At 59.1% G+C, this 55,389-nt stretch carries 52 protein-coding genes, 11 pseudogenes and 3 other annotated features (1 of these 66 only partly in view); of the genes and pseudogenes, 32 read left to right on the top strand and 31 right to left on the bottom strand.

The annotated features are described in order from the left end of the window. On the bottom strand, window positions 1-113 hold the start of the coding sequence (locus QFZ94_RS32980) for an IS5 family transposase (protein ID WP_429462130.1). 1,210 nt of this gene lie to the left of the window's left edge; only the first 113 of its 1,323 coding nucleotides appear in the window; the start codon lies at window positions 111-113; the stop codon falls past the left edge of the window. A gap of 203 nt (window positions 114-316) precedes the next feature. On the opposite strand from QFZ94_RS32980, the gene QFZ94_RS32975 reads away from it, so the two are divergent. The 4 genes and pseudogenes from QFZ94_RS32975 (at window position 317) to QFZ94_RS32960 (ending at window position 4,071) form a co-directional block, all read left to right on the top strand. Continuing rightward, window positions 317-1,414: an IS5 family transposase gene (locus QFZ94_RS32975; protein WP_429462128.1), complete on the top strand. Its 1,098-nt coding sequence runs from the start codon at window positions 317-319 to the stop codon at window positions 1,412-1,414. An 841-nt stretch (window positions 1,415-2,255) separates the two neighbouring features. Then, window positions 2,256-2,957: a type IV secretion system protein gene (locus QFZ94_RS32970; protein WP_429462126.1), complete on the top strand. Its 702-nt coding sequence runs from the start codon at window positions 2,256-2,258 to the stop codon at window positions 2,955-2,957. Continuing rightward, window positions 2,954-3,295, top strand: a pseudogene (locus QFZ94_RS32965) (TrbG/VirB9 family P-type conjugative transfer protein); the annotation flags it as partial. The gene QFZ94_RS32970 and the pseudogene QFZ94_RS32965, both read left to right, overlap by 4 nt. 41 nt (window positions 3,296-3,336) lie before the next feature. Beyond that, window positions 3,337-4,071 (top strand): IS6 family transposase, encoded by a 735-nt coding sequence (locus QFZ94_RS32960; RefSeq protein WP_429462106.1) that lies wholly within the window; start codon window positions 3,337-3,339, stop codon window positions 4,069-4,071. 97 nt (window positions 4,072-4,168) lie between these two features. On the opposite strand, the gene QFZ94_RS32955 is transcribed toward QFZ94_RS32960, so the two are convergent. Further along, complete coding sequence (locus QFZ94_RS32955; RefSeq protein ID WP_429455367.1) at window positions 4,169-4,348, bottom strand: hypothetical protein; 180 nt, start codon at window positions 4,346-4,348, stop codon at window positions 4,169-4,171. Between the two features lie 27 nt (window positions 4,349-4,375). Between QFZ94_RS32955 and QFZ94_RS32950 the strand changes: the two genes are divergently transcribed. Further along, window positions 4,376-4,567, top strand: a complete 192-nt coding sequence (locus QFZ94_RS32950) for a hypothetical protein (protein ID WP_429462124.1) — start codon at window positions 4,376-4,378, stop codon at window positions 4,565-4,567. A gap of 36 nt (window positions 4,568-4,603) precedes the next feature. Here the strand turns inward: QFZ94_RS32950 and QFZ94_RS32945 are convergent. Then, window positions 4,604-5,841 (bottom strand): IS3 family transposase gene (locus tag QFZ94_RS32945; RefSeq protein ID WP_429458928.1). Its coding sequence is split into 2 segments (ribosomal slippage): window positions 4,604-5,538 and window positions 5,538-5,841, totalling 1,239 coding nucleotides; the frame shifts between segments, so codons are not numbered across the junction. Beyond that, window positions 5,435-5,551 (bottom strand) — a sequence feature (AL1L pseudoknot). (Overlaps the previous gene by 117 nt.) Between QFZ94_RS32945 and QFZ94_RS32940 the strand changes: the two genes are divergently transcribed. Further along, window positions 5,831-6,289 carry a hypothetical protein gene (locus QFZ94_RS32940; RefSeq protein WP_429462122.1) on the top strand — a complete coding sequence of 153 codons (459 nt, stop codon included), beginning with the start codon at window positions 5,831-5,833 and terminating at the stop codon, window positions 6,287-6,289. The two genes, QFZ94_RS32945 and QFZ94_RS32940, sit on opposite strands and share 11 nt — an antisense overlap. A gap of 97 nt (window positions 6,290-6,386) precedes the next feature. Here QFZ94_RS32940 and QFZ94_RS32935 read toward each other — a convergent pair whose 3' ends face one another. Then, on the bottom strand, window positions 6,387-7,121 hold the full coding sequence (locus tag QFZ94_RS32935; RefSeq protein ID WP_429462106.1) for an IS6 family transposase: 735 nt from the start codon (window positions 7,119-7,121) through the stop codon (window positions 6,387-6,389). A gap of 55 nt (window positions 7,122-7,176) precedes the next feature. Between QFZ94_RS32935 and QFZ94_RS32930 the strand changes: the two are divergent. From QFZ94_RS32930 to QFZ94_RS32920, 3 genes and pseudogenes are all read left to right on the top strand, one after another. Then, window positions 7,177-7,359: pseudogene (locus tag QFZ94_RS32930) on the top strand (tyrosine-type recombinase/integrase); the annotation flags it as partial. Continuing rightward, window positions 7,356-8,330, top strand: a complete 975-nt coding sequence (locus QFZ94_RS32925) for a tyrosine-type recombinase/integrase (protein WP_429462120.1) — start codon at window positions 7,356-7,358, stop codon at window positions 8,328-8,330. The pseudogene QFZ94_RS32930 and the gene QFZ94_RS32925, both read left to right, overlap by 4 nt. Continuing rightward, window positions 8,330-9,358 carry a tyrosine-type recombinase/integrase gene (locus tag QFZ94_RS32920; RefSeq protein ID WP_429462118.1) on the top strand — a complete coding sequence of 343 codons (1,029 nt, stop codon included), beginning with the start codon at window positions 8,330-8,332 and terminating at the stop codon, window positions 9,356-9,358. Before QFZ94_RS32925 ends, QFZ94_RS32920 begins: the two co-directional genes overlap by 1 nt. 67 nt (window positions 9,359-9,425) lie before the next feature. On the opposite strand, the pseudogene QFZ94_RS32915 reads toward QFZ94_RS32920, so the two are convergent. The 3 genes and pseudogenes from QFZ94_RS32915 to QFZ94_RS32905 form a co-directional block, all read right to left on the bottom strand. Next, window positions 9,426-9,962, bottom strand: a pseudogene (locus QFZ94_RS32915) (ATP-binding protein); the annotation flags it as partial. Then, window positions 9,959-10,720 (bottom strand): annotated as a pseudogene (locus QFZ94_RS32910) (Mu transposase domain-containing protein); the annotation flags it as partial. The pseudogenes QFZ94_RS32910 and QFZ94_RS32915, both read right to left, overlap by 4 nt. Before the next feature lie 469 nt (window positions 10,721-11,189). Beyond that, entirely contained in the window at window positions 11,190-11,837 is a 648-nt protein-coding gene (locus tag QFZ94_RS32905) for a RolB family protein (protein WP_429462116.1), read from the bottom strand. Between the two features lie 192 nt (window positions 11,838-12,029). Here QFZ94_RS32905 and QFZ94_RS32900 point away from each other — a divergent pair, with 192 nt between their 5' ends. Then, window positions 12,030-12,338 carry a hypothetical protein gene (locus QFZ94_RS32900; RefSeq protein ID WP_429462114.1) on the top strand — a complete coding sequence of 103 codons (309 nt, stop codon included), beginning with the start codon at window positions 12,030-12,032 and terminating at the stop codon, window positions 12,336-12,338. A 52-nt stretch (window positions 12,339-12,390) separates the two neighbouring features. Then, window positions 12,391-13,344, top strand: coding sequence for an IS5 family transposase (locus QFZ94_RS32895; protein ID WP_429462112.1), 954 nt, complete (start codon window positions 12,391-12,393; stop codon window positions 13,342-13,344). A gap of 201 nt (window positions 13,345-13,545) precedes the next feature. On the opposite strand, the gene QFZ94_RS32890 is transcribed toward QFZ94_RS32895, so the two are convergent. Next, window positions 13,546-15,015, bottom strand: coding sequence for a helix-turn-helix domain-containing protein (locus QFZ94_RS32890; protein WP_429462110.1), 1,470 nt, complete (start codon window positions 15,013-15,015; stop codon window positions 13,546-13,548). Window positions 15,016-15,196: 181 nt separating this feature from the next. On the opposite strand from QFZ94_RS32890, the pseudogene QFZ94_RS32885 reads away from it, so the two are divergent. The 4 genes and pseudogenes from QFZ94_RS32885 to QFZ94_RS32870 form a co-directional block, all read left to right on the top strand. Continuing rightward, window positions 15,197-15,733 (top strand): annotated as a pseudogene (locus QFZ94_RS32885) (ATP-binding protein); the annotation flags it as partial. A gap of 54 nt (window positions 15,734-15,787) precedes the next feature. Next, window positions 15,788-16,210, top strand: a pseudogene (locus QFZ94_RS32880) (tyrosine-type recombinase/integrase); the annotation flags it as partial. A 152-nt stretch (window positions 16,211-16,362) separates the two neighbouring features. Next, on the top strand, window positions 16,363-16,632 hold the full coding sequence (locus tag QFZ94_RS32875; RefSeq protein WP_429462108.1) for a DUF1488 family protein: 270 nt from the start codon (window positions 16,363-16,365) through the stop codon (window positions 16,630-16,632). Between the two features lie 637 nt (window positions 16,633-17,269). After that, window positions 17,270-18,289: pseudogene (locus QFZ94_RS32870) on the top strand (IS3 family transposase); the annotation flags it as partial. Continuing rightward, window positions 17,560-17,676, top strand: a sequence feature (AL1L pseudoknot). (Overlaps the previous pseudogene by 117 nt.) A 57-nt stretch (window positions 18,290-18,346) precedes the next feature. Here QFZ94_RS32870 and QFZ94_RS32865 read toward each other — a convergent pair. Both QFZ94_RS32865 and QFZ94_RS32860 read right to left on the bottom strand, forming a co-directional pair. Further along, window positions 18,347-19,081 (bottom strand): IS6 family transposase, encoded by a 735-nt coding sequence (locus QFZ94_RS32865; protein ID WP_429462106.1) that lies wholly within the window; start codon window positions 19,079-19,081, stop codon window positions 18,347-18,349. Window positions 19,082-19,090: 9 nt separating this feature from the next. After that, window positions 19,091-19,387: a hypothetical protein gene (locus QFZ94_RS32860; protein WP_429462104.1), complete on the bottom strand. Its 297-nt coding sequence runs from the start codon at window positions 19,385-19,387 to the stop codon at window positions 19,091-19,093. Between QFZ94_RS32860 and QFZ94_RS32855 the strand changes: the two genes are divergently transcribed. Together QFZ94_RS32855 and QFZ94_RS32850 are read left to right on the top strand one after the other, a co-directional pair. Next, window positions 19,380-19,508: a hypothetical protein gene (locus QFZ94_RS32855; protein WP_429462102.1), complete on the top strand. Its 129-nt coding sequence runs from the start codon at window positions 19,380-19,382 to the stop codon at window positions 19,506-19,508. The two genes, QFZ94_RS32860 and QFZ94_RS32855, sit on opposite strands and share 8 nt — an antisense overlap. A 360-nt stretch (window positions 19,509-19,868) precedes the next feature. Further along, entirely contained in the window at window positions 19,869-20,480 is a 612-nt protein-coding gene (locus QFZ94_RS32850; protein WP_429462100.1) for a hypothetical protein, read from the top strand. A gap of 352 nt (window positions 20,481-20,832) precedes the next feature. On the opposite strand, the pseudogene QFZ94_RS32845 reads toward QFZ94_RS32850, so the two are convergent. Beyond that, window positions 20,833-21,985, bottom strand: a pseudogene (locus QFZ94_RS32845) (ATP-binding protein). Between the two features lie 232 nt (window positions 21,986-22,217). Here QFZ94_RS32845 and QFZ94_RS32840 point away from each other — a divergent pair. Next, window positions 22,218-22,586, top strand: a complete 369-nt coding sequence (locus tag QFZ94_RS32840; RefSeq protein ID WP_429462098.1) for a response regulator — start codon at window positions 22,218-22,220, stop codon at window positions 22,584-22,586. Window positions 22,587-23,011: 425 nt separating this feature from the next. On the opposite strand, the gene QFZ94_RS32835 is transcribed toward QFZ94_RS32840, so the two are convergent. Next, a complete protein-coding gene (locus QFZ94_RS32835) occupies window positions 23,012-23,953 on the bottom strand; it encodes a LysR substrate-binding domain-containing protein (protein ID WP_429462096.1) in 942 nt (313 codons plus the stop codon). A gap of 81 nt (window positions 23,954-24,034) precedes the next feature. Between QFZ94_RS32835 and QFZ94_RS32830 the strand changes: the two genes are divergently transcribed. After that, window positions 24,035-24,433, top strand: coding sequence for a nuclear transport factor 2 family protein (locus tag QFZ94_RS32830; protein ID WP_429462094.1), 399 nt, complete (start codon window positions 24,035-24,037; stop codon window positions 24,431-24,433). 154 nt (window positions 24,434-24,587) lie between these two features. Continuing rightward, window positions 24,588-25,748: an IS30 family transposase gene (locus QFZ94_RS32825; protein WP_429455971.1), complete on the top strand. Its 1,161-nt coding sequence runs from the start codon at window positions 24,588-24,590 to the stop codon at window positions 25,746-25,748. A 227-nt stretch (window positions 25,749-25,975) separates the two neighbouring features. On the opposite strand, the gene QFZ94_RS32820 is transcribed toward QFZ94_RS32825, so the two are convergent. Then, window positions 25,976-26,872: a LysR family transcriptional regulator gene (locus QFZ94_RS32820; protein WP_429462092.1), complete on the bottom strand. Its 897-nt coding sequence runs from the start codon at window positions 26,870-26,872 to the stop codon at window positions 25,976-25,978. Between the two features lie 359 nt (window positions 26,873-27,231). Here QFZ94_RS32820 and QFZ94_RS32815 point away from each other — a divergent pair, with 359 nt between their 5' ends. Then, entirely contained in the window at window positions 27,232-28,197 is a 966-nt protein-coding gene (locus tag QFZ94_RS32815; protein WP_429462090.1) for an NAD-dependent epimerase/dehydratase family protein, read from the top strand. Between the two features lie 8 nt (window positions 28,198-28,205). Then, window positions 28,206-28,787: an SRPBCC family protein gene (locus tag QFZ94_RS32810; RefSeq protein WP_429462088.1), complete on the top strand. Its 582-nt coding sequence runs from the start codon at window positions 28,206-28,208 to the stop codon at window positions 28,785-28,787. A gap of 374 nt (window positions 28,788-29,161) precedes the next feature. Here QFZ94_RS32810 and QFZ94_RS32805 read toward each other — a convergent pair whose 3' ends face one another. Continuing rightward, a complete protein-coding gene (locus tag QFZ94_RS32805; protein WP_429462086.1) occupies window positions 29,162-29,557 on the bottom strand; it encodes a hypothetical protein in 396 nt (131 codons plus the stop codon). A 70-nt stretch (window positions 29,558-29,627) separates the two neighbouring features. Continuing rightward, window positions 29,628-30,316: pseudogene (locus QFZ94_RS32800) on the bottom strand (SOS response-associated peptidase). Between the two features lie 228 nt (window positions 30,317-30,544). Between QFZ94_RS32800 and imuA the strand changes: the two are divergent. From imuA to ligD, 4 genes are all read left to right on the top strand, one after another. After that, complete coding sequence (imuA, locus tag QFZ94_RS32795) at window positions 30,545-31,258, top strand: translesion DNA synthesis-associated protein ImuA (RefSeq protein WP_429462084.1); 714 nt, start codon at window positions 30,545-30,547, stop codon at window positions 31,256-31,258. Window positions 31,259-31,334: 76 nt separating this feature from the next. Beyond that, complete coding sequence (locus QFZ94_RS32790; protein ID WP_184143835.1) at window positions 31,335-31,631, top strand: hypothetical protein; 297 nt, start codon at window positions 31,335-31,337, stop codon at window positions 31,629-31,631. Between the two features lie 188 nt (window positions 31,632-31,819). Continuing rightward, window positions 31,820-32,029 carry a hypothetical protein gene (locus tag QFZ94_RS32785; RefSeq protein WP_184143781.1) on the top strand — a complete coding sequence of 70 codons (210 nt, stop codon included), beginning with the start codon at window positions 31,820-31,822 and terminating at the stop codon, window positions 32,027-32,029. A 2-nt stretch (window positions 32,030-32,031) separates the two neighbouring features. Beyond that, the gene (gene ligD / locus QFZ94_RS32780) at window positions 32,032-33,432 is read left to right on the top strand and encodes a non-homologous end-joining DNA ligase (protein WP_429462082.1); all 1,401 of its coding nucleotides are present in this window, start codon (window positions 32,032-32,034) and stop codon (window positions 33,430-33,432) included. Window positions 33,433-33,468: 36 nt separating this feature from the next. Here the strand turns inward: ligD and QFZ94_RS32775 are convergent. The 3 genes and pseudogenes from QFZ94_RS32775 to QFZ94_RS32765 form a co-directional block, all read right to left on the bottom strand. After that, a protein-coding gene (locus tag QFZ94_RS32775; protein WP_429458928.1) for an IS3 family transposase occupies window positions 33,469-34,706 on the bottom strand; the annotation gives its coding sequence in 2 pieces (ribosomal slippage) (window positions 33,469-34,403 and window positions 34,403-34,706; 1,239 coding nt in all). Next, window positions 34,300-34,416: a sequence feature (AL1L pseudoknot), on the bottom strand. Its footprint overlaps the gene before it by 117 nt. Window positions 34,707-34,756: 50 nt before the next feature. Next, a pseudogene (locus QFZ94_RS32770) lies at window positions 34,757-34,912 on the bottom strand (IS66-like element accessory protein TnpA); the annotation flags it as partial. Between the two features lie 26 nt (window positions 34,913-34,938). Beyond that, complete coding sequence (locus QFZ94_RS32765; RefSeq protein ID WP_429455971.1) at window positions 34,939-36,099, bottom strand: IS30 family transposase; 1,161 nt, start codon at window positions 36,097-36,099, stop codon at window positions 34,939-34,941. Between the two features lie 20 nt (window positions 36,100-36,119). Here QFZ94_RS32765 and QFZ94_RS32760 point away from each other — a divergent pair, with 20 nt between their 5' ends. From QFZ94_RS32760 to QFZ94_RS32750, 3 genes are read left to right on the top strand one after another with little or no spacing between them, the layout of a single operon-like run. After that, on the top strand, window positions 36,120-37,295 hold the full coding sequence (locus tag QFZ94_RS32760) for a site-specific integrase (protein ID WP_429462080.1): 1,176 nt from the start codon (window positions 36,120-36,122) through the stop codon (window positions 37,293-37,295). After that, entirely contained in the window at window positions 37,292-38,239 is a 948-nt protein-coding gene (locus QFZ94_RS32755) for a tyrosine-type recombinase/integrase (protein ID WP_429462078.1), read from the top strand. The genes QFZ94_RS32760 and QFZ94_RS32755 overlap by 4 nt, the downstream gene beginning before the upstream one ends. Further along, window positions 38,236-39,231 carry a tyrosine-type recombinase/integrase gene (locus QFZ94_RS32750; RefSeq protein WP_429462076.1) on the top strand — a complete coding sequence of 332 codons (996 nt, stop codon included), beginning with the start codon at window positions 38,236-38,238 and terminating at the stop codon, window positions 39,229-39,231. The genes QFZ94_RS32755 and QFZ94_RS32750 overlap by 4 nt, the downstream gene beginning before the upstream one ends. A 216-nt stretch (window positions 39,232-39,447) precedes the next feature. Here the strand turns inward: QFZ94_RS32750 and QFZ94_RS32745 are convergent, their stop codons facing one another. From QFZ94_RS32745 to QFZ94_RS32725, 5 genes are all read right to left on the bottom strand, one after another. Further along, window positions 39,448-40,461: a tyrosine-type recombinase/integrase gene (locus tag QFZ94_RS32745; protein WP_429457820.1), complete on the bottom strand. Its 1,014-nt coding sequence runs from the start codon at window positions 40,459-40,461 to the stop codon at window positions 39,448-39,450. Next, window positions 40,458-40,640, bottom strand: a complete 183-nt coding sequence (locus QFZ94_RS32740) for a hypothetical protein (protein WP_429457818.1) — start codon at window positions 40,638-40,640, stop codon at window positions 40,458-40,460. Before QFZ94_RS32740 ends, QFZ94_RS32745 begins: the two co-directional genes overlap by 4 nt. Before the next feature lie 113 nt (window positions 40,641-40,753). Further along, complete coding sequence (locus tag QFZ94_RS32735) at window positions 40,754-41,404, bottom strand: tyrosine-type recombinase/integrase (RefSeq protein ID WP_429457816.1); 651 nt, start codon at window positions 41,402-41,404, stop codon at window positions 40,754-40,756. Then, window positions 41,401-42,657, bottom strand: a complete 1,257-nt coding sequence (locus QFZ94_RS32730) for a site-specific integrase (protein ID WP_429457814.1) — start codon at window positions 42,655-42,657, stop codon at window positions 41,401-41,403. The genes QFZ94_RS32735 and QFZ94_RS32730 overlap by 4 nt, the downstream gene beginning before the upstream one ends. Window positions 42,658-42,851: 194 nt before the next feature. After that, a complete protein-coding gene (locus tag QFZ94_RS32725) occupies window positions 42,852-44,438 on the bottom strand; it encodes an integrase catalytic domain-containing protein (RefSeq protein ID WP_429462074.1) in 1,587 nt (528 codons plus the stop codon). Window positions 44,439-44,536: 98 nt separating this feature from the next. On the opposite strand from QFZ94_RS32725, the pseudogene QFZ94_RS32720 reads away from it, so the two are divergent. Then, a pseudogene (locus QFZ94_RS32720) lies at window positions 44,537-44,740 on the top strand (transposase domain-containing protein); the annotation flags it as partial. 31 nt (window positions 44,741-44,771) lie between these two features. Here QFZ94_RS32720 and QFZ94_RS32715 read toward each other — a convergent pair. The 5 genes from QFZ94_RS32715 to QFZ94_RS32695 all read right to left on the bottom strand — a co-directional run bounded on the left by QFZ94_RS32715 (window position 44,772) and on the right by QFZ94_RS32695 (window position 48,624). Continuing rightward, window positions 44,772-44,978 (bottom strand): hypothetical protein, encoded by a 207-nt coding sequence (locus QFZ94_RS32715; RefSeq protein ID WP_429462072.1) that lies wholly within the window; start codon window positions 44,976-44,978, stop codon window positions 44,772-44,774. A 44-nt stretch (window positions 44,979-45,022) separates the two neighbouring features. Next, window positions 45,023-45,751 carry a hypothetical protein gene (locus QFZ94_RS32710; protein ID WP_429462070.1) on the bottom strand — a complete coding sequence of 243 codons (729 nt, stop codon included), beginning with the start codon at window positions 45,749-45,751 and terminating at the stop codon, window positions 45,023-45,025. Window positions 45,752-45,978: 227 nt separating this feature from the next. Continuing rightward, window positions 45,979-46,668, bottom strand: a complete 690-nt coding sequence (locus QFZ94_RS32705; protein ID WP_429462068.1) for a hypothetical protein — start codon at window positions 46,666-46,668, stop codon at window positions 45,979-45,981. A gap of 106 nt (window positions 46,669-46,774) precedes the next feature. Next, entirely contained in the window at window positions 46,775-46,984 is a 210-nt protein-coding gene (locus QFZ94_RS32700) for a hypothetical protein (protein WP_429462066.1), read from the bottom strand. Next, window positions 46,981-48,624: a patatin-like phospholipase family protein gene (locus QFZ94_RS32695; RefSeq protein WP_429462064.1), complete on the bottom strand. Its 1,644-nt coding sequence runs from the start codon at window positions 48,622-48,624 to the stop codon at window positions 46,981-46,983. Before QFZ94_RS32695 ends, QFZ94_RS32700 begins: the two co-directional genes overlap by 4 nt. 162 nt (window positions 48,625-48,786) lie before the next feature. Between QFZ94_RS32695 and QFZ94_RS32690 the strand changes: the two genes are divergently transcribed. Further along, window positions 48,787-49,605 carry a hypothetical protein gene (locus QFZ94_RS32690; protein WP_429462062.1) on the top strand — a complete coding sequence of 273 codons (819 nt, stop codon included), beginning with the start codon at window positions 48,787-48,789 and terminating at the stop codon, window positions 49,603-49,605. A 6-nt stretch (window positions 49,606-49,611) separates the two neighbouring features. Continuing rightward, window positions 49,612-51,408, top strand: coding sequence for a phage integrase family protein (locus QFZ94_RS32685; protein ID WP_429462059.1), 1,797 nt, complete (start codon window positions 49,612-49,614; stop codon window positions 51,406-51,408). A 191-nt stretch (window positions 51,409-51,599) separates the two neighbouring features. Here the strand turns inward: QFZ94_RS32685 and QFZ94_RS32680 are convergent, their stop codons facing one another. From QFZ94_RS32680 to QFZ94_RS32670, 3 genes are all read right to left on the bottom strand, one after another. Then, window positions 51,600-53,828 (bottom strand): hypothetical protein, encoded by a 2,229-nt coding sequence (locus QFZ94_RS32680; protein ID WP_429462057.1) that lies wholly within the window; start codon window positions 53,826-53,828, stop codon window positions 51,600-51,602. 2 nt (window positions 53,829-53,830) lie between these two features. Continuing rightward, a complete protein-coding gene (locus tag QFZ94_RS32675; protein WP_429462055.1) occupies window positions 53,831-54,235 on the bottom strand; it encodes a hypothetical protein in 405 nt (134 codons plus the stop codon). Window positions 54,236-54,846: 611 nt separating this feature from the next. After that, on the bottom strand, window positions 54,847-55,101 hold the full coding sequence (locus QFZ94_RS32670) for a hypothetical protein (RefSeq protein WP_429462053.1): 255 nt from the start codon (window positions 55,099-55,101) through the stop codon (window positions 54,847-54,849). Window positions 55,102-55,389: the final 288 nt, after the last annotated feature.

The following is a 55,389-nucleotide window of genomic DNA, read 5'->3' as shown; positions in this document are numbered from 1 at the left end:
CCATCCCAGTTGATCAGATCGGTCAGACGCACCAGCGGATGCTTCAGGTTGATCTGCTCGCGCAGAGGATGCCGGAACAAATCGCCTTCGCTCACCACTGCCTTCGGACCCATCCAGACCTCGACAGAATTTGCAGGAAATTACCCATAAAATGCCAGGTTCCTGCAAATGCATCAACCACTTTCCTCTTTAAACCCTTGTTGCACACGGCTCTTCGAATTTTTCAGACCCGACTACTGAAGTACCGCTGAAACACGTCATCGCGCAGAGTCCGTGAAGCGTTGATAGATGAACCACCACTTGCCCACTGGAAATCATGCGCGGCGCCGACACGTTCACCGAGAGTCTGTTTTCCGTGCGCAAGCTGGACGACTTAGTGCCCAAGTCGCATCCGTTGCGTTCGATCCGCGTGATGGCGAACGAAGCGCTGGCGAAGATGGATCGACTGTTCGCGGAGATGTACGAAGCTGACATAAAGGGTGGGCGGCCGAGCATCGCGCCAGAGAAGTTGCTGCGAGCCATGCTGACCCAGATCCTTTACAGCATCCGCTCGGAGCGCCAACTCATGGAGCAGGTGCAGTACAACCTGCTGTTTCGCTGGTTCATCGGCCTGGCCATGGATGATGAGGTGTGGGTGCCCACGGTCTTCACGAAGAACCGGGAGCGTCTGATCAAGCACGATGCCGTGATCGAATTTTTCAACGCCGTAGTGGCCATCGCCGAGAAGAAGTGCCTGCTCTCGGGTGAGCATTTCAGCGTGGACGGAACGTTGATCCAGGCGTGGGCCGGGCACAAGAGTTTTGTACACAAGAACGGCGACGATCGGGACGGCGACGGTGGCGGCGCGGGCGGCTTCAAGGGCGACAAACGCAGCAACGAGATACATCAGTCCAGGACCGATCCCGATGCAAGACTCTATCGCAAAGGCAAAACGGCCAGTGAATTGCGGTACATGGGCCATACGCTGACCGATAACCGGCACGGCCTGGTGGTCAATGCGCGCGTGACACACGCCGACGGGCATGCCGAGCGTGAAGCAGCCAAGATCATGATCCACGACGCACGGCAAGCGGCAGAGGATCCGGACGTAGAAATTACGTTGGGTGCAGACAAGGGTTACGACGCCCTGGAATTCATTGAGGCCTGCCAACAGATGAAGGTCACACCGCACGTTGCGCAAAACACCTCGGGGCGGCGTTCTGCAGTGCCCGACACGATTGCATCGAGCGCGGGCTACGCCGTTTCGCAGCAAAAGCGCAAGTTGATCGAACAAGGCTTCGGCTGGGCCAAGACGGTGGGCCGCATGCGCCAGGTGATGGTGCGTGGCTTGAAGAAGGTGGACCAGATGTTCGTGTTGAACATGGCGGCATACAACCTGGTGCGCATGCGATCCCTGGCACAAGTGCGTCCATAGTCGCGGGAAAAGGCGGCATTGAGGCCAGAAGTCGGCCTCACAGCGCTTAAAACAAGGTTGATTCGCGTTGAAATTGCACAATGCGAAAGATTTGGAGACGGCGGGCGCGTAAATCGAGGAAGGCAGCTTCCGCGGGGGCGTATTTCCGCAACCTGCTAAGGCTCGTCGGTCATCCAATCGCCACTATCAAGGAAGTCGATCGGCGCAGCGAAATCGCTTGGCGGCTCCCCGCCGTGAACGACGGAGCTTGGCGCGCTTTCGGCCAAGAGACGCGCACGCGTCTTTTGACGTCGCTCGATTCTTGCAAACGGGAAAAGCGGTGGCCAACGGCGGCTGAGTGGGACCGATGTGAAGCTTGCAAACCGCACTTGCCTGCAACCTAAGCTCAATCTCGGCCTATTGGCGTCGAATTTCGCAATAAAATGTTGCATTTCGCAGGTAGATGCGTCAATTATTTCTGATCATGATATAAATGTTTCAGCCGGCTGAAACTTTTTTGGGCTCCGGTAAAACGGCCAGTCTCATCGCATGTATTTGATTTGCCGGAAAATTCGCTTCTCGCGAGTCGACTGAACCGCCAACAAAATACCGAACGAAGCCATGGAACGCGTGGAATCGGATCGCACGTAAAGTCTGTGTGAGTCTAACCCGCGAGACGGCTCAGTTAACCCGGAAAGCTACCCAAAATCCCTCATCATTTCGGGCTAAGGCCGCCAGCCGGCTGACGCCGCGCAAGACAGGGCCCTGAGGCCAAAAAGCCTCCACAAATCGCACCTCTTTTGCATGAGTTGCTTCCCATGCGGACTGATTCAATGGAGTCGGTCCAAATGGAACGAGCGTCATGCCTCTTTTCCGCAGCAAAAAGCAGATAGCACTGTCTACCGCCCCTGGGGGCTATTCCGAAGATGATCCCGAGAAGATCATCTTCGATAACGGCTCGCGCCTGCGCGTTGAAGCGAACCACTGGAAGACCTTCTGCTTCATCCTCGTGTTCATTGCTGGCGGCGCAATCTACACCCGAAATCCAGCGCCGTCCGTCGTGAAGGCCTATGGTGTGTGGGGGGACGCGAACGGCCATGCTGTCGTTACCCAACTGACGGCATACAAGCCAGACGATCAGGCTATCCGCACCTCGCTTCGTGAGACCGTCGAGCGATGGTTCATGATCGAGCCGGTCCTCACCGATGACATCCAGACATCGCGCATGGCTCGCAACATCAACGGCGTGAAGGCCATGATGGTCGGCAATGCCCGCAACCAGTTCGGCGACTGGGTCAAGACGGATGCACCGTTCCAGCAGATCACGCTCAACCCGAAGCTGGTGCGGGAAGTGCGCGTGACCAACGTCGCGATGCTCGAAGACTCGACCGCGGTGGTGGAGTTCACAACAAGCACGACGCAATCGCCGGCCGACAAGCCGGTGGTGCAGAAGTACGCGCTGACGTTCCGCTACCAGATCATTCCCCCGACTTCGGAAGACGCGCTCGGTACGAACCCGTTCGGCGTTTTCTATCCGTTGTTCTCCATCCAGAAAACGCAATGATGATCGACTCCCGCACGCTCGCCTCGTGGGTCGCGGCTCTTGCCTGCGTCACGGTGGTCTGCTCGCCAGTGTCTGCTGCAGGGAAGGGCAGCCCGGCTCCGTCCGCACCCTTCGATATCGCTACTGCGATTGGCGATCCCATGAGCCCGGTGAATCCCTATAACGCCGGTACCGACCCGATCACCATGCCGGGTGACGCCCGCATGGCGGTGTTCCCCTATAGCCGCGACCAGATCTACCGCATCATGACTGCGCCGCTCAAGACGACAACGATCGAGCTGGCGCGCGGAGAAGTGCTGGCGACTGAGCCCGCCCTTGGCGATTCGATCCGGTGGATCGGCATTGTCACGTTATCGAGATGGTCGGGTAAGATCGCATGATGAAAAATGCAAAATCGCTGTACCACGGTCATCGCTTTCCCGCATCGGTCATCAGTTGCGCGGTGCGTTGGCATTTCAGGTTCCAGCTCAGCCTGCGCGATATCGAAGAGCTGCTGTTCGAGCGCGGGGTTATCGTCAGCTACGAAACGGTACGACGCTGGTGCGATAAGTTCGGCGCGTGCTTCGCACACCGTGTGAAAGCGTGGCGTCGCAAGCCCGGCACCACATGGCACCTTGACGAAGTATTTGTGACGTTGCGCGGTGAGCCTTACCTGTTGTGGCGCGCCGTCGATCAACACGGTGCTGAACTCGATATCCTGCTACAGAAGCACCGCGACAAGGCAGCAGCGAAGCGGTTTTTCAGGCGCGTGCTTGCCGCGTGCTCTGAGGTACCGCGCAAGATCGTTACTGACCAGTTGCGCAGCTATCGGGCGGCGAAAGCCGAGATTCCCGCACTGGCTTGCGTCAAGCACATCTTTGTCAAAGCCAGCGCGCGGGTCAATAACCGGGCCGAAAACAGTCATCAGCCGACCCGCGAACGCGAGCGACGCATGCGTGGCTTTCGCGATCCAGAGCGCACGCAGGCTTTCCTATCGAGCTTCGGTCCGATCCGGCAGCACTTCGCGCTGAAGCGACACCTGCTACGCGCCTCGCTCTATCGCAAACAGCTTGCTACACGCTTCGCCGCCTGGCATCGCTTCACAGAGATCACCCAAGTTCCGCCCGTTTTCTGAGCAAGCGCGTTGCCCCCCACTGTTTTACGTCGCGAGCAATTTAACGTGACAGTGCCCGTCAAGCAGCGTGGCCGGCGTGTTGCCTCACGGGATGATGTTACTCCCGGGTAATTGTCAGTCTCTGGTTGTTTTGCGATGACGGCTGGCGCTGCGTAGCGGCGCCAGCCGTCATCGCGTCGGCATCGCCGAGTATCCGCGTCACCAGTTCTCTGGCACGGTTCGATCGCCATGCCTTCACGCGGCGCTGCAAGGTGCGCAGCTGCGCGCCGGAATACATGGTGGGAGCCATTGAAGTGAGACGCTCATGGAGCTTTTGCGCGGTAATGCCGGGCTCCGCTTCGAGCCACTGCTGTATCTTCGGCCAGGTATGCTCGAACGGATCTTCCCGGGTACGCCAGTCATGGGGGACGCGCGCTTTTCGATGATGCGTCGGCCGGACCTCTCCGGCCTGCCACGCCGTTCCAAGACTCACCAGGAAATCCGCGAGTGGAACTGAACCGCCCCGGGTTTCCCGGAGACTATTTTGCTTGAGTCATGCCACGGCGGCAGACCCAGCGAGATTTGCATAATAAGCGGCTTCGGCCTGCGCGGGTGGAATGTTGCCGATGGGGCCGAAGAGCCGACGATTGTTGAACCAGTCCACCCATTCGAGCGTCGCCATTTCAACGGCCTGCAGATTGCGCCACGGTCCGAGGCGATGGATGACCTCTGCCTTGTACAAGCCGTTGATCGTTTCAGCCAGTGCGTTATCGTAGGAGTCGCCCACGCTGCCCACCGACGGCTCGATGCCCGCCTCGACCAGCCGATCCGTATAGCGGATCGATACGTATTGCACGCCGCGGTCGCTGTGATGGATCAGCCCGTCCTGCTGCGCCGGCTGTCGTTCGTACAAGGCCTGCTCCAGTGCGTCCAGAACGAAGTCCGTGCGCGCCGAGCTCGACACGCGCCAGCCGACAATGCGTCGGGCGAACACGTCGATGATGAACGCGACATAGACGAAGCCCTGCCAGCTCGATACATAGGTAAAATCTGAAACCCACAGCGCATTGGGCCGTTCGGCCGTGAATTGCCGCTTCACCAGATCCTTCGGGCACGGCGTCGAACCATCGCTCACTGTCGTACGTACCGTCTTGCCCCGCACCACGCCGCGCAGGCCCATCTGCTTCATCAGCCGCTCGACCGTGCAGCGCGCCACGACAATGCCTTCGCGCTTCAATTGCGTCCAGACCTTGTCTGCGCCATAGACCTGGAAGTTTTCTTCCCACGCGCGCCGGATCTCATCCTTGAGCATCCTGTCACGCTGGGCCCGCGGCGGCACCAGGTCAGGATTGGCGCGGCGAGCCACATGGGTGTAGTACGTCGACGGTGCGATTGGCAGCACCCTGCAGATCGGCTCGACCCCGTAGACGTGCCGGTGATCATCGATGAACGTGATCATCACTTCGGTCGGCGGTCGAGCTCCGCCTGTGCGAAATACGCTGACGCCTTGCGCAGGATTTCATTGACCTGCCGAAGCTCACGTACTTCCCGCTCCAGTTCCTTGAGCCGATCCTGCTCCTGCGTACTCGTGCCCGGGCGCAAACCCCGATCCCGCTCCTCCTTGCGCACCCAGCTACGCAGCGTCTCGCCCGAGCAGCCAAACTTCGCCGCAATCGACGCGATCACTTTCCATTGCGATTCCCGGTCGCCTTGATGTTCCAGCACCATTCGCACAGCCCGCTCACGCACTTCCGGCGAGTATCTTGGGGATTTCTTCTTCGTGTTTTCCATAGCTCCATTTTCTCAAGAAGTGGAGTCTCCGGAAAACCCGGGGCGGTTCAAAGTTCCACTCGCGGATTTCCTGGTGAGTCTTGGAACGGCGTGGCAGGCCGGAGAGGTCCGGCCGACGCATCATCGAAAAGCGCGCGTCCCCCATGACTGGCGTACCCGGGAAGATCCGTTCGAGCATACCTGGCCGAAGATACAGCAGTGGCTCGAAGCGGAGCCCGGCATTACCGCGCAAAAGCTCCATGAGCGTCTCACTTCAATGGCTCCCACCATGTATTCCGGCGCGCAGCTGCGCACCTTGCAGCGCCGCGTGAAGGCATGGCGATCGAACCGTGCCAGAGAACTGGTGACGCGGATACTCGGCGATGCCGACGCGATGACGGCTGGCGCCGCTACGCAGCGCCAGCCGTCATCGCAAAACAACCAGAGACTGACAATTACCCGGGAGTAACATCATCCCGTGAGGCAACACGCCGGCCACGCTGCTTGACGGGCACTGTCACGTTAAATTGCTCGCGACGTAAAACAGTGGGGGGCAACGCGCTTGCTCAGAAAACGGGCGGAACTTGGGTGATCTCTGTGAAGCGATGCCAGGCGGCGAAGCGTGTAGCAAGCTGTTTGCGATAGAGCGAGGCGCGTAGCAGGTGTCGCTTCAGCGCGAAGTGCTGCCGGATCGGACCGAAGCTCGATAGGAAAGCCTGCGTGCGCTCTGGATCGCGAAAGCCACGCATGCGTCGCTCGCGTTCGCGGGTCGGCTGATGACTGTTTTCGGCCCGGTTATTGACCCGCGCGCTGGCTTTGACAAAGATGTGCTTGACGCAAGCCAGTGCGGGAATCTCGGCTTTCGCCGCCCGATAGCTGCGCAACTGGTCAGTAACGATCTTGCGCGGTACCTCAGAGCACGCGGCAAGCACGCGCCTGAAAAACCGCTTCGCTGCTGCCTTGTCGCGGTGCTTCTGTAGCAGGATATCGAGTTCAGCACCGTGTTGATCGACGGCGCGCCACAACAGGTAAGGCTCACCGCGCAACGTCACAAATACTTCGTCAAGGTGCCATGTGGTGCCGGGCTTGCGACGCCACGCTTTCACACGGTGTGCGAAGCACGCGCCGAACTTATCGCACCAGCGTCGTACCGTTTCGTAGCTGACGATAACCCCGCGCTCGAACAGCAGCTCTTCGATATCGCGCAGGCTGAGCTGGAACCTGAAATGCCAACGCACCGCGCAACTGATGACCGATGCGGGAAAGCGATGACCGTGGTACAGCGATTTTGCATTTTTCATCATGCGATCTTACCCGACCATCTCGATAACGTGACAATGCCGTCCCTGCTGCCTAAGACATAGCTTCGCCATGCGCTTGCTCGAGCGAGGTGTCGGAGTAAAGATGATCGGCGATCTGCTCGGTCACCATTCCCTCGAGAGCACGTGTGTCTATCTTCGCCTGCATGTGGAGGCGCTGCGCCAGGTTGCGCTACCGGTACCTAGATGTGGTCACGTCTCAGTGAAGGGGGCATCATGAAACACCAACTCGGCACAACCGCACTTGATCCCGTCATCAGTCGATATCTTGCGCACCGCCGGGCGCTAGGGCGTCAATACAGCAACCAGGAGCGTACCCTGCTTTCGATGAGGGACTTCGTCGTCCGAACTGGTGAATCGGACCTGAACAACACGCTGTTCGAATCGTGGTGCAAGACCTTCAACTCCCTCACCTCGAACGTGCGCCGCGCCCGTCAGGTTGCCGTGCGCAAGTTCTGCCTCTACCGGCAACGTACCGAGCCCCGGTGTTTCGTGCCGGACATCAGCCGCTTTGCGCGCCGACAACCACATGCTGCACCGATTATTCTGACTCCAGCGCAGGTTGGTCGGGTACTCGAGCTTGCGGGCACGCGTCAGGTCACGGCGACATCGCCACTAAGACCGTATGTCCTCCGCCTGGCGGTTGTGCTGCTGTACACCGCCGGGCTGAGGCGAAGGGAATTGCTACGATTAACGTTGGCCGATGTAGACGCGCACGCTGGAGTCCTGCACGTACGCGAATCCAAGTTTCACAAATCGAGGTGGGTTCCGCTTTCGGGCGGTGCCCGGCTGGAACTGCGCCGCTACCTCATGCGCCGCCTCGCTCCCCCTCTCGACACTACGCCGTTGTCACCGTTACTGTGCAATATGCACCATGGTCTGCGAGGCTACACTGGAACAGGATTGCATGACGGTATCGTGGGATTACTGCAAGACGCAGGCCTCCGGGATGCCGATGGACGGGTTCCCCGTATTCATGACTTTAGGCATTCCTTTGCAATTGAGGCCCTGATGCGATGGTATCGTCAGGGCGCGGACGTCCAGTCCAACCTCCCAAAGCTCGCACTCTACATGGGTCACGTATCAATCGTATCGACGGCCTACTATTTGCGCTGGATTCCGGAACTCCAGGAGCTTGCGAGCAAGCGGTTCGCGAAACGGTTTGGCTATCTTGTTCAGGGAGAGCAATGATGAAACGGCATCCTTACTCCGATGAGCTCGGACGGAGTCTCGTCCGATTCTTCCAAGATTATCTGCCTACGTTGCGAGGGATGAGCCGGCACACGATCCATAGCTATCGCGACACGCTGGTGCTTCTGCTGCGATTTCTTAGTGCGAAGCGACACCGCGGCATTGAACATCTGGATCTTGCGGCGATCAACGCTGAATCGGTCGGACAGTTCCTGACATCTCTCGAGCAAGTCCGTCACAACGGCATTGCTACGCGTAATGCCAGGCTTGCCGCGATTCATACATTCGCGCGGTTCCTGGCAACTGAAGGTCCTGAACATCTGGCGGCGGCGCAGGCAATCCTCGGCATTCCATTCAAACGCGGCGCACGGTCAGCGCCGATCGAATATCTTGAGCAGGACGAGGTCCAGGCGCTGCTGAATGCGGTCGATCGGACGACAGTTCCCGGTCGGCGTGACTACGCGTTGTTCTCACTGATGTTCAATACCGGCGCAAGGGTGCAGGAGGTACTTGACCTTCGTTTATGCGACCTACGGTTACAACGGCCGTGCCAGGTAAGACTCCAAGGCAAGGGAAACAAAGTCCGCGTCTGTCCGATCTGGCCACAGACTGCCAGGTTGTTGCAGCGCCTCGTCGAAGAACGGCCGTACCCGCTTGATGCAACCACAGCATTGTTTGTCAATAATCGCGGCGACAAGCTCACTCGTTTCGGGGTGTACTACCTGCTTCGCAGGCATCTGGTCGCCGCCGGAGCGAACGTACCTACCCTCCGGGAGAAACGCATCCACCCTCATTCTCTGAGGCATACGACAGCGCTCTCCTTGCTAAAGTCAGGTGTAGACTTCCCAACGATTAGCCAGTGGCTTGGTCACGAGAGTCTCGATACAACGATGCGCTATGCGAAATCAGACATCGACATGAAGCGCCAGGCACTCCTTCAAGTGTTTCCGGACATATTGACTAAGGTATCGTCCGACCGGGGAACATTCGGACGCTTGCCGATTGTCGACTGGTTAAAGCGGCTCTAATACTTATGTGGAGTCCGCGTCATCGCGACCGGCTGTCACTATGCCTCGCCCGGCCGAACTCCACATAACGGAGCACTGCACATAGGTCAAGGATGATCAAATCGAAGCGGTCAAGCTTGGCCAGCGCAGAAGGCAACTGCAGGCTCTGGCGTGCGGCCTGCAGCTTCTGGACGAGTTCGCTGGTGCGCGTGAACAGCACGCGGCATCCGGCGTCGATCAATGCATGGCCGATAGCCGATCCCAAGTGACTTTTCCCGACCCCGGGCGGCCCGAACAGGAGAACCGTGGCGCCTTTCTCCAGCCATGATTCGCCGGTAGCCAGCGCCGTGACATGCGCCTTTGAGACCATCGGCACGGCGCCGAAGTCGAAGGCGGCGAGCGTCTTGGTCGGGTCCAGATGCGATTCGGTGCGGTGCCGCTCGATGCGTCGTTTGGCGCGTTCGGCCAGCTCGTGCTCAAGCAGTGCGCCGAGCAGGCGTGTGGCCGGCCAGCCTTCCTTGTCCGAGCGCTCGGCGAACTCGGGCCACAACCTGCTGATCGTTGGCAAACGCAGCTCGTTGAGCATCAGGGCCAGGCGGCCACCATCATGCGCGGGCGCGTTCATGCGGCCATCTCCTCGAGCAGTTCGTCATAGACGGCAACGGGCGGCATCTGAACCTCCACCTCGGGGCACTGGGCCTCACGGGGTGCGTACTGCTCACGCAGCGCCTTGAGATCGGGAAGCTCGCCGGCTTCGAGCAACGCATCAAGCTGCCCGGCCAGTACGGCCTCCACGCCGTGCAGGCCTGCGAGCTCAAGCAGGCCGACCATCGTCTTGCATGCGTCGCGTTGTGACAGGCGGGCATCGAGTTGTTCCCAGATTCTGCGGTACGCCTCGCGCGGGAACAGCACGTCGCGAAACGCGAGCCCCTTGAATGCCTGGGGTTTGCGCTTCAGGGACTCAATGAAGTGGCGGTAATCGAGCGCGTGGCGGTTGTCGTGCGCACGCGAGCCCCGGGCGGTGCTGTGGACCAGCACGCCGGACAGGTAACAGTCGAGCCGGTCGCCGTAGATGCGCACCTTCAGCCGGTGGCCGATCAGGCGCGACGGCGCACTGTAGAGGATGCCTCGCACCGTAAACGTGCTGCAGCGGGTCACAGGGGCCTCTTCCTCGACGAAGTCAGTGGTACGGTACTCCGGCAGATCCTGAAGTTGCTGGCGCTCGATACGGAACGCGGCGGCGCAGCGCCGGTTTCGGCGCATCACCTGTTCGCGGATGAATTCGTCGTAGGCGGCACGGTCACCGAAGTCGCGATGGCCACGCAGCATCAGGGCTTGATCGACTGCGTCCTTGAGATACCGGTGCGAGGATGACCTGCCCCCTTCAAAGAGAGCCACTCAGAAGCTAGTAAATGCACCTTGGGAATTTTTTGAATTTCGAAAATTTTTGCGTTTTTTCTGTGCGATTTCGGTCATCTCGAGTTCAACTGCGTCAAAGAATTTCTTTGATATTATCGCGGGAACTTGCGATAAAATTGCAAGCCTTTTGGTATTTTTTTTACTTCCGTTTAAATGCTTTTGGTATTTCTGTGCATAGTTGTGGTGCGTGAATAGAAAACAATAATATGTAATATGAAACTGTTTTATTCATTAATAATATTGCGCTAATCGCGCCCTTACAACTCAAGACTCGGATTCTTAAAAAAGACACAGCAACAGGAACATCAGTTCCCAACTGTCTTATTACAACACACACAGCCAAACCAAACGACGAAGAAATGAAAAGTACGACTCCGGACTCGGATGCAAGCCAACATGCCCGGAGCAGCCCACACGCAACCGGCAAGTTTGATTATAAGTTCGCACGGGATAAAGCCACCACATCGAATTTTCCGAAATAACGGCGGCTCCAGAAGGGGCCTCCTTCATGGCGGAATAAGTTAGTTTTCGGAATGACGATGCATTTCCTCAATTGCTGCACAGAAGTTACTCCGCATCTCAATTCCTCATATTTGTGTAACACCTCCCAATTGGAGAAATCATCCTCGTACGGCATGACGTCGTATGCCAGCATCCTTTCGTTTCCATCTTCATCTACAAAGCGATAATCTCCACCTAGCCGGCTGAGGTTGGTATTCCCCGCCATGTTGGCGCATGAATCGGCGTCAGCTAGGACGGACAGGAATGCCGGATAATAGCCTTCTCTGCGCGGAATCACCTCCATGACACCCTCAGTGGGGTCGTTCATGCACGGGAATTCGCGAAATTTCTCCATAAGTTCTTCGACATGTTCACTGTCAAAACGCAATTTCCAGCCCTCAAACCTGTCCAGGATATCGGCATACTCGCCTTGCGCCGGGAGAAGTTCTTCATCAAGAAAGCTGTCATAGCGACGAACTACAGATCGGATTAAGGGTTCCAAATCACTCTGGTATACCTCAGCGCTAAAATTGGAAAATTCGAAATTTGGGCGATCATCGAAGTCAGGCGGGCCGGACATCGTGAGAGGATATGTGTATGTGAGGAAGGCGATTGGCGCTGGTAAGCAGAAGTTTCTTGGTGTCTTTGGAAACGGGAAGCGTACATATATATAGTGTTATGGAGCCAGGATCCTATAAGCGGATACGTAACATCGCAGAGGTCCCGTGAATGCCTTCTTTGAAACCCCGAAAGGCTAAGGCCGTCTGTGAAGATGACCTCGATGCCCTTTGAAAATCTCGAAAGGTTAAAATGCCCCATGATTGATGGCGACCCGGTAAAATGTAAAATTATGGCTTTTTTCCTTGGCGAAGCGGCACATGAGCATGGATGTGACGGCAATTCGCGTCGTCGCATTCAAACTCCCAGAACCCGGGCGGTTTTTGATTCAAAGTGCCGGAAGCACCGTATCTCAGAAATCGTTTTCCAATTTTCGTACGAGCCCACTATAACGCTCCCCTTCGACAGGACCAAAGGGCTTGCCGAAAAGGTTAAGGAAGGTCTGCAAAAGTCCTGGCATTGACGCCCCGTTCAGCTATCCTGGAAGCATCGCGAATTAGTTGAGGAGAAGAGTAATGTCGCAGTTGGGTCTTCACCTGGATCTGTCAACCAAGCGCACGCGCAAGCGGGAATTTCTCGATGAGATGCGGCGTGTCGTGCCTTGGTCGAAGCTGATTGCGCTGATCGAGCCGCACTATCCGGCAGGCAAAACCGGACGGCCGCCTTTCCCGATCGCGACGATGCTGCAAATTCATTTTATGCAGCAGTGGTTCGGTCTGTCGGACCCTGCAATGGAAGAGGCGCTGTACGACGTGCCGCTGTATCGCGAGTTCGCGGGTCTCGACGGCGGCATGGTGCGTTTGCCGGATGAAAGCACGATTCTCCGGTTCCGCCATCTGCTTGAAACACATGGGCTGGCCGCGCAAATGCTCGCACTGGTCAATGAGATCCTGACGGAGAAGGGCTTGATGCTAAAGGCTGGATCCGCAGTCGACGCCACCCTGATTGCCGCGCCCAGTTCGACAAAGAACGGTTCCGGCACCCGGGATCCGGAAATGCACTCGACGCAGAAAGGCGGCAACTGGTATTTCGGAATGAAATCGCACATCGGCGTCGACGCAGACTCCGGACTGGTTCATACAGTCATTGGAACGGCGGCCAATGTGCACGACACCACCGTTGCCCAGGCGTTGCTGCACGGCAAGGAGACGGATGTCTACGCTGACGCCGGGTATCAGGGAATCGAAAAGCATTGTAAGGCCGACGCAGCTCGTTGGCATGTTGCGATGAGACCGGGCAAGCGCAGACTACTGGACCAGAGTAATCCTCTGGACGCGATATACGATCAGATCGAGCGGCTCAAGGCCGGTATCCGTGCCAAGGTTGAGCACCCGTTTCGCGTCATCAAGCGGCAGTTCGGCTATGCGAAGACCCGCTATCGCGGTTTGATGAAAAACACTGCCCAGATCACCACGTTGTTCGCTTTGAGCAATTTGTGGATGGCGCGCAGAGCTTTGCGAAACGCTTAAGATGGAGCCGGTGCGGGCATATGTTTCACCGGTACAGCCTCCGACTGGTGACTGTACCGGGCGATCTCCGCACAAGGAATGTCGTCGCCGTTCAGACTGCGATGCGTGTGGAAAATCGCCGCTACGAAAACGACTTCTGCAGAGCTTCCTTAACAGCCCCCAGCGGTGTCTTTTTGATTCCGTCTCTTATTCAGCTTTGCCTTAGGTGCTCGGTGCGCGCCTCCGGCTTAAGGCGTCCGAAGGGGATTCGTCAAACTGCTTGTGATAGTTGCGAACGAGCGCCGTGTAGGTTCGCACCCCCCACTTATTTGCCGTAGAGAGGATTTCACGACGACCACCGATCGAATCGTTCCGCAAGTCTTCACGGACACCTTCCATTCGCAAACGTCTGATTAGCTGCTTCGGCGAGAGGCCAAGCGATTTCTTGAATGCCAGTTGCAATGCGCGTTCCGTTACCCCAATCTCGGCGGCGACTTCGCGGACAGACAGGTGGGATCGGTTGATGTTTTCCTGCAAATAGCGATATGCGCGGCGATAGCGTGCCGGCAAACGCACAGCGACGTCGTCCAGATATCGGTCACGACTGCTGGCCATAGCACGATACGAGACGCCTACCTGTGCGTCATCGCGAAGACATTGTGCCGCAGTCAGCGCATAGCGTCCGAACAAATCCATGGCCTCGCGGTGGCGTCCGAGTGCTTGCTGCGTCTGAGCGAGCGAATACTGGTATTCAAGCTGGCGATGTCCCGTTGAACCTGCGTAGTTGATTCTATGGAGCGGTTCAAGTAATCTTTCCGCGGCTTCAGGCTCGTCTGCTGCCAGCGAGGCCAGTGCCGCTTCTACCCGCGTCGTGCTCAGATAGTCGACGAGGCCTTGGCGACGAGCCCAGTTGAGGTGCGCCTTTATACTGTCTAACTCACCTCGCTCGCCCTTTGCAAGCGCGCGCAAACTGCGCAGATAATCGATACGTTGCTGCAGCAAAGGCGTGCGGACACCAAGCACCTTGGATTCGCGCATATCCGTTTCGTCACTGAGGGAGCGCACGTCAGCCTTGGCTCCGATGCTGCGCGGCGTCATGTCATCCCATCCAGATTGCCAGTACGCGTGATTGCTCAGAAGCGGCGAACCACGCAGTTCGCGTTGCACGGCGACGTCGAAGTGCAACGTGGCGAGAATCTGCCGCCAAAGGCTCGATGGTAGTCTCGCCGTTGCAGCGTCAAGTTCGGCTAGCTCACGTGCGCAATTGTTCGGGTAACCGAGGAGGAGCAGGATGCCCGCAATGGCCAACCGCAGCTCGACGTTCAGATTGGGGTCGTTTTCGGCCTCCTCTATAGCCCGAGCGAAGCACGACAGCGCGGTCGCCAGCCTATAACGGAACACCGCTTGCCATCCGGCGTTGCGGCACGACGCGACATTAATTGATCGACGCGGTGCGCACATCGCCTTCTCGACGGCGCGATATTGGTGTTCCGGCTCATCGCAAATGCCAAGCATCAACTGCATGTCGGTATGCATCCGCAGCAGTTGCGGCGTGCGGCGGATGCTCGCCGAGCGACCAATTTGGGCCGCTGCGTGCCGCAGATTTCCCTCACTCAGCGCAGTAAGGAAACTCTCGGGAAGACTCTGCAACGACAGCGAACCTGTCAGAGGAAAATACAATGTTAGGAACATTTAACACTCCGGGTGACGTTCGTAAGCTTAGCAGACCGTTGAAATACACCTCACCAACGCGCGGGATGCTCTTCGAAAACAACAGCCGCGTAGGCTTCGTTAGTGTCGATTTGATACCGGACGTCCCAAAGTCAAGTGGAAGAGTTAGCTCTGTCAAAGAAAGTCGCCTTATCACGGTTACTCGCTCGAGCAGCGCAACCGTCAGGCGATCGACGGACAACTCGCCTACACCGAATTCCTCGCCATGCTCCTGCATGATGAAGTTGCGCGGCGCGACTAGAAGAAACTCGGCGCGCGTCTCGTGCGCGCCGGCTTCGGGCTAGGCAAAACACTGGAGACCTTCAACTTCGACCGGCTGCCGAAGCTCAACCGCGCGCACATCCACGATCTCGCCACCGGTCGTTACATCGACGAGAAGGTGGCCATCCTGATGATCGGTCAAACAGGCGTTGGCAAGTCCCACATTGCGCAGGCGCTGGGTCACTACGCTGCGCGTCAGGGGCGCGGCGTGCTGTTCGTCACGCAAACCGATCTGATCAAAAAGCTGCATGCGGCCCGCGCCACGGGCCTCTACGAACGCAAGTTCCAGCAGTTCGTTCGCGTGCCGCTGCTGATCGTTGACGACTTCGCGCTCAAACCCCTGCGTGCGCCACACGACGAAGACTTCCACGATCTGGTGGCGGCCAGGTATGAGCGGGCGGCTACCATCCTGACATCCTGTTCGATCCGCTGACTCAGCTCGCCGATGCGCTTCGTGTCGCCGGCCACGGCGCGCGTCGCGCTGCCGCCGCTCGCGTGGGACGCGCTCGCACAGTACCTCGCCGGACGCGAGTTGCCGATTGCGCCGGTGCGCTGGCGGTCGGAAACACCGGTCATCGGTAGCCTCGAGACAGACAGTGAGGCAGCGATCAGCAGCGGGTGGCTCTGGGGTGTGCTCAGGCGCTTCTTCCTACTCGCCGCGCAGGCCATCCAGGCGGATCGTCCGCCACTGGCAGAGAAGCTGCGTCGCGCGAGTCCGCACTGGATGCGCCACACTCACGCCACCCATGCGCTGGGGCGCGGCGCGGAACTGACCACCGTGCGGGACAACCTGCGGCACGCGTCCGTGTCGACGACGTCGATCTATCTGCACAGTGATGAGGTGAAGCGGGCCAGGCAGATCGGGGATGCTTTTGCCAGTGACAGACGCCGGTAGCCAGGACGCAACCGGCGTTGAGAACCACTGGCCTCCACGCAGTCCGAAGCAGGGCGCTATGACCTGCAACCCGCCAACTTCGCGCGCCCCCGAAATGCATAACCTGTGCAAGAATCATTGTGACCTGATCCGAAGCGCCCGCCTTGCCGTCTATGGAAACCGTCGAACTTGAAGCGCAGGTGCTCGCCAATCGCCTCGGCGTGGCATTTTCTCTGGTCTTCCAGAACCGCCCGGTCGAATGCATGATCACGATCACGGCGCTGGAAGCGTATTTCTGGCTCGAGCCACGCGCAAGCGACGAGCGCATCCTCAAAACATTTCGCGATGGCTACGGCCGCATCCGCGCGATCGCCGAACGGAAACTGCTCGCCCATCCCGTTGCACGACTTGAATTGACACTGGCAGATTTCTCGCTCCGCTGAGACACCGGTTTTCATCTGAGGAGCGATTTTCAGTTCGCACCAGAGTTACTCCGGCAGCGCGTGCAATTGGCCTGGAGTCGGCTGAGCGGCGTGTTCGCGACTTACCTGAAAGCCCTTGCATCGGAGCGTAACAGCGGGTTCGCGAGTCAAGTGCCTCGTGCCTCGGCGGAAATCTAGTGTGGGGATCTGTTGTCAGATTTGTTGGGGTGAAGCCCCGAGTGCGATGGGAGGGCTGAATGACCGTTAGTTGCACTCTCGGACGGGGAAACATTGAACGACCGCGACCGTGGCGATAGGCTTGCAGCACCCCGACACTTACTGTCCAGCTTCGTGGAAATCGCTATCAAGCTTGGTGTGAAATAAGCACTTCTACGCTAGTCAGTGTCCCCGTACCCATCCAAAAACAGCGTGGCAGCGTGGGCCATGGCTTGATCTTTCTTGCGTAGATCGCGCTCGAGCACCTTGATGCTGAGCCGGGTACCCTTTGCCTCACCTCGTTTGACCTGTCCAAAGGCTCGCAGCCCGTCCTGGGCAGCAATGCTCCATAAAGTGAACTCCATCAAACTCAGCTTATTTTCCCAACCACTTGAAGCGCCCCGGGTTTTCCGGTGACTCCACTTCTTGAGAAAATGGAGCTATGGAAAACACGAAGAAGAAGTCCCCGAGGTACTCGCCGGAAGTTCGTGAGCGGGCTGTGCGAATGGTACTGGAACATCAAGGCGATCGCGAATCGCAATGGAAGGTGATCGCGTCGATCGCAGCGAAGTTCGGTTGCTCGGGCGAGACGCTGCGTAGCTGGGTACGCAAGGAAGAGCAGAATCGGGGGTTGCGCCCAGGCACGAGCACGCAGGAGCAGGATCGGATCAAGGAACTGGAGCGGGAAGTGCGTGAGCTTCGGCAGGTCAATGAAATCCTGCGCAAGGCGTCAGCGTATTTCGCACAGGCGGAGCTCGACCGCCGACCGAAGTGATGATCACGTTCATCGATGATCACCGGCACGTCTACGGGGTCGAGCCGATCTGCAGGGTGCTGCCAATCGCCCCGTCGACGTACTACACGCATGTGGCCCGCCGCGCCAATCCGGGTCTGGTTCCGCTGCGGGCCCAGCGCGACAGGATGCTCAAGGACGAGATCCAGCGTGTGTGGGAAGAAAACTTCCAGGTCTACGGCGCAGACAAGGTCTGGAAGCAATTGAAGCGCGAAGGCATTGTCGTGGCGCGTTGCACGGTCGAGCGGCTGATGAAGCAGATGGGCCTGCGCGGTGTGGTGCGGGGCAAGACGGTCCGCACGACAGTGAGCGATGGGTTCGACGCCGTGCCCGAAGGATCTGGTGAAGCGGCAGTTCACGGCCGAACGGCCCAATGCGCTGTGGGTGTCAGATTTTACGTATGTATCGAGCTGGCAAGGCTTCGTCTATGTCGCGTTCATCATCGACGTGTTCGCCCGGCGCATTGTCGGCTGGCGCGTCTCGAGCTCGGCGCGAACGGACTTCGTTCTGGACGCACTGGAGCAGGCCTTGTACGAACGACAGCCGGCGCAGCAGGACGGGCTGATCCATCACAGCGACCGCGGCGTGCAAGACGTATCGATCCGCTATACGGATCGGCTGGTCGAGGCTGGCATCGAGCCATCCGTGGGCAGCGTGGGCGACTCCTACGGGCACTGTCACGTTAAATTGCTCGCGACGTAAAACAGTGGGGGGCAACGCGCTTGCTCAGAAAACGGGCGGAACTTGGGTGATCTCTGTGAAGCGATGCCAGGCGGCGAAGCGTGTAGCAAGCTGTTTGCGATAGAGCGAGGCGCGTAGCAGGTGTCGCTTCAGCGCGAAGTGCTGCCGGATCGGACCGAAGCTCGATAGGAAAGCCTGCGTGCGCTCTGGATCGCGAAAGCCACGCATGCGTCGCTCGCGTTCGCGGGTCGGCTGATGACTGTTTTCGGCCCGGTTATTGACCCGCGCGCTGGCTTTGACAAAGATGTGCTTGACGCAAGCCAGTGCGGGAATCTCGGCTTTCGCCGCCCGATAGCTGCGCAACTGGTCAGTAACGATCTTGCGCGGTACCTCAGAGCACGCGGCAAGCACGCGCCTGAAAAACCGCTTCGCTGCTGCCTTGTCGCGGTGCTTCTGTAGCAGGATATCGAGTTCAGCACCGTGTTGATCGACGGCGCGCCACAACAGGTAAGGCTCACCGCGCAACGTCACAAATACTTCGTCAAGGTGCCATGTGGTGCCGGGCTTGCGACGCCACGCTTTCACACGGTGTGCGAAGCACGCGCCGAACTTATCGCACCAGCGTCGTACCGTTTCGTAGCTGACGATAACCCCGCGCTCGAACAGCAGCTCTTCGATATCGCGCAGGCTGAGCTGGAACCTGAAATGCCAACGCACCGCGCAACTGATGACCGATGCGGGAAAGCGATGACCGTGGTACAGCGATTTTGCATTTTTCATCATGCGATCTTACCCGACCATCTCGATAACGTGACAATGCCTCTTGGCGTACCGCAGCCGCGTCGATGTGCCGGGCGCGGTACGCCTGTCCATCTCGTTGAAAAATGACTCAATGTGCGCGGCATCGAAGGTGGCAACCGACACACTTTTCTCGTTGATGTGCCGAAGAAAGCGGTCAAACATCGCGGCGTGTTGCACCCGCGAGCGGGCAGAGAAGGGTTTACGGTCGGCCCCGACAGCGTCGGTCTCCTGCCAGAGTCGATAGGTGTCCGAAGGTTCTGACAACCAGAGAAAGTTCGTGTCCATTCTGACCTTATATACTGAATTTGCGTCCGGCACCGACCAGACGAATCTTCGATTCGTCAGAAAGTCTTTAGAGGGCAGCGGCGGTCTCGCACCGCTGCACATCGCATTTTCGGTTTTTTGACGCCGCACGAGAATGAACTCTATATCGTTAATGCGAGCGTTTGTAACCGAAAGAGGGTTGTTTCTGTGCGTGATTGCGGGTTTTGCTGAGCGACAGGCCCAGAGCAATTCGCTGCATGCCGCGGGCGGGTGCTCGGGTACGCGGCAACGAGCCAACGAAATGCCCGGAAATTTAATTGTTGCACCGGTGCAAGTCGAGTCGTTGCACCGGTGCAATTCTGTTCGATCGAGCCGCGAGTCTCCTGGGCAAAAAATTCGCATAATGCGAACCGCCTGCCCGTGGCGGGGGGTCCCTGTGGGTTGAAGTGCTGGCTTCGGGTAATATCTGCACGTGCAAAAATATGAAGATTGAGATCGATCCATGCAAATGCGCCCGCTGTTTCGCCTTCTAGCCCTTGCCGTTATCGCCACCACCACTGGCTGCTCGGACAAGTCCGCCCCGAACGCAGACAACTTCGCCGCGGCCGTCAATCAGAAATTGGCATCTAGCCAACCGCGGTGCCTGCCAACTGGAGTCTGGCCGGCGACAAGCGATCCCACGGACCACGGGAACCCTTACGCGTTTTATGACGCCGGGATGGGGTTCGTGCAGGCTGGCCTCGCAACGGTGAAGGAGGAAGGACCGAGCTCTTCAACGAGCTTTCGCAAACAGGCGATTTTCACGCTGACCGACGAAGGGAAGAAGCTGCTGGTTCCGAATGAGCGACAGCCGTTTCCCGGCAAGCTCTACGGCGCATTCTGCTATGGGAAAGCAAAACTCACGAAGGTCCTGAACTGGGACGAACCGATGAAACTGGGCGGCACCATGGTCACGACTGTAACGTACTCCTACGAAATAACAGACATACCGAAGTGGGCGGAAAACAAACAGCTTCAGACGTCGTTCCCAGTGTTAGGCACCGACGTCACAGGCAGGGGGAAAGCGAACCTTGGTGTTTCGTTGACCGATGGGCATTGGCAGCCTGCCACCTGACTTGCTCGCCGGGGCTAGTGATCGGCCATAAGCCGGCGGCCTTTGCCATAACAGGTTATCGAACGTGGCTGGTGGCACCGAACGTGCCGTCCTTGGTCAGATCGAGACTTCCGGAGCAGACCCGAAGCCGCCAGCGTAGGGGCTGAGGGTATGCATCGACCCTTGCAAACTTAACGCTTCCCCCTCCAAAAGCTTGACTGAGTCACTCAGGGCGTGAAGCGGTCACGCACCCGGTATTGCCCGCAATGACCGTTCTTTGCGATCCCACGGCCACTTGCCCGACTCCGGCTTTCAAACGGTCAAGCTCATGGCTTCTTCGACGGCGGCGAAAAACGGTGATCGGGAGCAGTTGCTAACTGCGCTGGAGATATGCGTCAGTCTCCGAGTCGTTAGTGATTTTTTCACGCGGCAGTGATACCGAAAACACTGTCTGCGTTTCGTCGGACCGCGATTCAATTGCGCCGTGATGAGCTCTGGCGATTTCGCGGGCTATATACAATCCCAGCCCCAGGCTGGTTTCCGCGCCTGTTGGGGTCTGGCGATCCGGGCCACGGGTCAGCGGATCGAAAATGCACTCGAGCGTCGCCTGCCCAATGGCAGGTCCCTGGTTGATGACGTCTATACGCACCTGCGTTGTATCGCCAGTCGCGTCGACCGTGACTGGAGCGTCCTTCGCCCCGTACTTGATTGCATTGAGAACGAGATTCTGCAGCAATTGCTGCAGGCGCTGGCCGTCCCAGGTGCCCCGTAAATCTCCACTAACGTTGAGAAGGATCTGCCTGTCGGGATGAATGGCACGGAGTTCGTCCAGTTCTTCGGACAGCACCTGGGTCAGATCGATGTTGCGGGGCACCACGTTGATCCCCAAGCCCAGTTTGGTCCTGCTGAAATCGGTCAGATCGTCGAGCAGTGCCTGCATCCGCGCTCCGCTCCGGATGAGGCGGGCCGCGGCTGCCCCCGGCGTTGAGTGCCGCGAGATAAGCTGAGGTCATCTGAATCGCCTGCAGAGGGCTGCGCATGTCGTGGCCGAGCATGCCCAGAAGAAGGTTTCGATCCTCCTCGACCTGTGCTGTGAAAAAGGAGATGGATTCGGCAAGCGCCTGGTCGATCGCTTCGCTGAAGCGGATGACGTCGTCCAGCCTTGATTCGCCGGGCTCACAATCATCCATCCACAGTCGAAGCACGCTTGCGCGCAGGGCGCGATACTCGGCGGCAATCTGGTTGATGTTGAAGCCGGCCCGTGCTCTAAGAAGAGCATGTGTTTGCGCGGCTGTTTCGGTCGCGTCAATCGGGGAAGGGGCTCGCCCCACGGATTTCTGGAACTGCGCGTCCCGGCTCTGCGAAGTTCGCAAATCCTTTGCGATGGCCTGGAGGATCTGCTGTGCATGGTCGCGCAACCCCGACGACTGCATGTTCGCCGCCGCGGGCAGCAGTGTGGCGGCGAACGCCTCCCACTGCGTCAGGATCGGCTCCTCGTTTTGCGAAATAAAATCAGCAAGCCGCATGGACTCCCCCTCGACTGGAAGGACTGGCACAGGCAAACAGGCGGCGTTCCAGGTTACCCGGGCCATTGCTACCGCCTGGCTGACGTAGTTGGGCGGGAATAGCCCGTGCTCGCAGCCAGGAACATTGAGCCTACCAGAAGCGCTTGCGCGTATGAATCCGTTCCTCCCCACTGCGCGATGGACGTTGCGCACCCTCCCTCAGCGACAGGGAAACGAACCGCCTCGCCTGCTCGTGATCGACGACGATGGAAAAGGGGCGGAAGCAATTGCAGCCGCGCTGTCGGCATCGGGATACGGGGCCCGATTTGCCGTGGGTGTCCCCGCGGCGTTGACCGCCATGGCTGCGTGGATGCCGGAGATCGCATTGCTCGACATCAACGTGCCCGGCACGGACGGATTTGGACTCGCACGCGAATTGCGACATGACGCTCGTACCCAGCATCTGGTCCTTTTGGCGTTCACCGCCTATGACGAGATCACCGTCCGTGCAAAAGGCATTGCGGCCGGCTTTGACGGGTACGTCCAGAAAGGTGCCGCTCCTGATCTGCTGTTGAAGCTGCTCAGACAGATTGCATTCAGCCCGGATGTCCTGGCTCATTGAGTGAAGGAATTTGTGTCCGTTCGGCCCTTCGCTGCCCAGCACTCAGGTGTGCCGAGGTGGGCGCGGGGCCAACGGCGAACGCATCAAATCGACCCACTCCGGCCAGATAACTTTCTTCGAACCGGTCAGTCAACCAAGTCTAGGTTTTGCGAAGCGGAGTGCCGATAAGCGGCCGTTGGCGACCTCACCTAATCGGCCACTTCCGGTCGTTCGACCGCGCTCTCGGCGCGGACATTCGAACGTCAGTTCCGCTCAGCTATGAGACTTTGCGGCACCAAAATGTGTCGTCCTGCTTCAGCGGCCCGACTGGCGATGGCGATGCGCAACGTGATCAAAGATTTGAACACTGGCATTGGCGCTGTTCGAGCCGCGCGTCAACTGCTGACTGGGGCGTCACAGTACAGGACTGCTTCTCTCGATAACAATCAGTCTTCCTGCGCAAGCCGAAACAAGACGTCAGCGAGGGCACGAATCTTGGACTGTACGGCTCGTTGAGATGGATAGACGACGAAGTACGACAAGCCGTTTTGCGCCACGTCGATAAAAGGCGTCACCAGTGTCCCAGTCCGCAGGCGGTCCCGCGCCATTCGGGGATCGCCTATTGCAACGCCATGCCCTTCCGCCGCAGCGGTGAGCGTCAATTCGAGGGTATCAAAAACGAGTCCACGGTCCGCGTCGATGTGCCGTGCCCCAACGCTTTCCAGCCAGCATCGCCACTCCTCATGGCCGTGCCCAGGATGGAGCAATGTGACATGGGCAAGGTCGGCTGCCGAGCTAAGTGATGCGGCCATTTCGCTTGTGCACATCGGTGTGAGTTGCTCGGCAAACAACGGAACCGCGTCCATACCCGCCCACTGCCCGGTTCCGCGAACAACGATGGCGTCGACGTCAGGGATAGTGAAATCTGGCGTGTCGTCCGCCGATGTGGAGATGCGGAGCTCTGTTCCAGGCAACGCGTGATTGATGTCTGCCAACCGTGGGAGCAACCAGCGAATCGCGAACGTGGATGGCAACCGCAGGGTGACGATAGACGCTGTCCTGGCGTGAATGTCTGCGTGCTGAACCAGTTGCGTGAGTACGCTTACGGCCACGGTCAACAGTTCGCTTCCTTCCGCCGTCAGCGTCAGCCCCGACGCATGGCGCACAAAAAGTGCACACCGGTAGTGCGCTTCCAGTTGCTGGATCTGACGGCTCACCGCGCCCTGCGTTCGACACAGATGGTCAGCGGCTTTGCTGATGCTCCCGAGTTGCGCCCCGGCGATGAATGCCTGGAACGCTGTCAGTGGCGGCAGCGCCCGCGTAAGGTCGGCCAATGGATATGCATGGGTTGCATACCCGGGTTGCGGATTTTTCGATTGTTTGGTCATCGGTGCATCGCTATCGTGCCTGTATCGGATGCGCATCCGCTCTAATGCGCGGAGTTGTCAACGAATGATTGGAGAATGAAGATGGCCTCATCGTCGGAAGCACTATACACGCGGCAGGTTCGCAACTATCTCGGGGAGTTGGAGCGCGGCGATATCGCGGCGATCTGCGCCTTGTTCACGCCGGACGCCCAAATCTTCTCGCCGTTTCTCGGCTGGATGCGCCCAGCGCCATTCTTTGCGAAGGTCAACGCAGCGTCTGGAGAAAGCAGAATAACGCCTATCGACATCTGCGTTAGCACGATGGGGGCCCGACGTGCGACCGGTTACTTCGTCTATGATTGGGGACTAAAGGATGGCTCCGCGGTGCGTTTCGAGTGCGTCGATGTTTTCGAATTCGACGACAACGGGCTAATCGAGCGGATGATCATCGTCTACGATACCCATCCGATTCGCAGTACGGTAGGTGACAAATACGCGTAGCCGAATCGATGTGTTAAAGCAATGTGGCGGGAGGCGGAAGTTGCTTGTCAGCGGCCGTTGACGGCGCTGAAGATTGAATGACGGGTTAGGGGTGGCGGATTCAACCGGTCGATGCAACACAATGAACGCTGCATGAGCGGCGGGAGTGTTGCAAATGAAACAGCGACACCGGATTTACTACAGCGAGAAGCAGAAAGCGCTGATGTGGGAGCGCTGGCGAAAGGGTGAGTCTCTCGAGCATATCGCCCAGCTCTTCGATCGCCACCACTCGTCCGTGCAGCGGATCATCGGCGAAGCCGGTGGAATCCCGCCGGCAAAGCGACATCGTTCGCGGCTGGCGCTAACATTAGCCGAGCGGGAAGAGATATCGAGCGCGCTTGTTGCTGGCGATTCGATCCAGTCAATCGCCAGTCGGCTTGCGCGGGCTCCCTCTACCATCTGCCGCGAGATCAAACGCAACAGTGGGCAGGATGGCTATCGGGCAAGTCACGCCGATCAGCTTGCCTGGGATCGGGCGCAGCGGCCCAAAGTCTGTAAGCTGGTCGAACACCGGATGTTGGCACGCATCGTGGCAGACAAACTTCAACTGGAGTGGTCGCCCGAGCAGATCGCGGGATGGCTCAGGCGCGCGTACCCGGACAACGAGGATTACCACGTGTCACACGAGACCATCTACCGCAGTCTCTTCATCCAGGCCCGTGGTGTCTTGAAGAAGGAATTGCTCGAACATTTGCGGCGTACCCGGGTCATGCGGCGTTCCCGCCATTACACGCAGAAGACGGGCGACCACGGCAGGATCCGCGACACGGTGTCGATCAGCGAACGTCCAGCCACGATCGAGGACCGCGCAGTGCCGGGACATTGGGAGGGTGATCTGCTTTGCGGCAGCGGGAGCAGCCAGATTGCGACGCTCGTCGAGCGCCAGACACGCTATGTGATGCTGGTGAAGATTGCCAGCAAGGACAGCGAGGTGGTTGCCGATGCGCTCATCAAACATGCCTGCAAATTGCCCCAGGAACTCTACAAATCGCTAACCTGGGATCGCGGCACTGAGATGGCCAGCCACAAACGCTTTACTGTTGCCACGGACATTGCCGTCTACTTCTGCGACCCACAACATCCCTGGCAGCGTGGGTCGAACGAGAACACGAATGGACTGTTGAGGCAATACTTCCCGAAAGGTACCGACCTGTCGGTGTATTCACAGACTAGGCTCAATGCTGTGGCGAGACGGCTCAATGAACGTCCGAGGAAGACACTGAATTACGAAACGCCAGCCGAGCGGTTTAACCAAACTATTGCATCGACCGGTTGAATCCGCCGGTCGGGCACCGTCAGTCCGCTCGTCAAATGGATCGCCCGAAAGCCGACAGTGGAGTTTCGCTGCCTGGAAACGGCCAGTCGTCAGTGCGCAGTCCCGACCCCACAACGGCCCTTTACAATTCGCAAAACCGGCCATTTGCGATGAGTCGAGCGTAACCGGAAGCCCCACACTCCTGCAAAAGCTTCCGGACAATCTGTCGACGCCAACCGCCAGGTGACCTACGATCGCCGTATGTAAGCCTTTAACCCCGCGGCGATTGCCGCGAACGTCACCGCACAACGCGTGCTCTCGCGTAGATCCTCGTGCATGGCGACCCAAGTGTCCATCGCCAAAGAAAAACTGGCCGATAGCACTGGTACAAGCGCCTTGTCCTGCAGGGCCAACGCCGATTGGCATACTCCAATGCCGAAGCCCGCGCGGATGGCGCCTAGCTGGGCCAAGTCGCTATCGGCACGAAACGCCAAGGCAGCGCGCGAGAACAGCGGGAATTGATCCTGGAACTGGCGGATGAACGCGTTCTCGTTATCAAAGCCGACGATCGCATGGTGGGACAACTCATCGATCGATTTCGGTGTGCCGTGCGCTGCCAAATAGCGTTCGTGAGCATACAAACCGAGTTTGATGCCGCCTACGCGTTTGGCCACCAATGCTTCCTGCGTGGGCCGAAGCATGCGCACCGCGATGTCCGCCTCCCGATGCAGTAAATCATCCACCTTGTTCGACAACACCAGTTCGATCGCCAGTTCCGGGTGCTCGTTGCGCAATGCAGCGAGGATAGGCGGAAGCACCTCGACGCCAATCACCTCGCTCGCGGTCAATCGCACCGTGCCGCGAACGCCTGCACCATGGCTGGAGGCCACCCGAAGCAGTGCTGCCGAGGTCGCGGCCACGCCGGCCGCATAGGGCTTCAGTTCGAGCGCGGCGTCGGTAGGCGCGAAGCCATCGAACGAGCGCGTGAAGAGCTTTAACGCCAGTGCCGATTCAAGACCGTCGATGTGACGGCCAATCGTCGGTTGAGTCGTACCCAACGAGCGCCCCGCCGCCGACAGTGAACCTGTCTCCAAGACCGCCAAAAAAGTGCGGTACCACTCCCAGTTCGGTTCGCGTCGATTCATGGCTATGCATTTTTTTATAGGTCCCATGCGATTTTAGGCAATTTTCGTTTGACCGTCTAATGCGCAAACTACGGACTCCAGCAGCAACGTCGATCGAAGTCCACGGAGCCAGAAATGAACATTGCAGCCATCGACGCCCGGACATCGCCCCGCCAAGGTGCCTGCGTCACAGCCGTATGGACGAGGCGGGTCGTCGGCGTGCTATTCGCCGCTTCCGTGGCAGCGCTTGAAGCCTGCCTACGGGCACCGGTTCAACCCGTTCTCGACGTGTGTCTGGTGGCTGTGCGCTCTCGTGCCTTGTCGATCTCAGCTGCGATCTTTCGCCCTCGTTCTGAACTCTCACCGAAAGGAGAATAATCATGTCCAACGTAGCACTATTCGGCGCAGCCGGCGTCATCGGTCAAAGCATTGCCTCCGCCCTCAGCAGCAGAGGCTGTCCCTATCGCGTCGTCGGCCGTACGGAAACCAGCCTGCGCAAGGCATTCGGCGCTGATCCGCTCGCTGAGATCGTCACCTGGACCCCGGATTCGCCCGCCTCCGTGCTGGCCGCAGCAAAGGGAATCGAGACGCTGATCTATATGGTCGGCGTGAACTACTGGCAGTTCGAACTACATTCCGAACTGATGCGCAGGACGATTGATGGTGCGGTCGCCGCCGGGGTCAAAAACATCATCCTGATCGGCACCGTGTACCCGTACGGCATGACAGAAGCCAACCCGGTTCGCGAAGACCACCCACGTGAGCCGCACACGTTCAAGGGCCGCATGCGCAAGGCGCAAGAGGATCTACTGATGCAAGCGCATGCCGACGGCCGCGTCAACGCAACGGTCCTGCGCTTGCCGGACTTCTACGGCCCTGGGGTGGAAGCCAGTCTGCTGCACCGCGCGGCGCAGGCTGCGGTGAACGGCGGCACCGCAGACATGGTCGGGCCGATCGACCGCCCGCACGAGTTCGTCTTCGTACCCGACGTCGGTCCGGTGGTTGCGCGGCTGATCGATACTCCCGCCGCGTTTGGGAAGATCTGGAACCTCGCGGGCGCGGGTGTCACGACGCAGCGCGAACTGGTGTCGGAGATGGAACGCCAGACTGGCAAAAAGCTCAAGTTGCGCGTGGCGGGCAAGATGATGCTTCGACTTGTTGGCCTGTTCAACCCTTTCATGCGCGAGATGGTCGAGATGAACTACCTGATGACCGACCCACTGATCATGGACGATTCGGCGCTGCAGCAGCTGATCGGGCCGATCCGCAAAACGTCCTATGTGGAAGGCATCCGGCAGACGATCGTCGCCGCGTCGAACACCCGTGCGCTGGCCACCGCAGCGTGAGGATCGCCATGAACGACTTCACTTCCAGCGCAGTCGCGCGCTTCATCACCCGTGCGTCTGTTGGTACGGCCCTCGTGGTAGTCGCTGTGGTGCTGCTCGCGGCAAGACAGGCGCACGCGGGAAGTACAGTAAGTATCGATCAGGCAGCTTCGGTAGTGTCGCGCCATGACATCGACATCGACGCGCCGCTCTCAACCGTGTGGGCGGTTCAGACAAACATCTCGGCCTGGCCGGCGTGGCGGCCCACCGTGACTGCAGTCAACTTTGACGGGACGCTGGCGGTCGGATCGGCATTCGAATGGGAGGAAGGTGGCCTGAAGATCACGTCGACGATCCAGCAGATCGTTCCGGAGCGACGAATCGTCTGGACAGGCCCGGCGCAAGGAATCTTCGCGGTGCATGTTTGGGAGTTCACCGCAACGGGGCGCGGCGTCCACGTGCACACTGAGGAGTCGTGGAGTGGTGAAGTCGTGAGGGCCAACGTCTCGACTCTGCAACCAATGCTGGACAAAGCCCTGCAGGATTGGCTGGCGCGGCTCAGGCAGGTAAGCGAAGCTGACTCGCCGCAACGCCAGTGGAGCACTCAGTGAGCGCTTGACCCGAGACATTGTTGCAAACCTGGGCGACTTCGGCTGATGACCGCTCCTGGCCGCTTGCAGCAGTGCCGGCGGCAACTAGCGTACCGAACAACGGCCATTGAGCGAGGGCGGATGAGGCGTCAGTTAGCCGAACTGGACGACGACCTCTACCGGCCGCTCGTGGCCGACTTCAGCCTGAGCGAGATATCGCGCTCAATCGACAAGAGGTAACTGCGGATCGCTGGTCCTATCGGCCACCGGAGATTTCGGCGGAGGAAGAGGGTGGGCCTCCGCGTGCATTGCTCCCACCGGATGACGTTCAAAAAAGAGCACGCTTCGTTGATAGATGGGTGTTACCTCGCTTGCGCATGTCGGAAACTCCGTATTTAGGGGCATTCACATTCGCTCACTGCACGTTCGCGGTACCATCGATCGCAGCAGGCGCACGCATGCTCTGACCTATCGTCTGAATTCACTTCTTCATCGTCCTCCGGGAGCTCGAGCAGCGCGTTCGATTCCGCCTCGGACCATGCCGCGGATATGGCATCAGTCGCTTTCAACCCATAATCCTCCGGGCACTCAACGATCGCATCGATCTCTTCAATGATGAGTTCGCGTACGTATGCGTTCTCGTCCTGCCCGAACCGTCGCCACGCGCGCTCGACGAAGTGGTGCACCATCACGACGGATCGCGCATCTATCTCAATCGCTATGCGGATCTTCAGAAATGGATCACTCGCCCATGGGGACTGCCACCGACCAACCAGAAACTTCGCGCTCATCATTCAATCAACAGGATGTCATTCGCACCAGCATACCCGGCACAGACGGTAGTCAAGTTCACGTACTCGTTCAATCGACAAGCGGCAGCTGCGGATCACCGGGTCTGTCGGCCACTGGCGATTTACGCGGGGGAAGGGGGTATGGTTCCGCGTGCATTGCTTCGACTGGATAGAGCTTCAGAAAGGAGCGCGCTTCATCGGTCGATCCGCAGGAGAGCCAATCGCCATACTGCGCCGGCGGGACGATGACAACGGAGCGCTTCTCTGCGCCGGGCCTATGAAAGCGCTTCATCAGCGGATGCTCATCTGAGTTCACCGTGAGCATTGTGAACGAGAGGTTATGCGAGCCGTCGACTTCCTTCCAGGAGCGCCAGAGCCCCGCGATTGCCAGTGGATCGCCGCTTGCCGTGCCGATTCTCCAACGCACCGCCTTGCCCGTCTCGTAGTTCGGTTCAAAAACGCACGACATGGAACAAGGCAGAGTTGGAGATTCTTCCATGCGCCGCTGAAGCTGCGTTTCTCCCCGACTGATTCTGAACGCGCGTTCATCGTATCGAACGCCTTCACGCCCGGAGGGATATGCCGCCTTGGAACGATGCCGAACGAAGCCCCAACTGTTTCGAACGCGTCGCCGCCGCGCCGGAAGATGGGCGCGTAGTAGTCCTTGTAGATCTCACGCTTGTAGTCGAAGTCGGGCTCCGGGAACAAGCTAAAAGCGTCCCAGGCGTCGTTAGGATTTGCTTCGTAACTGGTGCACATCAGTTCTCTCCGATATCGCGCCACGTTTGGCCACCGCTGGCCGGCAAAAAGGCCCGTGAGATATCGCCCCGGGCCCGCTCGCATCCATCGGACCGCCATCGAACCGGACGGGCCTACGCACGTTGTCCGCACGATGCTACACGTTCCGGCACTACTTGGAAGTAGCTGCAACACAGAGAAGCGCGTAATATACTGTACATCCATACAGTATTTTTGCCAGCTCCCCAAATGTCAGCGCTTCCGAGGCACGTCGAGGAAATCCATCCGTCGCTCTGGCGAGCCAGCCAGCTCGCGCGTTCGGCTGGACGGACTGTGTCCACAGGACATGACCACCTCTCGCGGGAACTGCCCGGGGGAGGGTGGCCCGTCGGTGCGCTGACGGAGTTGCTGCTCTCGCAGCCCGGGATCGGCGAACTGCGCCTCCTTCAGCCGGCGCTCAGTGCGGCAGCGAAACGCCCGATCGTGCTGATCAACATCAACCCGCCGCACAATCCCGGTGTCATCGGACTTTCGTATATCGGGGTACCGGTCGACAAGCTGATGACGCTGCAGCCTCAAAATGCGGCGGACGCGCTTTGGGCGACGGAACAGGTGCTGAAGGCGAACACATGCGGTGCAGTATTGCTATGGCAACAGCACATGCGCGCAGATTCGCTCCGGCGACTGTCGCTGCATGCGCAGGCCTCCGATGTGCTCTTCATTGCGCTTCGGCCGCTCATCACCCTGCACGACGCTTCGCCAGCAGCGCTGCGCCTGGCGCTGCGACCCGCGGTCAACGGCATCAACGTCGAAATCATCAAGCGAAAAGGGCCGGTCGGCATCGAGCCATTCGACCTCGTCCTCAAGCCGTCACCGGTCTTGCTGAGTCCGCACGGCCGCATGACCCGTCCCGCGCGCAAGGTCGCCCCGGTTCAGTCACCGCAGCCCGAGACGGTGGACTAAGAGGCGGCGAGGGCAGGGCGGTGACTGCCAGAAGGCGATGATCAACAACCTTGGCCACAGAAACGGTTGGATAACCATGCATATGCTTGTCACCCCGATGCGGCAACGTGGCAGGAAGCGCGGCAAGCACGAGGTCCAAAGCGCGGTGCCGGTCCAAGGCGACCTGATCGTTGGCCAGGAGAACTCACAGGAGCTCGGACGCTACACCGACGTGGCGCGCTTCCAGACGAGCGGCGCCGCGGATGCGCAACCGCTGCATTTGCTACTCGATGTGCGGCTCTCGCACATGGGGCCGCTTGGCTTCGTGCTCAGCGGCATCGAGCAGATTGACGGCGTGAGCTACGCGCAGTCGTGGTATTGCAAGGCACCATGATTGGCGTTCAACCTCACGGATCCACCGCCCGAGCGATGGATCATTTCGCGCATGGCGAGGGTGAGAAGACCCAGACGCCGGCACCGACGATTCCGGTGACGACCGCACGCTGGCTCGCCGTCGGCCAGCGCGCTTCGTTTCGGTACGGTTCTTGCGAAACCATTATGTCCATTTGAGGGAGGCTCATCATGGCAGAGCAACATCGCCCCGGCGAGATCGTCAAGACGTCGGGCATTTACAAGGTTGTTCGCGACGGAGACGGCGGTGCGCAGTTCGAAGTTACCTGTGTTGAGGGCGAGCACTTTCCGCCGACGCGCAGTGGCAAAGGCGCACTTTACGAGCTTGTTCACGGGGCAACCCATTCCCACAAGCACAGTGAACTCGGTGCGAAAGACTAGACATGGAACGGGAGCCGCGCCAGCGCCGTTCCCGACGTGCTCCCACCATAGAGGCGTCCGACGAAGCCGGGTCCGCGTTGGCGCGCTACGGGCGCAAGCGCAATTTCCAGGCGACGCCCGAACCGGCGCCAGTTAAACGCGGCCGTGCGCGCCGGGCCGGGCCGCTGTCGTTTGTCATCCAGAAGCATTGGGCGAGACGTCTGCATTACGACTTCCGACTGGAACTGGACGGCGTGCTGATGTCATGGGCCGTGCCCAAGGGACCGTGCTTCGATCCGGCCGAAAAGCGGACGGCTGTCCACGTCGAGGATCATCCGCTCGACTATGCCTCATTCGAGGGAGCTATCCCCGCGGGAAACTATGGGGCGGGCGACGTCGTCGTCTGGGACAGGGGCACATGGGAGCCCGTGGGCGACCCACGAGAGGGCGTGAGCCAGGGAAAGCTGGTCTTCCGCCTGCACGGCGAAAAACTGGCCGGTCTTTGGGAACTCGTGCGCACGCCAGGTCGTGATACCCGCCAGGACGCTTGGATCCTTTTTAAGAAGCACGACGAATGGTCGAAACCCCTTGCCGAGTACGACGTCATCTCAGCACTGCCCGACAGTGTGATCGAGAAGCCACTTGGCCTTCTCGAGGACCGTACGGAGTCCGCCAGTGCACCCCACGGACAGACGCCCGATCTTTCTCGCGCGGTGCGCGCAGCCATGCCGGTGCGAATCGAACCGCAGCTCGCATCGCTCGCTACGACGCTGCCAACCGGAAACCAGTGGCTGGTCGAAACCAAATTCGACGGCTATCGCCTGCTTGCCCGCATCGAGGACGAACGGATTCGGCTCTTCACGCGTGGGGGCGAGGACTGGACGAAGAAATTTCCGGAAATTGTTCACGAGCTCGTCCAGATCGTTACCGCATCAGCATGGCTCGATGGGGAAATCGTCGTGCTTGTCGATGGCAAACCGGACTTCGGCGCTTTGCAAAATGCCTTAAGTGCAAGGCGGAGCGCACAGATCGTCTACTTTGTGTTTGACCTCATGTACCTGGACGGGCTAAGCCTGCGCGACGTACCGCTTTGGGCGCGGCGTGCGTGTCTCAGCAGGCTCATCGGTGACGGCAGCGACCGAATTCGCTTCAGCGAAGACTTCCAGGCGCCGGCCGCCCAGCTCCTGAAGGCTGCCTGCGAGATCGGGTTGGAAGGCATCATGCTGAAAGATCGGAACTCGCCCTACACGTCCGGCAGGACGCAGACATGGCGAAAGGGGAAGTGTCGACTGCGCCAGGAGTTCGTGATCTGCGGTTTCACCACTCCGGAAGCTGCGCCGAAGCTTCTGAGCGGCCTGATTGTTGGTTATCACGTGGATGGCAAGCTGCGGCCGGCCGGACACGTAGGGACCGGATGGGACTGAACCGCCCCGGGTTTCCCGGAGACTATTTTGCTTGAGTCATGCCACGGCGGCAGACCCAGCGAGATTTGCATAATAAGCGGCTTCGGCCTGCGCGGGTGGAATGTTGCCGATGGGGCCGAAGAGCCGACGATTGTTGAACCAGTCCACCCATTCGAGCGTCGCCATTTCAACGGCCTGCAGATTGCGCCACGGTCCGAGGCGATGGATGACCTCTGCCTTGTACAAGCCGTTGATCGTTTCAGCCAGTGCGTTATCGTAGGAGTCGCCCACGCTGCCCACCGACGGCTCGATGCCCGCCTCGACCAGCCGATCCGTATAGCGGATCGATACGTATTGCACGCCGCGGTCGCTGTGATGGATCAGCCCGTCCTGCTGCGCCGGCTGTCGTTCGTACAAGGCCTGCTCCAGTGCGTCCAGAACGAAGTCCGTGCGCGCCGAGCTCGACACGCGCCAGCCGACAATGCGTCGGGCGAACACGTCGATGATGAACGCGACATAGACGAAGCCCTGCCAGCTCGATACATAGGTAAAATCTGAAACCCACAGCGCATTGGGCCGTTCGGCCGTGAATTGCCGCTTCACCAGATCCTTCGGGCACGGCGTCGAACCATCGCTCACTGTCGTACGTACCGTCTTGCCCCGCACCACGCCGCGCAGGCCCATCTGCTTCATCAGCCGCTCGACCGTGCAGCGCGCCACGACAATGCCTTCGCGCTTCAATTGCGTCCAGACCTTGTCTGCGCCATAGACCTGGAAGTTTTCTTCCCACGCGCGCCGGATCTCATCCTTGAGCATCCTGTCACGCTGGGCCCGCGGCGGCACCAGGTCAGGATTGGCGCGGCGAGCCACATGGGTGTAGTACGTCGACGGTGCGATTGGCAGCACCCTGCAGATCGGCTCGACCCCGTAGACGTGCCGGTGATCATCGATGAACGTGATCATCACTTCGGTCGGCGGTCGAGCTCCGCCTGTGCGAAATACGCTGACGCCTTGCGCAGGATTTCATTGACCTGCCGAAGCTCACGTACTTCCCGCTCCAGTTCCTTGAGCCGATCCTGCTCCTGCGTACTCGTGCCCGGGCGCAAACCCCGATCCCGCTCCTCCTTGCGCACCCAGCTACGCAGCGTCTCGCCCGAGCAGCCAAACTTCGCCGCAATCGACGCGATCACTTTCCATTGCGATTCCCGGTCGCCTTGATGTTCCAGCACCATTCGCACAGCCCGCTCACGCACTTCCGGCGAGTATCTTGGGGATTTCTTCTTCGTGTTTTCCATAGCTCCATTTTCTCAAGAAGTGGAGTCTCCGGAAAACCCGGGGCGGTTCACACGCCAGCCTTGAGCGCCAGCCCGGCCACCGACGCGCCAGGCTGCTCGCACGCCTCAATCAGTCGCCGCTTGCCATCGGGATCAAAGCAGCGCCGACCGCCTTCGTCGACGTGCGTGACTTTAAGGGGAAGGAAATCAAGTTCGTCTGAGGTCATGTTGCGTCCGCAAGTTGAGGGCGGATTCAACCGGTCGATGCAATAGTTTGGTTAAACCGCTCGGCTGGCGTTTCGTAATTCAGTGTCTTCCTCGGACGTTCATTGAGCCGTCTCGCCACAGCATTGAGCCTAGTCTGTGAATACACCGACAGGTCGGTACCTTTCGGGAAGTATTGCCTCAACAGTCCATTCGTGTTCTCGTTCGACCCACGCTGCCAGGGATGTTGTGGGTCGCAGAAGTAGACGGCAATGTCCGTGGCAACAGTAAAGCGTTTGTGGCTGGCCATCTCAGTGCCGCGATCCCAGGTTAGCGATTTGTAGAGTTCCTGGGGCAATTTGCAGGCATGTTTGATGAGCGCATCGGCAACCACCTCGCTGTCCTTGCTGGCAATCTTCACCAGCATCACATAGCGTGTCTGGCGCTCGACGAGCGTCGCAATCTGGCTGCTCCCGCTGCCGCAAAGCAGATCACCCTCCCAATGTCCCGGCACTGCGCGGTCCTCGATCGTGGCTGGACGTTCGCTGATCGACACCGTGTCGCGGATCCTGCCGTGGTCGCCCGTCTTCTGCGTGTAATGGCGGGAACGCCGCATGACCCGGGTACGCCGCAAATGTTCGAGCAATTCCTTCTTCAAGACACCACGGGCCTGGATGAAGAGACTGCGGTAGATGGTCTCGTGTGACACGTGGTAATCCTCGTTGTCCGGGTACGCGCGCCTGAGCCATCCCGCGATCTGCTCGGGCGACCACTCCAGTTGAAGTTTGTCTGCCACGATGCGTGCCAACATCCGGTGTTCGACCAGCTTACAGACTTTGGGCCGCTGCGCCCGATCCCAGGCAAGCTGATCGGCGTGACTTGCCCGATAGCCATCCTGCCCACTGTTGCGTTTGATCTCGCGGCAGATGGTAGAGGGAGCCCGCGCAAGCCGACTGGCGATTGACTGGATCGAATCGCCAGCAACAAGCGCGCTCGATATCTCTTCCCGCTCGGCTAATGTTAGCGCCAGCCGCGAACGATGTCGCTTTGCCGGCGGGATTCCACCGGCTTCGCCGATGATCCGCTGCACGGACGAGTGGTGGCGATCGAAGAGCTGGGCGATATGCTCGAGAGACTCACCCTTTCGCCAGCGCTCCCACATCAGCGCTTTCTGCTTCTCGCTGTAGTAAATCCGGTGTCGCTGTTTCATTTGCAACACTCCCGCCGCTCATGCAGCGTTCATTGTGTTGCATCGACCGGTTGAATCCGCCGAGTGATTGCGGACGCAAGCTTGATCTTCCAACATCGCACGCGCTAGGCGGGCAGAAACTATCGCTTACGATTGATCTCGATGAGTCTGTCACTGCTCGTTTTATGAAGCGCATGAACGACGCATCACGAGACCGTGTCCAGCGTGCGCGTCCCACATTACGGCAGTTTCTCGCCTATCTGCGCGCGGAGGCCATTGTGTGTTCGCCCACATTGGGCGGCCAGTCCGCGATTGCGCACATTTATCGCCGATACCTGGACCATCTGAGGCAGGATCGTGGACTCGCGAACAACTCTCTGCTCGTCTACGGCCCGTTCATTCGCGACTTTCTCGACAGCCACTCGGCCGGCGACGGAAGTTTATTGCCAGATGCATTTGACGCGGTAACGATCCGGAATCATCTTCTTGCCCGCAGCAAAGGTCGATCGGCGGAGTACACGCGGCTGATGGCAGTTGCGCTTCGCTCGTTCTGCCATTTCCTCTTTCTGCGTGGCGATACGGCCCGAGACCTGTATGAGTCAGTGCCCTCAGTTCGTAAGTGGCGACAGTCGACTGTGCCGACGTTCCTCACGCCTGAGCAGCAAGAAGCTCTCATTGCATCTGCAGACCGGTCGACTCCGACTGGGCGCCGTGACTATGCAATCCTGCTGTTGTTGGCGCGGCTCGGCTTACGTGCCGGAGAAATCGTCGCAATCGAGCTCGACGACATTCACTGGCGTTCGGGGGAGCTCGTCGTTCATGGCAAGGGGCAAATGGTCGAGCACGTCCCGCTGCCATCGGAGGTTGGAGAAGCAATCGCCACATACCTCCGCGATGGTCGCGGAGCGAGTGCGTCGCGGCGCGTCTTCCTTCGCAGATTGGCACCTCGGGTTGGTTTGGCGGGGCCGGGGTCGATTGGCAAGATTGTTTGTCAGGCCTTCGCACGTGCCGGTTTCCGCCCCGCGTGCCGGGGCGCCGCACATCTGTTCCGTCACGGTCTGGCGACGACGATGATTCGCCACGGAGCCTCGATGGCAGAAATAGCCGAGGTCTTGCGGCACCGCTCACCGGAAAGTACCGCGATCTATGCAAAAGTCGCGTTTGAGGACCTGCGCGAGGTCGCGCGCTCGTGGCCCACGGCTGGAGGTTCAATATGACTGCGATCCGCGATTCTCTCGCTCGGTACGTGGCGGTCCGCCGCGCTCTCGGGGCGTCATTCTACGAACCTGCATTGGCACTCGGCCATTTCGTTGATCTTCTGGAACATGAAGATGCTGAGTTCATTACTACCGATCTGGCTCTGCGCTGGGCGATGACGTCCACACTCGTCGAACGCGCCACTTGGGGGCGGCGCCTCTCTCAAGTGAGAGGATTCGCCAGATGGCTGAACGTCATTGACGGTCGAAACCAGATTCCTCCGGCAGGGCTCCTGAGTGCCCGCAGACGGCGCAATGCCCCGCATATTTACACCGAGCAGGAAATTGATTTGCTCATGACCCGAGCCGCTCAACTGCGATCCCGAACCGGCATGCGAGCACTGTGCTATTCGACGCTCATAGGGCTACTTGTGGCGACGGGCCTCAGGCCAGGCGAAGCGTTTCGACTCGACCGGTCCGACGTTGACCTCGTCAGCGGAATACTCTACATCCGGGAATCGAAGTTCGGCAAATCGCGCTTTGTTCCTGTAGCAGAGTCGACCCGGGTGGCACTCGAACACTACGTTCAGAAACGCGATCAACTCTGTCCTTTACGATTGAGCGAGGCGTTCCTGGTTAGTGAGCGTGGCAAGCGACTGAAGGCCGGCACTGCACGAAGCATGTTCGTCAGAATGTCGCGCGCTGTCGGACTGCGATCGGCGACAGAGGACGGGCGCGATGGTTACGGCCCACGCCTTCAGGACTTCAGGCATAGCTTCGCGACTGGACGGCTGGTCGAGTGGTATCGTGCCGGTCTCGACGTAAGTCGGGAATTGCCGAAACTTGCCGCCTACCTCGGGCATGTCAACGTCGGTCTTACGTACTGGTACATCGAAGCGGTTCCTGAGCTGCTCGAACTCGCGGCAGCCTATCTCGACAAGAACTGTCCAGGAGAACGGCCGTGAGCGCCGCCAGTCTCCCATCCCTCGTTCAGCGTTTTTTTAGCCAGCGCCTGCTCGAGCAACAAGGTCTGAGTTCGCATACGGTGGCAAGTTACCGTGACACGTTCCGGCTGCTTCTAGCGTTTGCCACGAAACGCATCGGGCGCACGCCGTCAAAGCTGCGAATCGAGGACTTCGACGTGTCGTTGATCGAGGAATTCCTGCAGCACCTCGAACACGGCAGAGGCAATTCGGTGCGGACACGCAACACACGACTTGCTGCCGTGCATGCCTTCTTCCGGTTCGTCGCGGTCAGCGAGCCTGCATTGTTTCTGCAGTGTCAGCGTGTTCTTGCAATTCCATCTAAGCGCTGCGAGCACGGCCCTGTTGAGTTTCTGACAGAGAACGAGGCTGCCGCTCTGGTAGGGGCGCCTGACGTACGAACGTGGATTGGCAACCGCGACCGAACGCTGCTTCTTGTAGCGGTTCAAACAGGTCTGCGCAACAGCGAATTGACCGCACTCCGACGCCAGGATGTGATGCTCGGCACAGGCGCCCACGTCCGTTGCCTTGGCAAAGGCAGGAAGACGAGATGCACTCCGCTGCGACCGGATGTCGTTGCCGTCCTGAAACAATGGCTGTTGTATCAACCGGGCGAACCAGGTGATCCAGTCTTCCCCAGTTCGCGCGGTGGTCATCTCAGTGCCGATGCTCTTCAGCGACTCGTGTCGCGCAACGCCGTAGTCGCGCGTCTCTCGTGCCCCTCGCTGAAGAAAAAATCCATAACGCCTCACACGCTTCGGCACACGGCCGCGATGAGCCTGATGCATCACGGCGTCGACCTAACCGTGATTGCGCTCTGGCTCGGTCACGAGTCCTCCGAGACGACTCAGATCTACTTGCACGCCGACATGCAACTCAAGGAGCGCGCGCTCGCGCACGCCACGGCGAGCGGCGTCGCGCCGACACGCTACAAACCTCCAGATCCGTTGCTCGCCTTCCTGGAGGCTCTCTGATAATGCCGACAATCCGAGCGACCGGGAACAGAGATCCGCACAACCGTTGTGTGCGTGGATTCCTGACGCGGCATAATCGGGGAGTCGGCATAACTGGGTCGAAAACCAAATACGTCCGTGGGCTATCGGGAGGGCTTATGCGCACTTCGGGATTATGCCAGGTAAGTGTGGCGAGCCGGACAGCAGGCGGAGCTCGCCACGTAGGATTCCACATAATCAAAGGGCCTCCAGAAACTTTAGAAGCGTGTCTGGCGGCCGGTAGCGGGATCGATGCGTCTTCAGTGGGGCAATCGCTGCCAGGGCACGCTCCTTCATGGCGAGATCTGCTTCAACGTAACCGTGCGTTGTCGAAGGACTCTCATGTCCGAGCCAGAGTGCAATGACCGTGATATCGACGCCGGACTGCAACAGGTGCATTGCGGTCGTATGTCGAAGCGTATGCGGCGAGATCGATCGCCCGATCAACGACGGACAGCGTGTCGCGGCTGCGTTTGCCGCGACGGCAATCCGCTCCGCAGCGTTCGAGCGCGTCATCGATCTTCCCCAGCGGTTAGGTAGCAAAGGTTGTTCGGCGCGCAGGCCTGCATATTCGATCCAGCGCCGAAGTTCGACAGCCGTATCCTTCCATATCGGTACTGTCCGTTGCTTGCGCCCTTTCCCGTGTAAGCGCACGCTCGGAGTGACATCGAACTCAAGATCGCTGACATGGATGCCAGTCAGTTCTGAGACCCGAGCACCGGTGTTGTAGAGCACTTTGAGGAGTGCCCTGTCACGCCTGCCATACCAGGTGTCTCTATCAGGGGCATCCAGGAGCGCCTTTGCCTCGTCACGGGTGAGGAATCCCAGCATTGGCTTGTCGGAGCGCTTCATCGGGATGGCCAGAATACGCTGTGCGATAAAGAGAGCCTGCGGGCACTGGGACGCCATATACTGCGCAAACCCGCGTATTGCGGCGAGCCTCGCGTTACGACTTCGTACTGAGTTGTGGCGCTCCACTTCGAGGTAGGCGAGGAATCCAACTACGAGGTCTGCGTCGATGTCGAGCAACGTAAGTTGTGCAGCTGATTTGCGGCATTGTTCTTCGGCGTAGCCGAGCAGAAGACGGAATGCATCGCGATATGCCGCGACGGTTCCCGGGCTCGCAGCCTGTTGTTGCATCAGACGCTCGGTAAAGAAGCGCTGGACCAAAGCGGCGAATTCGGCAGGTCGAGCCAACAGGGTATTGTTCATGCTGGAACCCCTTCGGCGTAGCGTTGGAAGCGTTCGCCCGCGATGTTCATCAGTTCAGGGATGCCAGTAAAGTACCAATAGGTATCGACTACCTTGGCGTGTCCTACATAGATCGACAATGCTGACAGACATCTCCCTATGTCCTCCTCTTCTCGGTAGAAGCGCAACGCGCTGCGCACGATGAAGGTATGTCGTAGATCATGCAGACGATGACGACGGTAGTCTCCGCGAGGTTTCCAGCCGAGCTGCCTCTCACATATTGCGTGCAACGTGTACAACATCTGGCGTTGGGTTACCGGCTGACCGCCTTCTCTCCGAAGAAGCGATCCGAACATCGATCAGGGACAAATCGGTCCCGGAAGTTGGCATACTCCCGCAACTGCCTGGTGACTGTATCGTGCATGGCGACATAGCGATGCTGATGACATTTGGAGTTGCGGACGTTAAGAACACCAGCATCGAGATCGACGTCCGCAACAGTCAGGTGAATCGCTTCGGAGATCCGCAATCCTGTCGTCAACAGCAAGCCGAACAACGCGCAACACGTTGCCGGGCGCAAACCTCCAGGTGGCCCAAGCAGGCTGGCTTCGGCCAGCAACGTTCGAATCTCCTGCTCAGTAAAGATATGTGGCACCAGCCGACGGTGTCCGCGACCTAGCAAATTCCTCGGTGGGATGACCGTTGTGGGATCTGAACGCATCTGGAACTTGGCGAAGCCGCGCAGTGTTTCGATACGGCGAGCCCAGCCAATCAAGGAGGCACGCTTCGAATCGCGAGCCCAGTCCGCCGCGAGATCCAGAGTCAGATGCTCTGCGCGACGCCGATCGGCGAAGCGGGCGAAGGATTCGAGCTGCCTGCCATCAATTGCTAGTTCGAAGCCGAAGCTGCGTCGATACGCAAGATATGCCGCCACACGGGCGGCCCAACCGCCGGTGATGTTCATGCCGTGCTCCCCGGCCATGACAGGGCAACCTCGCGCAGGCGTTCAAGATCCACACGAGCGTAGACGCGGGCCGTGTCCAAGCTCCGGTGCCGTAGCAGATCAGCGATCTCCTTGATCGAGACGTTCGCCCTCTGCAGACGAGTGGCGGTTGACCTCCGCAGCACATGCGTATTGCAGAACTGATCGTCCAGGTTGCAGCGTGCGAACGCCCGATTCATAGCGCTGCGAATCGCCGCGACGCTTAACGGAACGCCGAACGGCGCCCGGTGGCGTACAAATATAAATCGACTGTCGGTTGGCGGCCGCCCCCCTCGCAGGTATCGAGCTAAAGCAGCACCCGCTTGTTCAGGCAACGGCATACGTTGCGCACGGTGGCTCTTGGTGTGCTGTAAGGTCACGATGCCACGTCGCCAGTCTATTGCGTCAAGTGTCAGGCGGGTGGCCTCGTCTCCGCGCAGGCCAAGATCAAGAATGCAGCGAGCAATGGCATAGTCGCGCATGCCGGACGGGATGTTGAGATCAAAGGCCTGCAGGAAATGCTCGAGCTGGATATCCGAGAGTACCTTCGGCGGTTTCCGGTTTGGCCAGTTGGCGATCACCGGCAAAGTCAAAACAGCAAGGCGAGTATCGTCACCTTGCAACGCACGGAATCTCAGATAGCTTCGCAGACTAGTACAGACGAGTCCGAGTGAGCTGGGTTTCCAGTGTTGTCCGGCAAGGCTGGTCAGAAACGAGTCGACGGCCGGCGTAGTCAGATTGATGGACGCAGCGAACCCATCTGGCGTGCGGCTAGCGAAAAATGCTTCGAGGTGCCGAGCACGATAGACGCACGTCGAAGGAGCAAGGCCGCACGTGTCGCGCAAATACTCATGGAAGTTGTGCAACTCGTCTGCCAGCAGCCCTGGCGCGATCGCGGGCACGACATCCGCGTAAAGTGGCAATGCCAAAAGATGATGCAGCGCTGCGCGTGTCTCCGACACAACGGATCGGCGGGGTTCAGGGCAACGACAAACTCGAAGGTGATGCCGGACAAAGTGTTCGACAAGCGCCCCATCAACGTCGGAAGCAGATAGCCGCTGGCTCCTCATCCAATAACTGAAATGAGCCAGACATCGGAGATATGCTCCGATAGTACCTTGAGCATAACGTAGCCGTTCCAGCTCACCAATGTACGAATCGATGAACTGGCTCAGCGGCCCGTATATCAACCAGTCTCGGCGAGCGAGACGTTTCAGGCATGCATCGGTGGACATGATGGTCTCCGCAGGCGGGTTCGCGGAACTTCATCAGACCACAGATTATTATGCTGAGTTAGAACCCCTCGGCGCTGCTCTCTAGACGCCTTGGAGCTCGGCGGAGACTCGCGGGACGGATTGTTCTCCCCATAATCCTGAAGTGCGCATAACGTCGATTATGCTGATCTCACGTGTTGCCTCACGGGATGATGTTACTCCCGGGTAATTGTCAGTCTCTGGTTGTTTTGCGATGACGGCTGGCGCTGCGTAGCGGCGCCAGCCGTCATCGCGTCGGCATCGCCGAGTATCCGCGTCACCAGTTCTCTGGCACGGTTCGATCGCCATGCCTTCACGCGGCGCTGCAAGGTGCGCAGCTGCGCGCCGGAATACATGGTGGGAGCCATTGAAGTGAGACGCTCATGGAGCTTTTGCGCGGTAATGCCGGGCTCCGCTTCGAGCCACTGCTGTATCTTCGGCCAGGTATGCTCGAACGGATCTTCCCGGGTACGCCAGTCATGGGGGACGCGCGCTTTTCGATGATGCGTCGGCCGGACCTCTCCGGCCTGCCACGCCGTTCCAAGACTCACCAGGAAATCCGCGAGTGGAACTTGACCGGATGGCTTTGTCTCTGTCGGCGCCGCTCCGGAAGCACTGCATTCGGCGACACGCTGCTGGGCCTCGCGCATTCGACGTAAGAGATCCAGTGGGTCGAGCGCTCTGAACTGGGCGCGCAGTCTGCGTTTGGTTGCCTCTGACACCGAAGCAGAACGCAGCACGCGCTCGAGCGGCGTCAAGGGCGCCTCATAGCGCTTTGTCACCTTCGCGCCGTGACGGGTCTTCGATTTCAGCTTGAATGACGGCTGGAAGAAGTTGATGTACAGCCGCGACACCTCGTAGAGGGAAGCAAGGGTTGCCGTGGCTTCGAGGCCGCGTAACCTGCCATAGCCAACGAGGCGACGCACGATGGCGCCATTCTTTTGCTCGACCCACGCCTGATCGTTTTTCTTGTAGGCACGTGAGCGCGTCAGTTCGATACCCGTTGCCTTGCAGAAGTCAAGCATGGCCGCGTTCATGAAGGCAGTATCGTTATCGCAATCCAGACCACGCAGCGGAAACGGCAAGGCACGGCTAACACGCTCGATGTGCTCGAGAACGAACGCCCCGCTGCGATACGGCATGGTCAGGCATTCGGTCCAGCCGGTCGCGATATCTGTCATCACGAAGCTGTGCACGAAGTCGCCGTCGATCTTGGTGCCACCACAATGCTCGACGAAATCGACCTCGAGATAGCCGGGCAACGGATCGTTCCAGTCAGAGAACGTGCGGATCGGCACCGCACGGCGAATCGCATTGCCGATTCCTCCGGCGCGCCGGCGCTGGCCGGAGAAGGCCTGCTCGCGCACGTCGCGCAGCAGCCGGTCAATGGTAGCGGCGCTGATCTGCTCAAGCCGTTGGCGCACGTCCTTCGATAGCGACAGGTGACCATGCCGTGTCATCGAGTGGATCAGCGTCGGGATCAGCGCCTTCAGCCGCTTGCCGCAGATCCGGTCGGCAGCCTCCCACAGCGTGATCAGCGCCGCACGCACTTCGTCGTCGTAACGTCGCTGCGGACCTGGCTTCGTCCTTTGCGGCTGCGGATCCCGGCACAGCACCCGGATCGCATGCTTCCGGTGATAGCCCGTCAGTTCAATGAATTCGTCCAGGATCTGGCGTTTCTCCGTCCGGTCAGAACGTCGATACCGCTCGCCAACCGCATCAGTCAATTCCCGTCGTGTTGTCATGCTGAGCCGCCTCGTCATAAGTCGTCCCCGCCAGCATTCTGACGGGTAACAAATTACATGAGGCAACAGGTACCGCTTGGTAGCAAAAATCTTGAGTCAATGCGTCTCAGCATAATCGACGGAACTGGCTGTTTGCCGGTTCGCTTCGAGCCGGGCAGCGAGCCGCAGCCATCATGAGTCTGCTACGTTCAGCGCAACTGAATGGGCACGAACCACATGCCTATCTGAAGGACGTCCTGACGCGACTGCCAACCCACAAGGCCAGCGATATCTCAACATTGCTGCCTCATCGCTGGCAGCCGGCGGATCCTATCCGCTAGATCAATTCGTCAAGACGGGTTTGCCGGCCGCTTACGGAAGAAGCTCGTCGAGCAGGGCAATGCTCAGCGTCTCACCATGGGATAGCGAGAGAAGCGGGGAAGCTGGCGAGCGCAAATCACTTGTCTCCTGCAGTGACAGGCTGATCGACGTACCGACCAATGGTGCAATGCGCAGCCGCCGCTTCGCGTATGCCTCGATTTTCGCGAAACCAATCTCAGGTCTTTCGTGATGGCCCATGTCGGAACGGAAACGTGCCGGGTATCTGCCTAAAGGACTGCTCTCTACTCGTTGAAATCCGGTTCATACAGCTCGCGGCGAACGCTTTCTTCGGCTTCACTGACGGCGGATTCCAGGTCGTCGTCGGTATGAAGACCGAAAAACTCCGATGCTGAAAAAGTGCTGGTTGCAGTGAAAGCGTTTGCCAGGTTGCAGGCAGCGAGCTTCGAAAAGCCTGAAATTCGCAGTCCACAGGCAATGCACTCGAAATGCGAGGGAATGTGCGCCTGGGTCTGCTCAATCTCATCGCCTGTGACCTTTGTATTTACCGGGCCCGTCGCCGTGCCCGTTAGCAAAGCCGTTGACCCACATGCCGGGCACGCCACGCGGTGCCCATTGTGTCTTGTGGCCCATGCCGAGGCCTGGTTAATGAGGTTTTCGCGTTCATCGGCGGATTTCGCACTCCAAACCTTCTGATACGCCGCTATGTCGCTACGGACCGAGTCCGCGGCCTGGTCAGTGAGGGAATCTATCAACCGACGGACGTGTTCGGGGTCCTTGTAAAAATCTTCAATTTTCTCTCCCGCATGCCCCAAAAACACCTCGGATGCCTGATAGAAGCGAGGCAGCCAGGTCGAAGAACCGTATCCGATAAACGCGAGTTCGCCGGAATGCAACTCCGCATTGCGTTTGTTGAAGTGAGCCGTGCAGAAGTTGGTGATCTCCTGCGTCACGTTCGGTTTAAGTTCGCTGAGTCGCGAAAGCACTTCCTTTATGCCGATGGAACCGGGCACGAATTTCTTATGTGGGCGTTTGGCCCAATGCATAAGAGAGGTTTCGCCAATCTCTCTCTTCGGCGAGCAACACGGGTGAAACGCTTGCGAGGGCCGCGCGGGCAAGCATCTCCAGGCAAATCGTGGATTCAAGTGCGTAGTCCGGAGTGGTGACCTCCGATCTGTCCATTCTTTCCGCGTACAGTCGAGCCTTTGCGAGCAACGCGCCAACTGACCAGGGGTGCGATTCAACCTGCGTGGTCATGAAGTGAGTCCAAGTAAATGCGGTCAATGCAACGGCCTTCGGACTCCGGGGTCACATTGCCCCGGCCGTGCAGAGTACGCCAGTTATCGATCAGTAATGTGTCCGCGGGATGCTCCAGGATCAGTTCGAGGCGCATATTCCTGAACTCCGCCGAGTTTATCGCTTTGGCGCAGGCTTTTGCGCTGTCATTGATGGGCTGGATGAACAACGGGTCCCACCGAATGCTGGATGGAGTTTCTTTGCACACCTTCATCGGAAACGGCACGATCGTGCGGCTCGCCTGTCTCGAAGCAAAAATCGCCGAGCCGAGTAGCAACGGGTCCAACAAGCTCAATGAGCCGGCTTGACTATATATATGCGTCGCAACCTGGTTTCCGCCGCTCCGGACCCTCAACATCAGGTAACGCGGGGGCACGATCCAGTGCGCCAGATCTGTATGCGGAGGATACTCGCCAAAACCGAAGTGCCCGTAATATCTGTTGGGCGCCAGATGATTTCGCGGCTTTGGCCTGAGCTGGTGCACCGCTGAATCTGTCAGACCCGCGAACAGTCGGTGATCCGTGACTTCCCCTAAGGTTCTCGCCACGTCTTCGGTAGAGGTGCCCCGCATCCATTCCCGAAGAAAGACGAAGCCTTCTCCCTCCAGCCCGGCGCGGATCTCAACTGTTTTCATTCGCGTGGGTTGAGGCGAGGGTGCGTGTTCGAATCAGGCCGTGAAAGAAGGGCGCACCCAGTCTCGCGGGATGCCAAAGGAAGGGACGCGCTGCGCCCGATAACGCTCAGGAAACGGCGACCTTCACCCAACCGGCTTTCTTGACCCGCTTCCGGCGCTCGTCGGACTCATTGATAGCATGGTCGATCTTGGCCTCAAGATTGTGGGCCCCGTGCTCGACCGCCAACTCCTTGAATCGCTTCGTACGCGTCGACTCACGCAGAGGGCTCTGCGCCGACGCCTTCCTGATGATCTTCCTGATGATTACCTTGCTCATGACGTTCCGGTACTCCGTTGAACCGCCTCGTAGACGCGGTAGTCTTCCACAAACGCTACCACGCTCTCTCCAAGGTCGGCAAGAAAACTTTCGAACTCGTCAGTCGAATCGGACGATCGCACCCTAATATCAGTTTCGATCACGACCACCAGCGGCTGTTCGTGCTTGCGTGACCCCGGGCTTCGCTCTTCATCCGCGTGGGAGACGGGAAGAAGAATGACGTGGTGATCGGTGTTCCAGGCTTCGTCTCGAGGGGCGGTATACCATCCCGGGTCGAGATTCTCCCATGCTCCGTCGAGGATCTCCGGATCGATGTCCGGTCCGCGAACATTAGCGTACCCGAAGTGATATGGGGTCGAAAGTTGCCATTCCCGCGGCGCCTGCACCGCGAACGCCACCTTGAATTGCGCGGGCTCAGACGGATCATTTTCCCACCATACGCGGTCTTCCGCCTGCAGCAGCGCGACCGCGGTTTCCGCAATCTGCCTGCAGCCACTCCGGAGAATGGTCGGGAGTTCGGTCAGCTGCTTGTCGAGCACGTCGGCTACCGCGTCACGCGCCTTATCCACGGCCTCGCACAGATCCCGCAGCTTCGCATCGAAATCAAAAAGGTCCAGGCTGCAGCTGATCGGCACATGCACCATCCTGTCAACCGCTCGCGTATGGATCTCCATCGATCCGGCGATGATCGAGGACATCAATGCGCCGGCCCAGTGCCCGCCGCGCCCGTCGTGGCGGTGATCGGGCTGGATGGAGAAGGCAATCGTCGGCAGATCGCCTGCCGCCGCCCGTTCCCGGTCGAGTGTCCAGACCGGCAGATTTGACGTGACACCACCATCCAGAAAAGCACGGCGCGCCACATCGGCCCGAACGCCTGAACTTCGCTGGCAGAAGAACGACCATGGCCGGAACACCACCGGCAGGCAGATCGACGCAGCGACCGCGTCGGCAACCACCACGTCGGGCGTCCGTTCATAGGAGAACACTTCCACGCACTGGTCCGTCACGTTGGTCGCGACGACCTTCAGGGGCATGCCGGAAAACGCGCGCAGCTGCCGGAAGGTGACGTCCGCTTCGTGGCGCCCCCGCGACTTCACTGCAATCGCATGGTCGACGAAGTCCCGCACGCGCTGCACGGAACTCACCCCGCGTGACATGGCGACGTAGGCGCCTCCACCTATGAGGAGCAACAGTACGCCCACAGCCATACCAGTGAATGGACGCCACATTTCGAGCGCGCCGAGCAGAACCACCAGCATTGCGAGTACCGCTGGTGTCCATTTCAGACGGGGGACGACCAGCCTCAGGACCCGGATGAACGCCCAGCCCTTGCGGGAAAACAGGTCCGTTGGCCCACGAAGCCTGAACCTCGCACCCAGGGACGCGATGATATTGGAGCGGGTCGCGGTGTCCAGCATTTCCTTGCTCGAGTAACCGGCTGCCGAGAGCGCGGCGATCATCGCACCGGCCGAGGTGCCCGCGACGCCCTTAATACGGATTCCCAGTTCCTCGACGGCCGCGAGTGCGCCGACGTGCACGATGCCTTTTGCGCCACCGCCCTGAAAAACCACAAAGGCCGGTTCCGGCGTGTCGTGAACACCGGAGCTGTCGGCAAATGTCGTGTCGTCGTTTGTGTGCATCGGTCGTGATTTCGTGAGCCGCGGTTTGGGGAAATTCTATCATCCCGCCGCATCCAATCCTGATAATCGTTATTATCAGGATTGCGTTTAATGGCCTAAAATGGGGTAGGGCGGCCCGAATGCCGGGGTTTGCCCATTTTTTGACACAACGAGACCAAGAAAATGACCAAAAAAGAACAACATCCGGACAGCCCCGTGATGAAACAGATCAAGACGGCCGCCCAGCACGCCGGCGCCATACTCGATGCCGACGTCGGTCTGGCGAACCGGAACGTGCCAGTTACCAGCGCGCTGCGCCAGCCAGGGGGCCGCACGATGTTTCTCGACGTGCCGTTGCGTGCGGTGGTGGCACTCGGGCACCGGAATTTCGCGCCGGGGGCGACAACCTGGCGGAGCCTGCTCGCCGGGCTGAATGGCAAGACCTGGGATGACCGCGTCATCGGCTACTTCGAGTCGGAGATCGGCCTCCAGGAATTTCCGCCGCCGGACGCCAACGGTCCGCTCGAGCTGGAGGCCGTGGGCGGCATGGTGGCAGCGGTGAACGGCATGCATCGCCTCACGGCCGCGATCTGCTGGCTCGCCGCGAAGCACGGTGAGGATGCCGTGTTGCGCAAGGTGCAGGTCTATGTCAGCGACGCGTGGCCAGAGCTGACTCGCCGGGTCGTCGACGAGACGGCCCGCGGGCACGTCGTCCAGATCGGACTGGACTACGATCGTCGCGAGCGGTGGCTGCGTGTGGAGAGGAACGGACGGGTCGAGGTCCTCGGCCTCGAAGGCGATACAAGGAAAGCGTTTCCCGATACGCGCGGCGGCATCGAACGCGGGCTTGATCGGGTTCGCGGCATCAAATGGGGAGACCGCGGGATCTGGAAGCGGGTGGAGTGGCGCACTGTCACACCGCACATGGCGGCCGCACTCGATGACGATGGCTGGCTGAAAACGCAGCTCGCCCAACCTCTCTACGAAGCCATTCCAGCCTGACCGGTCATGGCCAATCACCAGCAAACCGTCAGTCGCCAACGGGCCTACACGCGCAACGACTTCGCGGCGCTGCGCGCGTTCGTGCAGCGCGTGCCGGCCGCCACAATCGCGAGGCTCTATTTCAGTGAAGACGAAGACGGCAACGAGCCGACACCCGGCTGGGTGGAGTCCTACCTGCGACGCATGCAGGCTGACCTGGTTGATCTGGCCATCGAGCACGGTTCGTCCGTGCTCGCCGACCACCTGAAAAGCTCGGCGCGCGCTCATGGCAGCGCGCGACTGACGGCGGTCACCCTCAGGATGGTCGAGCAGGCTGCGACGCTTGCGGTCGCCCGGCCCAGTGCCGGGCACGGCGTTGGCATGTGGTTCCGCCCACTGGTCAGCGAACACCTGAAACGGCAAGGCATCCTGACGCTTGGCGATCTCGTCGACTTCTGCAACCGGCGAGGGGGCAGCTGGTGGCGGGCAGTCCGCCGCATCGGGCCCGGTCGCGCACGTCATATCGTGGCATGGCTTCGTCAGAATGAGAGCAGCATCGGACGGACCGTCGCCGCCGATGTCGACGAGCGGCCGCCCTTCGCAGCGGCCGACTCCGCCATTGTCGAGATCGGTGGCCCGCACCGCGTGCTGGTGCCGATTGAGCGCATGGCCCTGCGCGAAGAACTGTCGGGTGCGCGTGGCCAGAACCGCGCCCTGACCTTTTCGCAGATACGCGCGCGCAACGATCTCGAGGCAATCCGCGCGTGGCTCTACCTTTACGAAGACCAGCCAAAGACCCTGCGGGTCTACACCCGCGAGGTCGAGCGGTTTCTTCTGTGGGCAGTCTGTGTGCGTGGGCGGGCACTGAGCGATCTGATGGTTGAGGACTGTCAGGCCTACAAGGATTTCCTGAAAGCGCCCTCGCCTGCCTTCGTTGGACCGCGTGCGAGTCGCTCAAGTGGCCGGTGGCGCCCATTCGCGTCGGCAGAGATGCTGCCGGAAAGCCAGAAATACGCGGTTCGTACGCTACGTTCGGCGCTGGAATGGCTGGTTGACGTACGCTATCTGGCGAGCAATCCGTGGAAAGCGGTCAAGGACCCGGTGGTGGTCGAGCGCGAGCACGACATGAAAATCGAACGCGCCCTGTCCGCGAGCCTGTGGGAGCGAATGCGCTATTACATCGACGCACAATGCGAACCCGCTTCGGCGAGCTACTGGCGCACGGTACGCGTCGCGCTGCTGCTCAGTGGCGACTCGGGACTCCGTCGCGAAGAATTGACGGTCTCCCGGCGCGAAGCGCTCTCCCCAACCACCTGGGGCGAGAACGAGGCGCCGGTCTGGCAGCTGCAAGTGCTGGGCAAGCGCAGGAAGATCCGGACTGTTCCCGTCAGCCCGGCTGCAATCGACGCGCTGCGCGGCCACTGGCGCGATCGCGGTATCGACTTTGACAGCGCGACGGAAGGCCCACTAATCAAGCCCGGGTTCATTCCTCCTACGCCCCATGCACAGGACAAGCACGCGACCGGAAAGGATCTGTCCTACTCGCCCGATAGCATCAACAGGATGATGCGCTGGGCGATGAAGCGGCTGGTCGCCGGCATGCCGGACCTTTCCACCGAAGACATGAAGCAGCTGGCCGCGACCACACCGCACGCGTTCCGGCACACCTTCGGCACCCAGGCCGCCGCCAATGATGTGCCGCTCGATGTCGTTCAACGCATCCTCGGCCACCGGTCGCTGCAGACCACGACGATCTACGTCCAGGCGGAGAAGCACCGGATGATGCGCGAGGCGGCAGCCTATTTTGGAAAGACGAAGGAATGAGGTCCTTGCAACGGTGCTGACAATGTTCCGGGCGCTGACAGACTGTACGCGCACTCGCCATCGTCTTGAACCTCGAAAGCGCCCGAGATTCTGTGGGCGCGACTCCTTTTGTTTTTCTTTCTTGCGGGCGGACGACAGGTACAAAACCACTACGCAGCCGGCAGCCGTGCCTTTCGCCACGGAGCTGAAGGCTATCGAAGTTCGTAGATTTCGACGTTCTCTCCGCTATCGTTGACGCACGCGAAGACGTTCCCAACGATTACCCCAAGCTTTTCCAATCCCGCGGCTTCGGGCCCATGTGGCACAAGTTGTCTTGCGCCACGTTTCGGGAATTTGAGCCAACTGCATTTCAATCCGCCGATTGGGCAAACCGCCACTGACAATGGCCGTGAAGGATTTCGCACATCATAAACTACAGCATGACGGCCGCTCACGACGACAATCACCGGAAGGTCTCCGTAGCGTGCGGCGCGCAACTTCATGGGGCGTTCAAGATTCCTCAGTGTCGATGCGAGTCTCAAGGGAGTCTGTCTTGCCTCAACGCTGCGCGTGAGCGCTGCAGTTTGCTGACCGGACGCCGAACGATGAATCGACACGTCGAGCCCTTGAGGCGTCTGCGGCGTTACCGCCCATGCGTAGGCACGACCAAACGCGTCAGCCACGCCGACAAAGAGCTTCTGCTGGCCACGGGTGCTCAATACCACCTCGTCTTTTTCAGCGAGGCCAGCGACGTACACCTCCCAAAAGCGGAGTCCTTCCTCGTCGGGCGCGGGATCAGGAATCCATTTTGGATCGAGGCGGCCGTCGCGAAAGAAGTCATTTACCAGTTGAATGCAACTAACGACACGATACGCATGTTCAAACTCCAGTTGATGGCGAGCGTCTTCCGTCAAGGTGGTGGGGATCCCAAACGATACGACCCTTGCCCCACCAGTCGTCTTGATAAGTATTTGGCACGGGTATGGAGCGGGCCTCGCCAAATATGACGGCTTAAGTACAGAGCAATCGACGCGCACCGTGGCGATGAACTCTGATAATGGAGCCGTAGCCTTCTCGATCGTGACAGGAAACTGATTATCGGGATCATAGAGGACTCTTGCTTCGCACACTTCCAGTGGTCCAGAGCCATCGTTATTGAGGCCTAGGTATCCCTGCTGATTAATTCCAAATCCGGTGCGGCACGATCCCCTCACCGCCCACTCGAACGGCATCAGCGTTGCTGACAGGGCAGCCGGTATTACAGGCCAAGCAGGTTTCGTCGAGCCCAGAAGATGGAGCCCATCTGGGTGAGAAGCGACCTGCTCTACACTCAGATGCCCCAATAACTCGTTCCCCAAGAATAGGTTCTGCTCGCGCTCATACGTAGAATCGCCAATTTTCGTCCACCCATCATTGGGTGCGGACGGAACGGATGGGTTCAGTTCGACACCCAAGAAGTCCAAAACCGATCCGACGATTCCCTCCACGTTCGCGTCGGCCGAAAAGGAGAGCCGCAAAGTTAGAACGTCCGATTCCTCCACGAGAAAGTCGCTATTGGCGTGAAGTGTGACATCAACGTCCGAGCCAAATGGTCCCGCGCCATTCAGCACTCCGCTTTGCATTGCGTTCACGCTATGACCGTCTCCTGCCCATGCCGCCGCGGAGCCTTGAGAGGAAAATCCTCCTACGTTTTTCGAGGCAGCATTTAGGTATCCGAGTGCAATCGGCTCTAGGAGCCTATGGTCGACAAATAGTCCCCACTGCTTGCCATCCAACAGACCCGTAGCGCCGCCGGTAAAGAAAGTGGTCCATGCATCGAGGGTATCGGGATCTGTACCGTTCTCAAGTCGGATTGAGAGAACGGAGCCTGATTCGTCCGTGGTGATCCCGGCATTGACGTATTGAAGGCCGGACAATTCGAGCGATCCAAGACCGCTGAGGTCTAAAGGTATGTCGTATGAGAACTTGGACAAGGCCGCGTCGATCTGTTGCCCCGCATCAGGAATCAGCACCCCAAGATCCCCGATATCTGCGGGCGGGAAATACTCGGCGTGAAATTGCGGGTGCCCGGATATGAGAACCATAGTCAGGATGAAATTAACCGCAACTGCGGGATTCACCAGGGCGGTCGCCGATGGCGGTGTAGGCGCTGCGCCATTAGCCTGGAGGTCGCTGATAGAAGTGAAGTGAAGTACGATCTCTTGCGTGACCTTCACCGCATAGGCATTTATAAAGTGTGGCGGGCCATACTCGTGCCCCGTCACTTCGGCGGTACGCGGCGTTCGACCAAGTGTGGTTTTGTCAGTAACTTCGAGGTGATCCAGAAGCCAAGTTTCGCCTTGGAGCGTCGCCTCCTTGGTGAAGCAAAGTGCTTGGCTTCGGAGGACGTTTCGGATGCCACCCGAGACCTCATGCGTCGTCATCTGGATTTCGATGATCATAGCTATTCCGCATCTTTGCTTTGGCGCGTCGGCGCCCCACGGAGTTGCTCTAAAGCTTCAGTCGCTTTCAAGTCTTTGTACGTATCGAATTCAGCCTCGAGTTGTTCCATGATGGTTCTGAAGCCTGCGTTTTGCGATGCTTCGCGAAAGCGCGAAAACAACGATTTGCACGCGCGGAATTGCTTGGACGTTAGACTCGGATTTTGACTTTTTGAACCGGCCTGTCCTCTTTGCGTCCCCTCGTCTTTTTGCGCCAGCTTCACGATTGCAGCGACGTAGGGATGAATGGCTAACCACGTCGTCGCCGCATCATGGACCAACTGCATATCTTCTGTTGCAACTTGATACAGGTGGTTGAGATTGTTATCGTAGATCTCTCGGAGTTCGCGACCACGAGGTGTCGGCATGAGGACTAGATCCCGAAAATCGACAGTCGTACGGTATGTAGCAGCAAGCTTCAGCATTCCACTGGTAATTCGATGGGCTAGGTTAAGCCGCAACTCCGCGGATAATGGTTGAAGTTCGTCTGCGTTCGATGGTCGAGGTTGCTCCCCGTCAAACGAGATGCAGCTTATGGCCCTCGTACTAATGCTTGTGACGGAGCCAACATCAAGTAACGAATCTGTCAAACATCGAAGCAGTACGTTTCGCACGAAGCAGGCTCTAACAACGACGCCATTTGGGCCAACCACTGGGTCGTCCATGCATGCCCCGCTGTACATCTTGTCGCACTCCGCGCATTCGCCCACAGCTATAACGGTTCCGTCTGGCAATCTGCAGGATGGCATTTTTCTTTCCTCTCAAATTGACGATGCGGTGTAAATTCGAGCGAGCTTGGCGGTGCAATAAGCGAATGGCGAGAGAATTACTTGCTTACAAGACTCAAAGATCGAAGCACAGCATAGATCAGCGTAGTGTAAGTAAAGGCAGTTTCAAGAGATTTTTTGAAGTCTTGATTGTTGGTAAATGAACGTTGGAAGTGAGAGGTCTTATCGCTTCCGTCCCGCAGTTCGCAACTTCATTCCCTGTCGCCCCGCCGTTGCCCGGTAGCCTTGAACAATGCTCGTTTCGGTTTTTGCGAAGTGGTCGTTGAATTGTTGTAGTTGGTGATTTGATCAATCGCTCCGGGGCTCGTGTTGAAAGTGGCATTGGGGCCGTTGATGGTGATGGACGGTGTGGAGTCGGCTGCATGGAACATCCCGACAACTGGAGGAACCACCGCGACTGCTGCTGTGATCGCACCGGCAATCTTCAAAGCGATGCTGAGCTTCATGGAGCGCCTCTCGTCAGAAAAGGCGGCGTCAACACGGCGTACTCTGGTTCTTTCCCCCGTCAGTCCTTCGGTTAGTCCACCGCCTTACCTAACGGCCGCACACCCATTTGGCAATTTGCTAGGCCTGCGCCTGGTGTTCGTCGTCGTCCGACTTCCGCATGGCGTTGGCTCGCGCTCTACGCGTCTTCGCCCTCTTTTCTTCTGCATCGACAATTTCGGTCGGAGCCCCCATCCACTTTAGAAGCGTGTGCGACAACCCATGCTTCAGTGCATAGCCGACACCATCGG

The sequence above is a fragment of the Paraburkholderia sp. JPY465 genome (assembly GCF_050436725.1).
Lineage (GTDB): Bacteria > Pseudomonadota > Gammaproteobacteria > Burkholderiales > Burkholderiaceae > Paraburkholderia > Paraburkholderia youngii.
This window is presented reverse-complemented; position numbering and strand designations above follow the sequence as displayed.

Excerpts from the sequence above, each read along its gene's own strand:
- QFZ94_RS32975 (WP_429462128.1), top strand. The coding sequence starts at position 317 with ATGCGCGGCGCCGACACGTTCACCGAGAGTCTGTTTTCCGTGCGCAAG.
- QFZ94_RS32815 (WP_429462090.1), top strand. The coding sequence starts at position 27,232 with ATGTCCAACGTAGCACTATTCGGCGCAGCCGGCGTCATCGGTCAAAGC.
- QFZ94_RS32875 (WP_429462108.1), top strand. The coding sequence starts at position 16,363 with ATGGAAACCGTCGAACTTGAAGCGCAGGTGCTCGCCAATCGCCTCGGC.
- QFZ94_RS32890 (WP_429462110.1), bottom strand. The coding sequence starts at position 15,015 with ATGTTCCTAACATTGTATTTTCCTCTGACAGGTTCGCTGTCGTTGCAG.
- QFZ94_RS32900 (WP_429462114.1), top strand. The coding sequence starts at position 12,030 with ATGACCTCGATGCCCTTTGAAAATCTCGAAAGGTTAAAATGCCCCATG.
- QFZ94_RS32725 (WP_429462074.1), bottom strand. The coding sequence starts at position 44,438 with ATGACGAGGCGGCTCAGCATGACAACACGACGGGAATTGACTGATGCG.
- QFZ94_RS32670 (WP_429462053.1), bottom strand. The coding sequence starts at position 55,101 with ATGAAGCTCAGCATCGCTTTGAAGATTGCCGGTGCGATCACAGCAGCA.
- QFZ94_RS32700 (WP_429462066.1), bottom strand. The coding sequence starts at position 46,984 with ATGAGCAAGGTAATCATCAGGAAGATCATCAGGAAGGCGTCGGCGCAG.
- QFZ94_RS32895 (WP_429462112.1), top strand. The coding sequence starts at position 12,391 with ATGTCGCAGTTGGGTCTTCACCTGGATCTGTCAACCAAGCGCACGCGC.
- QFZ94_RS32810 (WP_429462088.1), top strand. The coding sequence starts at position 28,206 with ATGAACGACTTCACTTCCAGCGCAGTCGCGCGCTTCATCACCCGTGCG.
- QFZ94_RS32685 (WP_429462059.1), top strand. The coding sequence starts at position 49,612 with ATGGCCAATCACCAGCAAACCGTCAGTCGCCAACGGGCCTACACGCGC.
- QFZ94_RS32695 (WP_429462064.1), bottom strand. The coding sequence starts at position 48,624 with ATGCACACAAACGACGACACGACATTTGCCGACAGCTCCGGTGTTCAC.
- QFZ94_RS32730 (WP_429457814.1), bottom strand. The coding sequence starts at position 42,657 with ATGTCCACCGATGCATGCCTGAAACGTCTCGCTCGCCGAGACTGGTTG.
- QFZ94_RS32690 (WP_429462062.1), top strand. The coding sequence starts at position 48,787 with ATGACCAAAAAAGAACAACATCCGGACAGCCCCGTGATGAAACAGATC.
- QFZ94_RS32960 (WP_429462106.1), top strand. The coding sequence starts at position 3,337 with ATGAAAAATGCAAAATCGCTGTACCACGGTCATCGCTTTCCCGCATCG.
- QFZ94_RS32935 (WP_429462106.1), bottom strand. The coding sequence starts at position 7,121 with ATGAAAAATGCAAAATCGCTGTACCACGGTCATCGCTTTCCCGCATCG.
- QFZ94_RS32850 (WP_429462100.1), top strand. The coding sequence starts at position 19,869 with ATGCAAATGCGCCCGCTGTTTCGCCTTCTAGCCCTTGCCGTTATCGCC.
- QFZ94_RS32805 (WP_429462086.1), bottom strand. The coding sequence starts at position 29,557 with ATGAGCGCGAAGTTTCTGGTTGGTCGGTGGCAGTCCCCATGGGCGAGT.
- QFZ94_RS32680 (WP_429462057.1), bottom strand. The coding sequence starts at position 53,828 with ATGATCATCGAAATCCAGATGACGACGCATGAGGTCTCGGGTGGCATC.
- QFZ94_RS32785 (WP_184143781.1), top strand. The coding sequence starts at position 31,820 with ATGGCAGAGCAACATCGCCCCGGCGAGATCGTCAAGACGTCGGGCATT.
- QFZ94_RS32825 (WP_429455971.1), top strand. The coding sequence starts at position 24,588 with ATGAAACAGCGACACCGGATTTACTACAGCGAGAAGCAGAAAGCGCTG.
- ligD (WP_429462082.1), top strand. The coding sequence starts at position 32,032 with ATGGAACGGGAGCCGCGCCAGCGCCGTTCCCGACGTGCTCCCACCATA.
- QFZ94_RS32760 (WP_429462080.1), top strand. The coding sequence starts at position 36,120 with ATGCAGCGTTCATTGTGTTGCATCGACCGGTTGAATCCGCCGAGTGAT.
- QFZ94_RS32715 (WP_429462072.1), bottom strand. The coding sequence starts at position 44,978 with ATGGGCCATCACGAAAGACCTGAGATTGGTTTCGCGAAAATCGAGGCA.
- QFZ94_RS32735 (WP_429457816.1), bottom strand. The coding sequence starts at position 41,404 with ATGAACATCACCGGCGGTTGGGCCGCCCGTGTGGCGGCATATCTTGCG.
- QFZ94_RS32905 (WP_429462116.1), bottom strand. The coding sequence starts at position 11,837 with ATGTCCGGCCCGCCTGACTTCGATGATCGCCCAAATTTCGAATTTTCC.
- QFZ94_RS32950 (WP_429462124.1), top strand. The coding sequence starts at position 4,376 with ATGGAGCTTTTGCGCGGTAATGCCGGGCTCCGCTTCGAGCCACTGCTG.
- QFZ94_RS32820 (WP_429462092.1), bottom strand. The coding sequence starts at position 26,872 with ATGAATCGACGCGAACCGAACTGGGAGTGGTACCGCACTTTTTTGGCG.
- QFZ94_RS32860 (WP_429462104.1), bottom strand. The coding sequence starts at position 19,387 with ATGGACACGAACTTTCTCTGGTTGTCAGAACCTTCGGACACCTATCGA.
- QFZ94_RS32970 (WP_429462126.1), top strand. The coding sequence starts at position 2,256 with ATGCCTCTTTTCCGCAGCAAAAAGCAGATAGCACTGTCTACCGCCCCT.
- QFZ94_RS32925 (WP_429462120.1), top strand. The coding sequence starts at position 7,356 with ATGAAACACCAACTCGGCACAACCGCACTTGATCCCGTCATCAGTCGA.
- QFZ94_RS32675 (WP_429462055.1), bottom strand. The coding sequence starts at position 54,235 with ATGCCGACACCTCGTGGTCGCGAACTCCGAGAGATCTACGATAACAAT.
- QFZ94_RS32835 (WP_429462096.1), bottom strand. The coding sequence starts at position 23,953 with ATGACCAAACAATCGAAAAATCCGCAACCCGGGTATGCAACCCATGCA.
- QFZ94_RS32790 (WP_184143835.1), top strand. The coding sequence starts at position 31,335 with ATGCATATGCTTGTCACCCCGATGCGGCAACGTGGCAGGAAGCGCGGC.
- QFZ94_RS32865 (WP_429462106.1), bottom strand. The coding sequence starts at position 19,081 with ATGAAAAATGCAAAATCGCTGTACCACGGTCATCGCTTTCCCGCATCG.
- QFZ94_RS32745 (WP_429457820.1), bottom strand. The coding sequence starts at position 40,461 with ATGAACAATACCCTGTTGGCTCGACCTGCCGAATTCGCCGCTTTGGTC.
- QFZ94_RS32830 (WP_429462094.1), top strand. The coding sequence starts at position 24,035 with ATGGCCTCATCGTCGGAAGCACTATACACGCGGCAGGTTCGCAACTAT.
- QFZ94_RS32955 (WP_429455367.1), bottom strand. The coding sequence starts at position 4,348 with ATGTATTCCGGCGCGCAGCTGCGCACCTTGCAGCGCCGCGTGAAGGCA.
- QFZ94_RS32765 (WP_429455971.1), bottom strand. The coding sequence starts at position 36,099 with ATGAAACAGCGACACCGGATTTACTACAGCGAGAAGCAGAAAGCGCTG.
- QFZ94_RS32755 (WP_429462078.1), top strand. The coding sequence starts at position 37,292 with ATGACTGCGATCCGCGATTCTCTCGCTCGGTACGTGGCGGTCCGCCGC.
- imuA (WP_429462084.1), top strand. The coding sequence starts at position 30,545 with ATGTCAGCGCTTCCGAGGCACGTCGAGGAAATCCATCCGTCGCTCTGG.
- QFZ94_RS32705 (WP_429462068.1), bottom strand. The coding sequence starts at position 46,668 with ATGAAAACAGTTGAGATCCGCGCCGGGCTGGAGGGAGAAGGCTTCGTC.
- QFZ94_RS32920 (WP_429462118.1), top strand. The coding sequence starts at position 8,330 with ATGAAACGGCATCCTTACTCCGATGAGCTCGGACGGAGTCTCGTCCGA.